Genomic DNA, 56,673 nt, shown 5'->3' with positions numbered 1-56,673 from the left:
GCCTGGCCGATGCTGTCGATTATTGTGGATAAAAGTTACAGCGCGAGCACTATTATGGCGTCATTGATCGTCATTCATAATATCGCGGTGTTAGGGCTGTTTGCGCTGGAAAATATTACCATGGCGGAAATGTTCGGTTCGCGTAACCGCTTTACCCGCATGGCAATTTCAAAAGAAGCGGGTGGCCTCGTGGCAGTAGGATTTGGTCCGGTGCTGGCCGGTATTTTCTGCAATATGACCGGTTCATGGATGCCGATTGTGATTATGCTGGTGTGCTATTCCATTATTGGCTTAATTTCCGCCCTCCTGATGCCTGAAGTCCGCGACCGCGATCTGAGCCTGCTGAATGATGCCGCAGACTGCGCGCCAAAGCCTAAAAGTGTCCGCAGCGGGCAATATATTTAAAACGCATCAAGTCCGCACCTTAAGATGATAGCCGTAAACAGGAAACTGCCGGGCTTTTAGCCCGGCAGTTTTACTTCTCTTGCCAGAGATTATTGCGAGAATCTAGCCCATCCAGCTTCTTGTATGGTAGTTGATGAATATCAAAGATGTCATACCAATTGCGTGAGATGGTTTATATCCATACCCACCGTGGGAATTGAAAAATCATAAATATGAGAGCCATCATGGAAAATATGCTTTTAACAGCTAACGCCACGTTGCCGGCATACGATCGCAACCGCCTTATTCCGCGCATCGTTCATTTGGGCTTTGGCGCATTTCATCGCGCTCACCAGGCGGTATATGCCGATATTCTGGCGACAGAACACGGCAGCGACTGGGGTTATACCGAAGTTAACCTGATCGGCGGCGAGCAGCAGATCGCCGATCTCCAGGAGCAGGATTTACTCTATACCGTCGCTGAAATGTCGGCGGATGCCTGGACCGCCCGCGTTGTTGGCGTGGTCAAGCAGGCGATGCACGCCCAGGTCGATGGTCTGGAGAGCGTGCTGGCAAAAATGTGCGAGCCGCAGGTCGCGATTGTGTCATTGACCATTACTGAAAAAGGCTACTGCCACTCTCCGGCCACCGGCGAGTTGCAGTTGGATCACCCGCTGATTGTGGCCGATTTACAAAATCCCCAGCAACCAAAATCTGCGCCGGGCGTAGTGGTAGAAGCCCTCGCTAGACGCAAAGCGGCAGGGCTACCTGGCTTCAGCGTGATGTCCTGCGACAATATGCCGGAAAATGGCCACGTCATGCGTAATGTCGTCTGCGCCTACGCTCGCGCCGTTGATGCCGATTTGGCCGAATGGATTACGCGCAACGTCACGTTTCCTTCGACGATGGTTGACCGCATCGTTCCGGCAGTCACTGCCGATACCCTGGAGAAAATTGAACAGCTTACCGGCGTTCGCGATCCGGCCGGCGTCGCCTGCGAACCGTTTCGTCAGTGGGTCATTGAAGACAACTTTGTTGCCGGTCGTCCGCAGTGGGAAAAAGCCGGCGCCGAGCTGGTGTCGGACGTGCTGCCGTTTGAAGAGATGAAGCTGCGCATGCTCAACGGCAGCCACTCTTTTCTGGCTTATTTGGGGTATCTGGCTGGCTATCAGCACATTAATGATTGCATGCAGGATGAAAACTATCGCCGCGCCGCGCATACGCTGATGCTGGCTGAACAGGCGCCGACGCTGAGCGTGAAGGGTGTGGATTTGGCACGCTATGCCGGGCTTCTGATCGAGCGCTATAGCAATTCGGCGCTGAAGCATCGTACCTGGCAGATCGCCATGGACGGCAGTCAGAAACTGCCGCAGCGCATGCTGGATTCGATTCGCTGGCACCTGGCGGATGGCGGCGACTTTCCTCTGTTGGCGATGGGCGTCGCAGGCTGGATGCGCTATGTGAGCGGGGTGGATGACCTGGGGCAGGCGATTGAAATCTCCGATCCTATGCTGCCGATGATTACGCAAACCGTTCAGAACAGCGAAGACGGCGAAGAACGCGTGCGGGCGCTATTGGGCATTGAGGCTATTTTTGGTTTGAGCCTGCCCAAGGAGAGCCGTTTCGTCAACGCGGTGGTTCGCGCTTATTTATCGCTGCAAGCGCACGGCGCAAAAGCTACCGTAGCGGCCTGGGCTAAGGCAAATTAATGTATTTCGCCCGCGTGCCGCCGATCCCGGCGGCACTGCCATCGCGCTTTATCAGTGAACGCTTTTCCCGCCTGAAAATATTTCCGTCTGGAATAAACCTTGATCCAGATCGTTGAATATACATAACTTTATCTAACAACAGTTAAGTATAAATAAGTGTAATTTATTTTAATCAATTAAATATTTATCTGAGTGATTATTCGTTCTCCTGCTGCAGTAAATATGGCATGATGAGTTAACTTACTAAGTTTCCTCAGAAAAAAGGAGAACGGACTATGTACAAAAAAATTTTGCTACCTGTAGACGTTTTTGAAATGGATTTAAGCGATAAGGCGGTCCGCCATGCCGAGTTTTTAGCATCAGCGGATGAAGGGGAAATTACGCTGCTCAACGTTCTGCCGAACAGCAGCAGCTCGATTTTACGCGGTTTTGCCGCCGATATCCGTAAGTTTGAAGCCTATATGCGCGAGGAGTCAGAGAAAAAGATGAAGACCTTATCCCGTCTGTTTTCGATACCCGCCGGGCGGATTCATTCCAGAGTGGTATTTGGCAACGTGCGCGATGAAATCCTGGCCATGAGCAGCAATGAGGAATTTGACGTTATTGTTATTGGTTCCCGCAAACCGGGTATATCAACTCATCTTCTTGGTTCAAACGCGGAGTCGATTTTACGTCACGCCAAAATACCGGTTCTGGTGGTCAGATAGTCCTCTTAATAAATCCAGAGCGGCAGACCGTATATTCTGCCGCGACGCATTTTATTCCTCGCTAAACCAGTCGCTATTTTCCTGACGTACCAGTAGCACTGATTCGCTAATTTCTTGCAGATGTAAGCTCATCGCTTTTTCCACCGCGTCCGGGTCACGGGCGACCAGCGGCTGGAAAATATCGTAATGCTGACGCAGCATCATATCGGGAGGCGTCACATGATCGAGGCTCATATAGCGCACCCGGTCGATGGTGGCTTTAATATTTTCGACGGTATCCCAGGCTAACTGGCAGTCGGCGATTTGCGAAAGCTTCTGGTGAAATTCGTCATCCAGCTGGAAAAAATCAGTTAACTGCTGGCGTTCAACCGCCATACGCTGCTGATTGAGATTTTGCTCAAGCTGGTAAAGCTGTTCATCGTTCACCATCCCGGCGGCGCGCCGCACCACGGCGCATTCGATGGCCTGGCGGACAAAACAGCCGTTGCGCACCTGCGAAAGAGAGATCTTATTCACGTAGCTCCCGCGCTGCGGGCGGATCTGGATCAAACCGTTTTCGGCCAGTTTAATAAAGGCTTCGCGAACCGGTTGACGAGAAACGTCAAAGCGCACGGAGACTTCCTTCTCCGAAAGTGGGGTGCCTGGTGGGATCAGACAGTGAACGATATCCCGACGAAGGATACGATAAATTTGCTGATTGACGGGCTGTGTCGGATTCAGTTGTGCTTCTGCGGCCATGGATAATTACTTTTATATGAGGTATTTGCGCTATTTTACGTTTTTTTTATCTTTCAGCCCAGACCCGGCCTGCTGGCCGGGTCACAGAGCTTAGCCCTGGCGGTGAACGTTCAGCCCGGCAAAGGTTTGGCTGACCGGCATGAGTTCCAGGGTGTTGATGTTGACGTGTTTTGGCAGGGTCGCGACCCACCAGACCGCTTCGGTTACGTCCTCCGGCGTCAGGGCCTGGGTATTTTCGTAAGCTTTCTCGGCTTTAGCGTCATCGCCTTTAAAACGCACGTTGGAGAACTCGGTGCCGCCAACCAGGCCGGGTTCAATATCGGTCACGCGAAGGGCTGTGCCGTGAAGGTCGGTACGAAGATTGAGGCTGAACTGGCGCACAAAAGCTTTGGTCGCACCGTAGACGTTACCGCCGGCGTAAGGCCAGGCGCCGGCGACCGAACCAATATTGATAATATGGCCGCGGTTACGTTCAACCATCCCCGGCAGGACGGCGCGGGTCATATAAACCAGTCCTTTATTATTGGTATCAATCATGTCTTCCCAGTCTTCAAGACTGGCTTTATGCGCGGGCTCAAGACCCAGCGCCAGTCCGGCGTTATTGACCAGAATATCAATCGCCTGCCATTCGGCGGGCAGCCCGGCGATCGTCTCTTCAATGGCTGCGCGATTGCGTACGTCCAGTTGGGCGGTATAAAGGTTGTCGCCCAGCTCATCTTTCAACGTTTTCAGGCGCTCTTCGCGGCGCCCGGTGGCAATCACTTTGTGACCGTTAGCGATAAAACGGCGAGTAATACTTTCCCCAAAACCCGCTGTTGCTCCGGTAACCAGAATAATCATCTTACTGTTCCTCAACGCTTTTTGTGTCTTCATACCATAGCACGCGATCCCGGTGGCGGGTAATGGAAATCATCGGACAAAGGAGGTCGATCGCGGCGGTTAACAGAGTAATCATTGCGGTCAATCAATGAGTTGCCTAATCTTACAGAATAATCGTATTCAGGAGATGAAGATGTCGGAGAACAATCCTTTTTTCAGCGTCAGCCTGCTGCCTTATCAGGCGCCGCGCTTCGATGTGATTGACGTGAGTCATTACCGTCCGGCCTTCGACGAGGGCGTTCGCCGCCAGCGCGCGGAGATTGCCGCTATCGTTAATCATCCCCAGCCGGCTGATTTTGCCAATACGCTGGAGGCCCTGGAGCAGAGTGGTCAGCTGTCGGCTCGGGTGACGAACGTTTTTTTCGCGATGGCGGGAGCGGAGACCAACCCGACCATTCAGGCGCTTGATGAGCAGTTTTCCGCCGAGCTGGCGGAACTGGCGAATGATATCTGGCTTAACGATGCGCTTTTTCAGCGGGTGAAGCGAGTGTGGGAGCAGCGCGATTCGCTCTCTCTGGAGGCCGAATCCCGGCGTTTGCTGGAGGTGACCTGGCAACGTTTTACCCTTGCGGGCGCGATGCTTGAGGATGAGCAAAAAGCGGCGCTTCGCGCGCTGAATACCGAAGCGGCAGCGCTGCAAAGCCAGTTTCAGCAGCGCCTGCTGGCGGCGGTAAAATCTGGCGGTCTGGTGGTGGAGGATGTCCATCAGCTCGCGGGGCTTAGCGACGAGGAGATTAGCGCAGCGGCAGAGGCCGCGCAGGAGAAGGGATTAAGCGGTCGCTGGCTGCTGCCTTTACTCAATACCACCCAGCAGCCCGCGCTGCTTTCGCTGCAGGACAGACAGACGCGAGAAAATTTGTTTGCGGCCGGCTGGACGCGCAATCAGAAGGGCGATACGAATGACACCCGCGAGCTGGTGCTGCGACTGGCGGAAATTCGCGCGCGTAAAGCGCAGCTGCTGGGCGCTGACGACTTTGCCAGCTGGTCTATGGCCGATCAGATGGCGGGAGCGCCGGGGGAGGCATTTACCTTTATGCGACGAATCGCCCCGGCGGCAAGGGCTCGGGCCGAGCAGGAGCTGGCGGATATTCAGCAGGTTATTGATAATGAAGGCGGAGATTTCCGTGCGGCAGCCTGGGACTGGCTCTATTACGCCGAGCAGGTGCGCAGGAAGAAATTTGCCATCGATGAAGCGCAGTTAAAACCCTATTTTGCCCTCGACCGCGTCCTGCGCGATGGCGTGTTCTGGACGGCGACACAGCTGTTCGGTATTCGCTTTATCGAACGATTCGATATTCCGGTTTATCACCCTGACGTACAGGTATGGGAAATTATCGACGCTAACGGTGAGGGGATCGCGCTGTTCTACGGCGACTACTTCTCGCGGGATAGCAAAAGCGGCGGGGCATGGATGGGCGTGTTTGTCGAACAATCGACCCTGCGAGCGCAACACCCGGTTATCTACAACGTCTGTAATTACCAGAAACCCAAAGCAGGACACAGCGCGCTGCTTTCCTGGGATGAGGTCATCACTTTATTCCACGAATTTGGTCATACCCTGCACGGCCTGTTCGCCAGCCAGAAGTATGCCAGCCTGTCAGGAACCAATACCCCGCGCGATTTTGTTGAGTTCCCTTCGCAGATTTATGAACACTGGGCCAGCGAGCCGCAGGTGTTTGCTCACTACGCGCGGCATCATCAAACTGGGGAAGCCATGCCGGAAGCGCTGCGCGACAGCATGTTCCGCGCGGCTAAGTTTAATAAAGGCTACGATATGAGCGAACTGCTCGCGGCAGCGCTGTTGGATATGCGCTGGCACAGCGTGACGGTAGATAAGCTACCCAAGGACGTGGATGCGTTTGAAGCCGCGTCCCTGCATGCGGAGGATATGGATCTTGCCGCGGTGCCGCCACGCTATCGCAGCAGCTACTTCTCGCATATTTTCGGCGGCGGCTACGCAGCAGGCTATTACGCTTATCTGTGGACGCAGATGCTGGCGGACGACGGCTACCAGTGGTTCGTTGAGCAGGGGGGGTTAACCCGCGAAAACGGCCAGCGCTTCCGGGAAGCGATTTTGTCTCGCGGCAATAGCACTGATTTAGCTGAACTTTATCGCCAGTGGCGTGGACACGATCCGCAGATTGAACCGATGCTGGAAAACCGCGGGCTGAGCTAGCCGAGCGTTTTGACGAGTAGAAGAAGACCGGGCGCAGCGCCCGGTTTTTTATCCAATGTTTTCTTCTCCAAAATCTCTCCAAAACTTTTCCCCAAAATAAATCTTTAAATTTTGTTAAATTTGCATGAGGTCACGGCCCAATTTTTCACGTAGCTACCGACAGTGACCGCCGGCACGTCCAGGCGCCCGGACGGGAATGGTCACGCTCTGGGTATTGTTGAGGCAGAGCTGGCGCCGTTCCTGGCTGGCAATGGCGGCAGCGAGTACCAGGCTAAACCGCGCCCGATCGATAAGCCCGCCCACACAATCCTGAAAGAGTCGCGCGCCTGTGTCGTCGCTCCGGTTATCGCCAGGCAGTTCGGCGCCAGCATCGGACACCGTGCCGACGAACCAAGCGCAACAATCACCGCGGGCGGTGGCGGTAAATCGCAGCGGGTTGTACCGACGCTCATTCAAATAGGATACGGAGAACGGCCAGGCCAGGCACCTCGCGTGCCAGGACTGGATAAGCCGCTGGGAACCGTTGTGGCTGGTGGCGGGAAACATGCCGTAGTTGGTGCGTTCCTGGCAAAACACTACGGAGGAAATTATCAGCGCGCCGGCGTGAGGCTGGATGAGCCAGCGCATTCAGTAACGACTGTCGATCACCACGCATTAGTCGCTTCTCATCTGGTTAAACTGCGCGGTACTTGCCGTGACGGCCAGCCTACTGACGAGCTGATGCCGACTATCACTGCCGGCGGCCAGCACGTAGGGGAGGTTAAAACGACTCTGGCGGTCGAGGACTACGACGAAGAGCGCGCGCAGCAGGTGCTGGCGTTCCTGCAGGAATACTGCGGGGAAGATAGCACCGGACTGGTGAAAATCGCCGGGGTGACATATCGCATTGTCGACATTGGAATGCGCATGCTACAGCCGCATGAGCTTTACCGGGCGCAGGGCTTCCCCGAGTGGTACATCATTGACCAGGATTGCCGCCGCGTGAAGTATGCGAAGGATAAGCAGGTCGCGCGCGGTGGTAACGCCGTCCCGCCTCCATTCACTGAGGCTTTGGAAAGGGCAAACTTGCCTGAGATGTGTCAGACGCAAGTAGCGGCTTAATTTTATGAGGTTAAACAAAGAACCAGACCTTTAACTGAATGGAAATAGTCTGGCTTGAGATTTCAAGCAAGAATCCAGTTTATGAAGTGATAATTAAACTTGTTAAAAAAGGCCCGTTTTATGGGCCTTTGGTAAAAACTAAACTTACGGGCGCTGATTTACGTACTTGATTATCGCTTTAATAATTACGATCATTGGCGGTACGATTTTGAAAAACAAGCTAACCATGTATAGGCCTCACTTAGTTTTCTCGTGCCTCACTGCAAACACCCCCAGGCTTGCCTTTACATTTGCTGTATCAGTAGTCGCCAGATATGACCTATTCCCCATTGATTTGTAAACCATCAACGATGGCATAAGAGGGTTGGTTCCATTAAGCCTGCGAGTGTTTTATTCGCTTCAGAACCAGATTATGGACTTGCATGACTGGATTATGCGATGATAGAAATTGTTAAAGGGTTATTCCAACTTATTATTGGTTGTGGCCTGTACAGTTTAGCATGTGAAGCAGGTGATAAATGATGGCGTATTTGGATTATTTTTTGAAATTTATTGAGAGCAACCCAGCACTAGCCATAGGTTTTAACATTGTGCTTCTTATTATGTCTGGATTTTTTGCGCATATTATGTGTAAGTTCCTGTTAATAAAAGCTGTCAGGAAAGCATTTTTTTCCAGTCATAAACAAGATGTTCCTCTTGAAAAAGATCGCCGTATTGCTGAAAAGTTATCCAACTTCGTTCCTGTCATTATTGTATATTATGTTCTGCAATTCATGCCAAATATGCCAGTATCTTTAGTTACTGGCATAAATACAATATGTGGAATCTTGTTTTTCGTTTTTCTGTCTGTCTTTTTTAATGAAATGCTAGATATCGTTAATAGTTCTTATTTAAGAAAAACAAAGCGCAAAAATCATTCGATAAAAGGTTACATACAAATAGGTAAGATTTTAGTTCACATCATTGCGGCAATAATGATACTTGCCGTTATGTCAAACAAATCTCCTGCAATTATTATCTCGAGTCTAGGTGCTGTTGCTGCTGTACTGATGCTGGTATTTCAGCATACGCTGCTTTCGCTTGTAGCTAACGTCCAGTTGTCATCAAATGACGTACTTCAACTCGGTGATTGGATTGAAATGCCTGATAAGAATTTGAGCGGGGAGGTTACTGATATTGCATTACATACAATTACTATACGCAATTGGGATAATACGATTTCACGTATACCGACAAAAAATTTCCTAACAGAAACATATACTAACTGGCAGGCTATGTTCTCTTCTGGTGCCAGAAGGATAATGCGTAGTACTACAATAGATCAGCACTCGGTTACTTTTCTAACTCAAGAAATACTTGCACCAATACTTACGATTAGAGGTGTAAGTGAGCCTCTCTCTAAGTTAATCGATGGGCGTGATGCAATGGGGATTGCGGATAGCTGGTTTATAGATAATGGACTGACAAATTTAACGCTATTTCGTCATTACATTATGGCCTATTTGGCTGAACGATCTGATATTATAAAAGATATGTATGTCGTAGTGAGAACGTTAAAACCATCAGCTTCGGGGATTCCGCTGGAAATTTATTGCTTTACCAGTTCAACGCTATGGGTGGATTACGAAAATACTCAATCAGAAATTTTTGAGTACATCACGGCTATCGTTGAAAAATTCTCCCTGCGTATATATCAATATCCGGCAGGGCATGATTTTTGGCATTCGTCACAATAATGCAGCGTTTGATTTATTTAAATAAATATTTATATTGAATGTAAGGCGGAGGTTATCTCCGCTTTTGAAAGTAAGGTAAACCTTTTAATATATATAGATAAATTAAAAGCAACCAAGTAAAAAAGTAATTTGTCAGAAATAAAAGAATATAGTAGATTAATAGAAATCACTCATTGCCAGCAATAACTCTTTTGGTACGATATATACTATCAGACATATTTCCCACTCCTGTGTATGTTAAATAGTATGCTCCTGCCGTTAAAAGAAGCAGGCCAGATAGAAGTTTAAATCATTGCTTCAAATGGAGTTTAATGGTTTTTATATCGAACTTATTTCAGCAAGATACATACATTAATATCACGAAAATTGGTGCAGCTTTAGTATATGTGGAAGCTATAGTGGTTACGACTAAATATTGTTCTGAGAAATCCTTTTGGTATCCATTTGTTAATTCATAAAGATATGCAATGATGTTTGAATCTTTACTCATTAAATAAATGATGAATAAAATTACCATGAGTATTATCCCTAGTAACAATGATATTAATATATATTTTATAAGCCCTTTTTCCGTCATCTTATCGTTCATTTTGCATCCTGTGCCTGTCTGAACATTTGCATGTCATCTTAATTTTTTTAGAGTTATTCGCAAATGAGTGATGCATGAAATATTAAGCCTGGGGTTTCTCCGGGTGGTACATGATCGACTGTGACTATGACGGTGTGAAGTGTGCGACGGATAAACAGGTCGCGCGCTGTGACAATGAGGTCCCGCCGCCGTTTGCTGAGGCGCTGGTGAGGGCTAGTTTACCTGAATTATGTCAAAAGAAAGACCCAGCCACCTGAAATATTATAAAGCTGAGAATGCAACTGTGTTTGAAATTTGTTGAATGAAATTATTGAAGTGAATTTATGTAGCGCGCTTATCATTATATGGCTTTAGGTTAAATTATTTGGAAAGCTCTCAATTTGAAAATAGTTAAATCTTTTCTCCATTAAAGCTGCTATTGTCTCTTATGAAAGGGACCCATCAGGTACCAGAGCCTTCTGGCACTTGATTTTTAAGTCTATCGCTTAGGGAAGATTGAGGGTTTACCATGGCTAATGATTCACGAGGGAATGAAGTGATCTTCAATCGTGCATATCTAAACTTATGCTTTAAAAACAAGAAATTAAGCCCGTTGGTTATAGTGAGGAAAATTAAAGAACACAATATTGTTGAATGTTTTTCTTTTGGTCTTAAGGGGGCGATAGATATTGAGTCAAGATGTCTTTTTTTGCGTTATAAATATCCGTGGCCAGATTTTGAAATTGAACTGGTTAGAAAAAAAGGAGGTGATTATGAGTTCATGCTCTTTCATAATGATTTTCTTAAGGGTATCGGCAATTAAGACATTTATAATATTTTTTTAATAAAAATGGATTTTCCTGGACTATATGACTTGGGTATCTTTTTTTCTTGAACTTGTCTATAAATAACATTCAAAGAGTATGGCGCACTTGTCCGACGCTTCTATCAAATAATTGTAGTATCACTACGCGCTTACATTTGGCCTCCATGTAATTAAAAGAGTGTACTTCTAAATGACTCTTTTGAACTCACATGAGTTGGTTGAATTTTGTTCATGGCGACCTATGCTCCTGTCCATATATAAAGCTCTTATCTAAAAAAAACCATACAATCAACCCGCTACGGCGGGTTTTCTTTTCCCACCCCTGACAACAAATTATCAGTTTGTGCTCTTAAGATATTGCTCATTCAGTGAGTCAGGTGTGCTGTATGTTTATACAGTTTTTCGGGGTGGTGCTGTGAAAATCGAAGTAACCATCGACAAAACCAAAAAATTGCCTAACGGTGCTGAGCCAGCGTTAGAGGCCGAATTCCTACGGCGATTAAATCAAAAATTTTATGACTGCAAATTATCTATTCGTCGCGCTGGCGCTGATGGGCTCAGTGTTTTCGGTGGCATATTAAGCAATGCCCTCACTGCACTGGCCGCGGTTATCCCAGATTAAAAGACGCGGAGGTATCCAAGGCTCCTGGAGTGACCGAACTACCTGGCGAAGACACTTTAAATTGTTCTTTGATCGTCTGGTGGAGTATTGCCACGTGAGGAATCCTTCGCAGAAAAGATGCTTGAGAAGGTAACGAGATGGACTGACCCCACAACAGTAGACATTTCCTGTCCTCACGACGAGGCCTGTTCAAAGGCCTCCGGACTGACGCCGCCGAGGTGGCTGTGACGCCGGGTCCGGTTGTAGAACACTTCAATGTAATCGAAGATATCCGCCCGGGCCAGATCCCTGGTTTTATATATGCGTTTTCTGATCCGTTCTTTTTTCAGCGAACTGAAGAACGATTCGGCCACCGCATTATCCCAGCAGTTGCCACGCCTGCTCATGCTCGGCGCCAGGTTATTGGCCCGGCAGAAGCGCTGCCAGTCGTCACTACCGTACTGGCTGCCCTGATCGCTATGTACGATAACCTCGCCGTCCGGTTTTCGACGCCACACGGCCATCATCAGCGCGTCGAGCGCCAGTTCGCGTGAGAGAGTGGGTTTCATCGACCAACCGACCACATTACGGGCGAAGAGATCGATAACCACCGCCAGATACAGCCAGCCCTGCCAGGTGCGGATATAAGTAATATCGGTGACCCAGACCTGATTGGCCCGGACAACGGTAAACTGCCGCTGCACACGATTAGGCGCAACCACTGAAGGTCGGCCAGCGATACGACGCGGAGCTTTATAGCCGCGCACGGCTTTAATCCGGTTCAGTTGCATAATGCGGCCCACCCGGTTTTTACCGCAGATTTCCCCGATTTCGTTCAGGTCGCCATGAACCCGGCGGTAACCGTATACGCCTCCGCTCAGTGAATAGGAGTCACGGATAAGCGTCAGCAGACGCTGGTTATCTTTATCCCGCGCGGAGACCGGGTTATGCAGCCACGCATAAAACCCGGCCCGGGCAACGCACAACACCCGACACATCGTCATGACACCCCATACAGAGCGGTGCTCATTGATAAAGCGGTACTTCAGTCGGGCTCCCTTGCAAAGTACCGCGCGGCCTTTTTCAGTATGTCCCGTTCTTCCTCAGTGCGCTTCAGTTGGGCCCTGAGCTTCAGGATCTCGCTTTTCGCTTCCAGTAAATCACGGGCATGCTGCTCGCTGTTATCGGGTTTAATAGCCCGTAACCACTTATAGAGACTGTGTGCTGAAACGCCCAGCCGGTCAGAAACTTCGGCGACGGAATAACCGCGTTCCGTTATCTGACGGACGGCTTCTTCCTTAAATTCAGGTGTAAATCGTGGTGTGCCCATACGCTCCTCCTATGCTCAAACTATAGGGCAGGATCGTCTACCGGGGCGGGGTCAGTCCAACTATAGGGCAGGATCGTCTACCGGGGCGGGGTCAGTCCAAGATGACTTTGCAGCAGGCTATCGCAAACGTGGCGGAAATTGGCTATCCTCGATCCAATGATGGGTTAATTCGCCCATGACGTTAAAAACATTAAGACCTCGCCTCGGCGGGGTCTTTTATCTTCGTAAGGGCTTTATGTCTCACTCATCATCAAGAAAAAAGGTGCTGGACTCGACTTTACCACTTACCTCCCGCGCTTCGCATGCACGAAGTTGTGTCAACCATGTAGCCAATCGAGTTGGCATGACGAGAGAAGCGCTGCTGAATAAAATCATGAGTGACACAGGTGTTAACTTAGACTGTCCCCTTTCGGAAGAAGAGTTACTAAAAGCGTATCATTACTTTGAGTCTCTCTAAGATAAACAGCTAACGGTATCATTTTTATTTACGATAGAGGCTTCCTTTACCTGTCCTTGCTCTCTCCCAAAGTTCCTCATCCGTCAGGGTTGTTTGAATCAGTTCGATTGGAACACCTGCGTCATTGATAACTGCTACGAAGTAATCATCTATGGGCTCATAGGGGCCGAGGATTATCTCTTCATCTCTGATGGCTGCTGATAAGTTATCAACTTTAAACGCAACATGAGGTACCGTTTTCAATAAAGGATGAAGTGGTGAGTCGTCAGTAAAGCGATGCCACTGGACTTTAAATTTCCCGGGATTGTCGGAAGTGAACATTCCAGCCTTCTCACTGAACGTTCCTTCACATCTTCCATCCTGTAATGGAATGCCAAAATGGTGAAACTCGTACTGTAAGTTTCTTTTCATGAGCAAACTCCTCAATTAAAAAGCGTTCATCATTCTATTGATCGTTTGCTCAATGCTGAGGCAACAGCAATGCACAATTATCGACGTGGTGAATCCCCCTATGCGGAGGGGCGTCCAACTAATAGAGCGAAAGCCCTGTGAATACCACGCGAGTGATGTCTGTTGGGGCATGCTCACCGGGAGGCACCCGGCACCACATCTAATCGCAAGTAAGTAAACCGAACATCTTGTTGGGTTTACTCATTCTCTTTGGCAGACTATGGTTAATTACAGTAACGACATAAAAGGAAATGCTTTTCTGGTAAATCGGTAGCTCGGACTATCAGGAACCGTTACTCCTCGAAAGCCAACTTTTTCAGCCCGCTCTCAAAGCGGGCTTTTTTTATTCCCCTCGTTCCAACGAGCCATATTACGGCAACAGCGCATCTGTAAAGCTGCTAACGCCAACCCAGGATAGCCGGGACATAATTACCGCGGCGACGACATGCCTCGATGCTATCTGGCGAGACGGGCTCCGTTACCAGAAGGCCGGCGTGATGCTGGGCGATTTCTACAGCCAGGGCGTGGCACAGCTGAATCTTTTTGATGACAACGCACCGCGGCAGAACAGCGAAAAGTTAATGGAAGTCCTCGACCATCTCAATGCAAAGGATGGCAGGGGGACGCTCTATTTTGCGGGGCAGGGGATCCAGACTGCCTGGCAGATGAAGAGAGAAATGCTATCCCCGCGCTATACTACGAGGTTCTGTGACCTGCTCAAAGTTAGATGATTCGGCCATTAACGGTAATGGGGACGCTACTACAGTCCGCTTAGAGCGAGGAGCGGAAGTTGGCTACTCTGTTCAACGTCCCCAAATTCAGCCTTTATTTCCCAGCTTTTCGCGTGTAGGACCATCAAAATAGATGCTACTAATGTGGCAACTACGCGGTTGAGCCAACACAAAGCGAATTGTTTCCCAGACCGAGCGCCCATTCATTAAACGCTCCCCCATTTTGAATTGGTTATCGACAAACGTATCTAATCCTGTCAGTTCGAAATCTGGGGGATATAACCCAGTCACACGTATATTTTCTTCGGACAACTGGTGTGAGAGTTTAGTTGTAAACCCGCTAAGGCCGTGTTTACTGGCAAAAAATGCGGGATGCGCAATTGAATCTGTAAAATTCGGAATCCCACATGAAGATATAATTGATACTATATCCGCACTTTCTGAACGTCTTAAGCTGGGCAGCAATGCCTGAGTCAGTAGAATCGAACCTGTTAGTCCTGAGCTGACAGTATTGATAATTTCTGTGTCTGGTTGATCGTCTAACGTTCCGGATAACCACTGAGCAGCATTGAGGATTAAAATGTCTATGGGCTTATCTGAACTTAACAACTGTGAAGAAAACTGAGAAAGGGATTCAGGCTGGGTTAAATCGCAGATATATCCTTTCGCAATTCCGCCTTCAGCCGAGATGATACTGCAAGTTTTTTGAATATCATTGGCACGCCTCGCGCAAAAATCGACCTCGACGCCTTCTCGTGCCAACCATACGCTCAACGCCTGACCAAATCCCCCGCCACCACCGGTAATCACAGCCCTCTTACCTTTTAGCATCTTCATTCATCCTTTCTTAATGACTATGTGTGGATGTAGATATACATGAGGAGATGGATTGGTGTCTTTCAATTAGTGCCATTTTTAGATGACGGGTTGGATAAGCTGTACAGCAATCTTTTTAATAGCGTGCCAATCCGTCAGCTCCTGGCACATTTCGGCCGTTATCAAATCTATAGTCTTTTGATAGCCTCAATCAATTCAGGCCCCTGATTCTTCACGTTACCCACTGCGCGGGAAACCGGGTGCCATTTGAAATGATCTGCTGAAAGAGCGCCATCAGCAATTATTTCCTCCGCCTCTTTCCCTCCTACATCCTGCCGCATCCATTCTCGCGCAGCTTCCGGTACCAGGACGAGTGGCCGGCGGTCATGAATATCGACCAGACCCTGGTCGGCAGCTGCAGTCACTATCAAAAATCCTTCAGCTTCCTCGCCGCGTTCAAAAGGTACGCTGCCGAGCGCCGCCATAAAAATGGGCTTGCCGTCTTTCCGGTAGATGAAGTAGGGCTGCTTCTTGTTGCCTTCCTTTTTCCATTCAAACCAACCATCAGCGAAACAGATAGCCCGGCCATGTTGCCATAGTGGCTTAAACATTCTGCTTGTCGCCGCGTTTTCTACGCGAGCGTTAATGAGCGCTGGCTTATCCCACCACCCTGGTGCGTAACCCCAATGAACCGGATCGAGGTGCAGTTCTTCATTGCGTTCGCTCAGCAACAGAACTTTGGTTCCGGGGGCCACGTTGTAGCGTCCTATTGGCTCGGGATCAAAGGCGATATCCCGCTCGGCCTCTTCTGCAAGATAAGCCAGGTATTCTTCACGGGTTTGAGATTGAGCAAAGCGTCCGCACATGGCTACCTCCAGTCAGATGCCAGACTTAAAATTATAGGTCAGAAGCATAGAGTCATTACCTCATCCTTACAGGACACTATTTGATAGCTATCAGTATAAAAAATGAACTAATAAAGGTGCTAATCAGGCATTATTGAGAGAATGTCTTCCCCAAAACGATATGCAACTGACTGAATTGTATGAGATTGTATTTATGCTTAAATCAACGGAATTTTCATAATAAAAGGAAGTTAACTTTATGATTTTTATTGGTAAATGCACTCATTGAAAAGGATGCTTCTCGCATATTTTCGGCGGCGGCTATGCGGCAGGCTATTACGCCTATCTGTGGACGCAGATGCCGGCGGATGACGGCTACCAGTGGTTCGTTGAGCAGGGTGGTTTAACCGGTGCAAACGGCCAGCGCTTCCGCGAAGCGATTTTGTCTCGCGGCAATAGCACTGATTTAGCTGAACTTTATCGCCAGTGGCGCGGACACGATCCGCAGATTGAGCCGATGCTGGAAAACCGCGGGCTGAGTTAGCCGAGCGTTGTTTAGAGCAGAATAAGACCGGGCGCTGCGCCCGGTTTTTTGTACATTTTTTCCCGATAAGGAACGCTCAGATTCGTCAGGATTTGCGAGGTTATTCTGTAGAAGTGCCCGGGCAGGCATTTGCATTTTTCGCTGCGGGTAAGGTTGCTCACCTGCGAACCGTATGCAAGAGCTGCAGATGAGCAATTTGCTATGGAGGCAGTACCATAGCAGCGAAATTTTATCCTCGCGCTGCGGGCATAACCATCAAACAGTTAAGCGCTGAGAATATTTAGGACTTACCTTACTCATGACATCAAAGGCGTTACGTGGGCGATCAACATTGACAGAAGGAGCCTGGCGTAGGGAAGCGCTCGCCCCCTCAACTCGGCAAAACCTGTTTTTTGCGGGACAGTCATTAAGAGCGGATGGTTCAACATGATTTCTGCGCTAACGTTCCGCGAAAAGTGCAAAAATAGCCAATTGAGGCGATGAGACAAAGCATATAACCGAATGATTCGCAGCCTTCCTCTACGACGTTTTTTACCACCCGGACGTAGCCGTCACCGAGAATGGCCAGCCATAAGGTTTGCATGCCAAAGAGTCGGGAGAAGACCAGAATAGCCAACAGGCCGCTGATTAATAAGCCGTACCAGGGAGTACGGGTATATTGTGCCAGCTGGTGCAGGGTCTGACGATAATGAATGGCAGGATAAATTATGGCTAAAAGAGCTGCAATCAGCGCAAACCATACCCAGCTACCGTGAGCAATGAGATCAAAAAGGGCATCCAGTTCGCGAATTAGCATGGCAAGGAAAAACCCGCCAACAAGAATATTACAGTAGCGCATGGCTTTATACCGCTTCGCAAGCAGGAAATGAATAAAAACGATGACTGTTAAAACGGACTCTTGCACAATTTCGGTCAGTGATAGTTCTGAAATATTATAATCCCAAAAGTATATATCGACCCACAGGCTAAATACTACAAATGCGCTGGCGCAAGCCGCACCAAGAAAGGAGAGTAAGCTTTTAAATATAGTCATCAATATCACCAAATTTGTTTTGGCTACGAGGATAAATGATGCAAATGTAAATGCTGTTCACTTTGTGCTGTATAATAACTTTGGTTTTAACACATGATGCGAATTAGCTTATTCTGGGATATTTCATTTACGGAGATAGAGCGATCGCGCACAGGGGGGTATATCAATATTGCGCTTAGCTCAGCGCTATAATTAATTTCGCCTCCTGGGTTTCTGCGTTACCTGTTAGCCACCGCCCGGCGGCGATACGGGGCAGGTGTTGAGAATAGGTTGGTCAAAAGCCCCAAACCGGGCGCAGAGCCCGGTTGGTTTCACTGAATGTTGTTACACTTTAAGCAGTTTTACCGTGGCTTCAATATCAATCTCATCTTCCGTGAAAATGAGGGTGCTCCCCTGGAAGGTGGTGATAGCCAGCTTTTTCACCGAGCGCATTTCGCCGGGTTTCGCGGCGGATTTTGGCCTGATATTTCCCATCAACAGGCCCACGGAGAGTACCGCATTCTCTTTATCAATGCGGGCATCGGCGGGCTCTTCCTCGCTGTATACCAGGAAAGATTTGATCGACGTAAGTTTAATTCGCTCGCCTGCAATATAAATATATTTGCTTTCCGGCAGGACTTTCACCGCGTAAGCTGATAGGCCCTTGTTGTTCGTGGTAGGTTCGAACGTGACAGCCGCATCTTTTTTAATCAGTTCAGGGTTGGCAACCTTAATCACATGAAAATAGCGATTATCGCCGTTTTCATCTTTGATAAATCCAAAACCTTTATCTTTAAACCATGTTGTGATCGTTCCGTTCATCGCCGTTACCGCCTGGTTAATCGTTTATCTACTCAATTTTTGCCGCGGGCAGTGTAAAGCACAATGCCCGCATAGACTACGCCTGAATCTCCGGTCTGCGGAGGCCCGGGTTGCTTACCACATTAAATCATCGGGAACTTTAAAATCAGCATACGGATCGTCTTCGTCCTGCTCTTCCGCACTCAGCGCGCTGTTTAAAACAATGCTGCTGGCGTCGCGCTGAGCGATTTTATCCGCTACGCTCGCCGGAATAATCGCGTATTGGCTCTCACCGCCATTATCACCAGCCAGACGGGCAATGGCGAGACGGCCGCTAATCAGCTGCGCCTGAGTCAGTTTATCCACGGCAATTTTTTTTATAAAATTGTTATCCGTGAAGTTAAAATCGATATTGCCTTTGGATATATCGATTTTATTCATTTCAATAAGCTGCTTAACCTGCGCTTTATATTCTCTCGATAGCGCCGCCTGCTTTTGCTGCTCGCTTAGCTGCTTATCACGCTCAAGCTGCGCTTTTTTATTCTCTTCCACCGCCTCTCTGGCTTCACGGGCCTGAACGCGGGATTTTTTCGCCGTTCTCTGGACTTTGGCCATTTTTTTGCTGGTCACGAGTCCGGCTTTTAGCATCTGCTCTTGTAAGGTGAGTTTTGTCATCTTGGTGTCTGAATCAGCTGAATAATGAGTGAGATTATACCTGCAAATGTCGGGTATGCACCATGCGGTATGATTTGCTTGTTATGAGGTGCATAAAAATTCACTTCTATTGGTGTTTATTTGCTATAAATGCACTTTGTTTAATTGATTATGGAGATTGGTGATGATTGTCAGAACCTGGCATGGCTGTGTTCCCGTGGCATTTGGCGATGCGTTTGCGCTTCATCTGCAGGCGACAGGCGTGCAGCATTCCCGTGGCGTTCCTGGCAATGCGGGGGCGTTTGTCAGGCGGGAAACGCAGGGGGAGTGGGAACACTTTTTTCTGGCCACGTACTGGAACAATCTGGATGCCGTCATCGCCTTTGCCGGTGAAGACTATCATGTGGCGGTGACCTACGCGGATGATGAGCGGTTTCAGCTGCTTTCCGACCCGTACGTTTTTCAGTTTGAGGTTGCTGACGTTGTGGCGATTTGAGTTGGCTTACGCATTGGCGTGCTTGAGAGACAAAAATTAAGGCCCAAAGGGCCTTATAGGGTTATTTCCTTCCCGCCAGTAAACCAATCACCAACCCGATGGCGCCGGCCGCCAGTAGCCCGGTCAGGGGATTTTCCCTGACGCGTTCCGAGACTTCTGAAACGGCATCCGAAGCCTGAGCGGCATATTTCCGGGCCGCGCCTTTCAGCTGATGCTTAGGCGAATCAACCGCATCACCAAATTGCTGCTGGGCTTCACCGGCAAATTCATTCACTTTATTACCGACTTTGTCGGCCAGATTCTGCGCGTCGTTTTCATAATCTTGTGATGACATGGGAGTCTCCTTTCGTTTGACTTATTAAAGTCTAGTGGCTGACCGGCGAAGTACCAATGCTCAGCCTGCGGTGAAGCCCACTCCAGGAATTTTCTACAACGTACGGGATATAAATCAGGCTGCTGTTTCGACCTCAAAAGCGCTAAGCAAATGGCGAAAAAGCCTGGCCAGAATGAGGAGGAGCCCCATTATTTCAATTGATTAAGTTAATTCCTGGATATAAGATCCGCCAGGCGCCGTTGTGGGAAAGGTAGCGATTCATAAATAAGAACTATTGATATTCACAATTCCTCTTTTTTCCTTCATCATTTGTCAGCTTTTGCTACTAATAATCAGCGCTTAGCGCAGCATAAGAAAGAAATTTTTTAACTCAAGGCCAGTATGAACTATAAGAATGTACTGAAGAACGCGTTATGGCTTGCCCCCCTGGCGATCCTGAGTCTGCAAACCCCTGCGTGGGCCGCAGATGTCAGCAAAACGGCGACCTGCCGGACGGCGCCGCCTGCGGTGGACAAAGACGGTGTGCCGTTACCACCCGTTGTGGGCAAAGAGGGCGCTCAGCCGGTCTCTGCTAAAGACAAGTCCGGCCACGGCGGCTCAACGGCCAACTGCCAGCCCAAGGCCATCGACAATTAATCATTGACCTCAACCCGGGAGGGACATGGTGCACCCGTTAATTAAGGTGATGCTGGTTGGAGGGAAGGGCGACGGCCTGATGGTTAGCGTTGCCGATAACGCGACGGAGATTTCCGTGACGCCTGCGCAGTACGGTGCGAAATCCGGCCAGCCGCTGAGCTACAGGATCGTGTCGCAAACCATTGATGATGAACGCTATTTTTTCGGCGTTTTCAACGAGAGCCATGAGGATACGGACAAACTTAAACGAGTGGCGCTAACCCGCGGTATGAAAAAATTCTTCAGTTGATCCAGTGCCGGGCGGCGATTCGTCGTCCGGTCGGGTCATATTTCGTTTTTCTTGTGCCTCCGATACCCTAGCGCAAAACGCTTTTCACAGTTTCGGGAACCTATGATTAACCATATCCGGATAAAAAATTTCAGATCGGTCAGGGATATTGAGCTGGAACTCGGGGCGCTGAATATCGTCTTTGGCCCCAACGGCTGCGGTAAGTCCAATATCTATAAAGCCATCCACCTGTTAACCGCCTGCGCCGACGGGAAGTTTTCCGGCTATATCAGCGATGAAGGCGGTCTGGAAAATATCATGTGGTCTGGGCCGAGCGCGCCGACCGACCGCTTTCCGCGACGGTTGCAGATTGGCTGTCTGACCGATGAGTTTGACTACCAGCTGCAGGTGGGTTTTCCGGAAAAACTGCCTTATCCCACCCAGTTTCAGCTGGATCCGATCGTTAAAGAGGAGTCGATCTGGCTGGCGGGATTTTCCCGACGCCCGTCATCGCGTGTGCTGGAGCGTAAAAATCAGGCTGCGTTCCTGGTCGACGTCAACGGAGAGCGCAGCACCTTCACCGACGCAATTTACGAGAACGAATCGATTTTTGGCCAGCTGGGCGAGCCGCATCGCTTTCCGGAAGTCTCGCGGGTCAGGGAAACCATGCGCCGCTGGCGCTTTTATCACGAATTCAATATTGGCAGGCTCTCGCCGCTACGCCATCCGACGGTCGGCTATCGCTCGCCGGTGCTCGACAGCGATGGACACAACCTCGCCGCCGCCTTTCAAACCATCGTGGAAATCGGCGCGGAAGAGCTGCTGCACGAAATCCTCGGCGAAGCCTTTCCGGAGTGTACCTTCTACTGTGAAAACGAAAACTCGCGTTTCTCGGTAAAGATGCGCCGCAACGGCGTCTGGCGGCCTTTACTGGCGGCGGAGATGTCCGACGGCACCCTGCGCTTCCTGTGCCTGGCGGTGGCGTTGTTGAGCCCGCGTCCTCCGGCGTTTCTGGCCATTAACGAGCCGGAAAACAGTCTACATCGCCAGATGTTTCCCGCGCTGGCCCGGCTCATTGTTGAAGCTTCGCGCTATAGCCAAATCTGGTTAACCAGCCACTCCGCCGAGCTGGCGGAGCTAATTTCGTCCATGGCGCAAGCACGACTTTACGGCCTGGAAAATCGCGACGGGGAAACGCGGATCGCTGACTAGCGGCACGGGCCTAATCCGGCCCGGAAACGAATCGCCGCCGGAGGCTCTCCGGCGGCCTGGTTTTATGCCGTGGCCGGCAGCAGCGTTTTGCTGCCTTTCAGGGTAAACAGCGAAATAACGGTAAAGCTCAGGGTAATACAGCCCAGGATCAGATAAGCCTGATGGAAGCCGACGGTATCATACATCCGTCCCACCCACGCTGAGAGCACCACGCCTGAAAGCTGTTTCGATAAATTAAAGCCGATCAGGAACAGCGTCGCCGAGAGTTTGGGGTTAAATGCCGAGGAGATATATTTAAAGGTGCCGACCAGCAGGAACGGGATCTCAAACATATGCAGCATTTTCAATATAATCACTTCCACTGCTGAGGTAGCGAAAGACGAGCCTAAAATGCGGACTGACATAATCAACCCGGCAATTAACAGGGCATTCTTGGCGCCAATTCGGTTAATAATCGCCGGCGCGCAGAACATGATCAGCGCATTGAGTAATTCCCCACCGGTGGTCACGAAGCCAAAGACTTCGGTTCCGCGCTGCGGGCTGGAGAAGAAACCTTTAAAAAAGTTGGCGAACTGCTGGTCGAAAACGTCATAGACGCTGGCGACGCCAACCACATAAATAATAAAGCCCCAGAAGCGCGGCATCCGCAAAAGCTCTGCGGCGGTACGCATTGAGAAGGCCTGACGGTTGGCGCCCAGGGCGTCAATAACCTCAGCGCTATTGCTGCTCTCCGGTTTTGAAACCCACAGCAGCACGCCGAGGATCAGCGCGAAACCTGAGGCGATCCAGAAGGTAATATTGGGGTCGATACTAAACAAAATACCGGTGATGGAGGCGCACAGCGCCCAGCCGACGCAGCCGGAGACGCGCACTTTACCATATTCAAAACGGTTGGCGCGGCTGACGCGTTCTATATAGGCTTCTACCGCTCCGGAGCCGCTGGAGAAAACGATCCCCAGATATACACCGCCCACCAGCGCGCCCGCGATGATATTCATTTGCAGCAACGGCGAGAAAACAAAAATAAAGAAGGGGGCAAACAGGATTAATAAAATCGTAATCGTCCACAGCAGATGCTTGCGCAGACCGAGCTTATCGGAAATCAGGCCAAATACCGGCTGAAAAATTATGGCGAATAGCGAAATGGAGGAGAAGACAATCCCCGTCTCGGTTTTGGTTAAATGGTTAACTTCCGCCAGCCACACCGGGAAAAAGGGAAAGTAGGCTGACATAATGAAATAGTAGAAGAAAAAGAACAGCATGAAATAAATAAAGTTATGCCGTTCTCGTGGCGCGAGTTCAGAGAGTTTCATTGTAAATATTCCATATTATTATGCCTGTAAGGTTGGGGGGCTTTCGCCCCCGATTATTATTGGAAGTGAATCGTTAACTGATAGTGCCATTGTCTTTCAAGCAGCAGCCACTGTTGCAGCACGCTGGGTGTCCAGGAGTCGTCGCCGCCGATGCCCATGTGTTGAGCATCGAGCGCAATCCAGACGCCGTTTTCCGGCTTCATCCTGTGCCAATGATCGGTCTCCATTAACTGCGCGGTGCTATAGGGCTGTACGGAGAAGTGGAAATCGCCCGCGACGTGCCAGCGCCCCCAGTCCAGCGCTTTGTTATCGCAGCGCAGGCCGTTTTCCGTCGGGAAAATGTAAGGAGTCGTCATCTCTTCCAGCGGCAGCTGCCAGCGGGAGAAACAGGCGCTGGTGCGGCGATCCGGGTAGTTCTCGTGCGGGCCGTAGCCCAGCCAGCAGACCGGCTGCTGCTGGTCGGGAACCTGGAACGTCAGCCCGATGCGCGGTAGCGGCGGCAGGGTGCCCGCGCGTTCGCCATCGACCGCCAGGTGCAGCTTGCCTTCGCTATCAAACGTCATCCGCCAGTGGCTGACAATCACCACTTCATCGCCGCGCAGATAGTGCCAGCGGCAATCGATAACCACTTCATGGGCCAGACGCTGCGCGTCGCACGCCACGCAGCGAGCGCAGAGGCCGTACAGCCCGGCGCTTTTCCAGCGTTCGACCCAGGCGTTGGGGTCGATGCGCTCCACTTCGCTGACGCCAATATCGTTATCCAGCGGCGCGCGCACAAACTGATCGCGCAGCGGCGTCAGCAGCTGTTCCACGCCGTCCACCTGCCAGCGGGTTAACAGACCGCTTTCCCGGTCGACCGTCCACTGCTGCGAACCGCTGCGCACCGTCCAGGCGGCGTCGCTGCCCTCCAGCGCTGGCGCCGTGCCGGTAGGGGCAGGGCTACGCAGCGCCAGCGGGGCGGCGAGCGGGAACTGCTGCCAGGCGACGCGATGCCCGGCGTCGGACCAGGCGGTGGCCTGCGGCTGGACGACCTCCAGGGTTAGCCACACTTCTTCGGCGCCGGCGGGCAGCGCCAGCGAATCCCACAGGGTCAGTTCGCACTGGCCTTCAGGGCTAAGCTCAAGCTTCACTTGACCCTCGGCAAAGGTTTCTCCGGCGGCCTGAACCTGCCAGCGCAGTTCTTCGTTATCGGTGGCGCGGAACAGATATTCGCTGCTGACGCCGATCCGCAGCGGGGATTGCGCGAGCAGGGTAAACTGGAAATACTGCTGCGCGTGTTTGGCCTCAATTAATGAAGGATGCGGGCGGCGGTCAGGGAAGACCAGGCCGTTCATACAGAACTGACGATCGTTCGGTTTATCGCCAAAATCACCGCCGTAGGCATAGCCAACGCTTCCGTCGTCGAAGGTTTTGCTGATGGCCTGATCCGCCCAGTCCCAGATAAAACCGCCCTGCAGGCGCGGATAGTCGCGAAAGGCCTGCCAGTAATCGGCAAAATTGCCGAGGCTGTTGCCCATCGCGTGGGCGTATTCGCAGAGGATCAGCGGTCGCTGCTCGCCCGGCATACTGATCCACTTTTTGATCCCCCATTTTGGCACCGTTGGAATCAGCTGGTCGCGCTCAACGCGAGCGTACATCGGGCAGATAATATCGGTGGTGGTGCTGTCGGCGCCGCCGCCTTCATACTGCACCGGGCGGGAAGGGTCGTTGCGCTTCAGCCAGTGATACATCGCTTCATGGTTGCCGCCGCCGCCGGATTCATTTCCCAGCGACCAGATAATAATCGACGGGTGGTTGCGGTTGCTTTGCAGCATTCGGCTGACGCGGGCGCTGAAGGCCGGGAGCCAGGCCGGATCGTCGGAAAGACGATTCATCGGCACCATGCCGTGGGTTTCAATATTAGCTTCGTCAACGACGTACAGGCCATAGCGGTTGCACAGCTCATACCAGCGCGAAGCGTTTGGATAGTGCGAGCAGCGCACGGCGTTGAAGTTGTTCTGCTTCATCAGCAGAATGTCCTGCACCATGTCCTCTTCGGTCACCACCTGGCCGCGCTGGTGGTGATGCTCGTGGCGGTTGACGCCGCGGATCAGCAGCGGTTTGCCGTTCAACAGCAGCAGGCCGTTTTTGATTTCAACGCGGCGAAAGCCGATATCCCAGGCTTCCGCCTCGATCGTTTCATCGCCGCGCCACAGGGAGACGACCGCCCGATAGCAGTTTGGCGTTTCCGCGCTCCACAGCGCCGGTTTTTCTACCGGCAGACGAATCGCCGCGCGTTCGGCATAGTTTCCGCGCTCATCGATAATCGGCGAACCCGGCGACTGGCGGTGGCTGGCGACCAGACGATCCTCATCCCACAGCTCAACCTTCACCGTCAGCTCTTCCAGCTGCGTGACCGGCGCGGCAACGCTTAAGTTCACCAGCAGCTCGGCGTCGCGGTAAAGCGCATCGAGCTGCGGCGTGAGCTGAACGTCGCTGAGGTGCAGGGTCGGTTTGTTCAGCAGCCAGACCGAGCGAAAGATCCCGCTCATGCGCCACATATCCTGATCTTCAAGCCAGGTTCCCGCGCTCCAGCGCATTACCATCACGCAGATGCGGTTATCGCCGGGCTGAAGGAATGGCGAGAGATCGAAGGCAGCGGGCAGGCGGCTGTCCTGCGAGTAGCCGACCCATTCGCCGTTGCACCACAGATGAAAAGCTGAATTAACGCCGTCGAAGATAATCTGCGTCTGGCCGTTGGCCTGCCAGCCCTCATCAACGCTGAACGTCAGCGAGTAGCAGCCGGTCGGGTTCTCCTCAGGCACGCGCGGCGGCGTAGTATCGATAGGGTAGCGAACGTTGGTGTAGATCGGGGCGTCGTAGCCTTCCATCTGCCAGTTTGATGGCACTGGCGTACTGCGGCTGTCCGGCAGCTCGTCTTCCAGCCAGCGGGCATCCACCGCAAACGGGCTGCGGGCAAGGGAAAACTGCCACTGGCCGTCAAGCCGGCGACGAGACGCCGAAGGCCGGTTGTCCCGCGCCGCGTCGGTATCGCGCCAGCTGGCGAACGTCGGGTGGGCCGGTAAACGGTTGAGATGGGTAATGGTCTGGTTTTGCCAGTCTTCGCGGGCGAGAACCTGATGAAACGTCGCTCCTGCGGCGGAGATTGAGTCGTGTTGTTGCATACGCATACCTGACGGATAAGTGAGAAAAATGTCATTCGCTAGACAATATAAATTTGTTATCAGTTATTTTCGTCAAGGCCGCAATATTGGCGAAAATGAAACCTACTGGCGATCACGAAAAGCTGGAAAAAGGGCTGATTTTTGTCGTCCTTTAAACATAAAATGTTAGCGGACGACATTGAGGGTTCAAAATAGGGAAGGAGCGCGCTATGCAGCGTCGATCGGCAACGCTAGAAGATGTGGCCCGCGAGGCCGGGGTATCCCAGCAGACGGTCTCCCGAGTGCTGAATAATCCGGACGTGGTGTCTGAAAGAACCCGCGATAAAGTGATCCGCGCAATGCAGGCGCTACGCTATGTACCGAACCGTTCTGCGCAGCTGCTGGCGGGGAAATCCGCGCCGTCAATTGGCCTGATTACCGCCTCGCTAACGCTGCACGCGCCTTCGCAAATCGCCGCGGCGGTGAAAAGCTATGCGGGTTTGCATCAGCTTGAAGTTTCAATTGCGATGCCGGTGCAGATCGATTATCCGTCGCTTCAGGCCAGGCTCAATGAGTTTCGCGCCCAGCATATCCGCGGCGCGATTATCAGCCTGCCGCTGGAAAGCAGTCTCGCGGAGCGGCTGGTGGCGGAGAATCCCGACATTGCCTGCCTGTTTCTTGACGTCTCGCCGGAGGCCGACGTTTGCAGCGTGCGTTTCGATCACCGCGACGGCTGCGGCGCCTGCGTGCGTCATCTCTGGGACGCCGGGCACCGCGAGTTCGGCCTGCTTGCCGGGCCGGAAAGTTCGATTTCCGCGCGTATGCGCCTGAGCAGTTGGCGCGAGGCGCTGCACCGGCTGGGGGTCAGTAATGCGGTGACGGTGTTTGGCGACTGGAGCGCCGCCAGCGGCTGGCACAAAACTTTTGAGCTGCTGCATCACCATCCGCGCCTCAGCGCCATCGTGGTGGCTAACGATCAGATGGCGCTTGGGGTGCTGAGCGCGCTGGCGCAGCTTAACCGCACCGGCAGCCAGGCTATCTCGGTCACCGGCTATGACGATACGGCGGACAGTCTCTATTTCCAGCCGCCGCTGACCACCGTCGCTCAGGATTTTAATGTTCTCGGGAAACGGGCGGTCGAGCTGCTTATCAAGCTCATGGCCGCTCCGCAGATAAAAATTCGCGAGCTGCTGCCGACGCGTCTGATTATCCGCCATTCCACCTGGCTCTATGCGGGAGATGAGGAGAGGGAGAAAGGCGAGCTCATTGCGCAGCTTAAAGCGCTGGTGGAAAAGCTCTAAGCAACGGGCCGTTTAGCTTTCATTGATGTTGCGTGTGATAGTTTATGGAACAAACGTACTCAGGGGATTTATCCACTGAACGTAAAAATGCAAAACACAATCTATCCATGCAAGCATTTATTCACCGCCAGTCACATGGCGGTTTTTTTTGGCCTTTTTTTGCCAATGGGAAATGACATTATTTTATTTTATTCTGCTTATTGCGCGTTAAATCGGCTGAATAAAGCATAAACGCATTGTTTTTGCGGCCGTGTGTTAAAAGGTTTTCCGGGGCTATAGTTTCTGAACCAGCACAAAATACTGTAGAGCATGAGGCGACAGGACGCTCTTCTTTTAGCGCCATTCGGCTATGCTGAAAGCCAATAGCAGCGAGTAAAGGCAAGGTCATGATGATATTAAAAGGAAAAGAGCACGTTGACTCGGTTGACTGGCAGACGGTGGCGGAGACCATCGCCGCCGCAGGGCTTAATCAGCGGGACGTTGCGCTGGTTGAACGCGCGTTTCGTCATAGTACCTTTTGCTGGTTCGGCTATGAAAACGGTCAGCTCATTGCCGTTGCCCGGGCCATTAGCGACCTGACCTGGTGTAGCTATCTGGCGGATGTCGCGGTGCACCCGCGCTGCCAGGGTAAAGGATACGGCCAGCAGCTGATGCGGGCGGTCAGCGATGAGCTGCGGCCGTATGGCAAAACCTTTATCTACTCGGTAGTGGATAAAATAGATTTCTATCGCCGCTTCGGTTTTGAATTGCTGGCGACGGGCATGGTATGCGCCAGCGAAGAGACGATAGCGCGTATGCGCGAGCAGGGATTTGTTGGCTAGCAAACACCACCTAAAAAAATGCATTTACCAAACCTTAGTCGGCTATAGCGGGTCCAGTAAATTATGACAGATAGCCTGGGTTAAAAGGGTAAACTGTGTTACACAGTCTCATTCTCCTGGCAAAAATCTGGATGGGATTATGCTGACAACTCTGATTTACAGAAGTCAGATGCATTTAACACAAGAAACCGATCTCACACTGCTGGTTGAAAAAGCGAATGCTGAGAATGCAGCTCGCGGGATTACGGGCATACTTCTTTTAAAAGATAATGTTTACCTTCAGATACTTGAGGGGGATGAGTGCGTGCTTGAGCAGCTATTCAGCAAGATCAAGCAAGACGATCGCCACTATCAGGTTGTCGAGCTGATGCGTGATTACGCGCCGCGCCGGCGCTTTGAAAACGTAGGGATGATGTTTTTTGACCTGAATAAACGGCAAACCGCTGACGTCCTGACAAAGGTGCGCCAGCTTAGCCAACTGAAAGGTTATCTTTCCACCGAAGAGCGCGTTTATAAATTTATCCATACTTTTATCAGCCAAAGAAGGACTGCCGCGCCGTCACCCTTTTTACGGCCTGACAAATGGTCGCTTCATTCGCGTAAACATGCATTTCATGCGCCGCAAGAATCGTTTTTTGCCGGTCAATGCTGTCAGTTTGCTTTCCAGCCCATTATCGAACCGTTGGCAGGGAATATCACTTCGCTTGAAGCGCTTATTCGTAATAAAGAGGGCGGTAGTCCCGCCAATTTCTTTGCCTCGATTCCGCCAGAGAAACGTTATGAAGTTGATCTCAAAGCGAAATCAGTTGCCTTTGCCCTGGCGAAAGAAATCAATATTGGCGACCATAAAATATCCATTAATATCCTTCCGATGTCGCTGGTTGTTATTCCTGATGCCATTGAATACCTGTTGCAGGAAATAAAAAAACAGGGACTGGTACCCGAACAGGTGATCGTTGAGGTGACGGAAGATGAAATGATCTCCGGTTTTAGCCAGTTCAGCAGCGCGATAAAAAAACTGCGCGTCTCTGGTATGGGGCTGGCAATTGATGACTTTGGCGCCGGTTATGCTGGGCTCTCGTTGTTGACAAAAATTCAGCCTGATAAAGTTAAAATCGACCGCGAGATTATTTCCGACATCCATCAGAGCGGCCCTAAACAGGCGGTGGTCAGATCGATCATCAACTGCTGCCGTGAACTTGAGATTGCCGTGGTTGCTGAAGGCATAGAGCGGATAGAGGAGTGGTGCTGGCTCGAATCTGCGGGTATCAAACGTTTCCAGGGCTTTTTATTTGCCATGCCGAAAGTCAACGGCGTCGGTGATATACGCTGGCCTAAGGAAAAAGTGAAGCCTGATATGCCTTAATATACTGAGCGGTTTGCTTCCAGCAGCAACGCAGGCGAGTAGAAATTGAGTATTCAGCCTGGATCGTCCCTATTTTCTGCAGCTGAACCGGCCAAGAGTTGATGATGGCCGGTAAGCTCATGAATAACTGCAAGCTCTGCCTATTCCCAATCTAAAACAAACTGACCTTTGTTAATCATCGATCCTGTCATGACTGATTTCATCTTCGTGGGTGTTTATCAACTGCGTAAGCGCTATTTGTTCCTGAAACTTGGTCAGAAGCAGTTCTGCGTCCGTCTTCAGAACGTCTTCAGATGATTCCAGTACCGAATTTATCGCTTTCGTTACGTTGCTAACTAATTCCGCGACGCCGCCTTCCTTGCCGATAGCAAGCATCAGAGCGCTAATGAGCAAAGACTGCGCCTCGACCTGGGCAGCAAGCTGCTTACTTTCGGCATCCATGGCGGAAATTTTAGCAATTATGCTGAGAATGACATTATTCATTGTATCCCTCAAATCGATCAGTTAGAGCGGGTTGTTGATGGCTATCTTCGATGTCGATAGTCCGAAATAACCATAGGACATCAATATGCCAGAAAAAATATCGGTAGCGATAGTCAGGTTTTAGACATCAGCAAAGTTAAGCATGAAAACGCGCCGGTCCCTCTTCCATTTTTCCTCCAGCGGTCGCGCCCGACAGCGCGTAAGGGAGCATGAAGAGAGCGGTGTTGAAAAGAAAGACGGCAGACTTGACGTCGTGTTAAGCCTGGCCGACCTCTGATGTTTCTTACTTCAGCATCAACTCATACCGGACGAACCGGAAAATTTTAGGATGTTTGGCCGTGAGGACAGACGCGTTTGCAAGAGCGGCTATCGCTTTGCATCGAGGTACAGCATGGTCTGACGCCCGACCATGAATATGGCTCATGTTGTAATGAAATTAACTCGCTTTTACTCATCTAATGACTCTGGCATAACATGCTGTATTCGATATAGATAATATGAAGATAAAGACTGCTTATGGAAGCATGCGGTAGCCTGCAACCATCAGAAAGGACAGCGGTTTTTTATCTCAGGACTTAGGATGCACATCTGCGATGAATCAACAATTTACATATACTATTAAGCGCACTCTCTTTGATGAAAACTATAACCCCTCTGAAAATACGCGTATTACAACCAACTTTGCTAATTTAGCCAGAGGGGAAAATCGCCGGGAGAATCTGCGCAATACGTTAGCAATGATAAACAACCGTTTCAACAACCTGGCGCATTGGGATAACCCCAAAGGCGATCGCTACGCGGTTGAGCTGGAAATTATTTCAGCCGAAATGAAGTTCAACGCCACTGGCGATACTTTTCCGGTAATTGAAATATTGCAAACCAGCATTATTGACAAAAAAACGGATAAACGCATTGACGGTATTGTCGGCAACAATTTCTCCTCGTACGTTCGTGATTACGACTTTAGCGTAGTGCTGTTGGAACATAATAAAGGGCGCGCAGGTTTTAGCCTTCCCGAGGGGTTTGGCGATTTACACGGCAATATATTTAAACATTTCGTCAATTCAGCGCAGTACAAGGCCAATTTCAAAAAAACACCGGTCATCTGCCTTAGCGTCTCCAGCAAAGACATCTATCACCAGACCGGAAATCAACACCCGGTGCTGGGCCTCGAATACCGGCCTGCCGCCTCATCGTTGACTGAGCAATATTTTGGCAAAATGGGCCTACAGGTTCGTTATTTTATGCCGAAAAACAGCGTCGCGCCTCTGGCATTTTATTTTTCGGGGGATTTGCTGAGCGATTATACGAGTCTTGAGCTGATTAGCACCATTAGCACGATGGAGACGTTCCAGAAAATATACCGCCCTGAGATCTACAATGCGAACTCTGCCGCAGGGCTCTGCTACCAGCCCGATCTGCATCATCAGGACCATTCGCTAACAAAAATTGTTTACGATCGTGAAGAGCGCAGCCAGTTGGCTGTAGAGCAGGGGAAGTTTACCGAAGAGCACTTTATTAAACCGAACAAAAATATTCTGCAGCAATGGTCTGCTCATTACGCTCTTTAAGACATCGCATATATAAGGCTATCGATAATGACAAAATTATTACCCACTTCAACAGCCGGCAGCTTACCGAAACCCTCCTGGCTTGCTGAGCCGGAGAAACTGTGGTCTGCCTGGAAATTACACGATCAGGAATTAATTGACGGCAAAAAAGATGCGCTGAGTTTGTCCTTATTCGACCAACTGCGCGCCGGTATCGATATCGTCAGCGATGGCGAGCAAACGCGTCAGCATTTTGTCACCACGTTTATTGAGCATCTCAGCGGCGTTGATTTTGAAAAACGCGAAGTTGTTAAAATCCGCAATCGCTACGACGCGAGCGTACCAACCGTGGTAGGGGCCGTTGAGCGACAAAAACCGGTATTCGTTGAAGATGCGCGTTTTTTGCGTCAGTTGACCAAACAACCGATTAAATGGGCGCTGCCTGGGCCCATGACCATGATTGATACGCTTTATGACGCTCATTACAAAAGCCGCGAAAAACTGGCCTGGGAATTTGCGAAGATACTTAACCAGGAAGCCAAAGAGCTGGAGGCCGCCGGCGTCGACATTATTCAGTTTGATGAGCCAGCCTTTAATGTCTTTTTTGATGAGGTCAATGATTGGGGCATCGCGGCGCTAGAAAGGGCGATTGAAGGGCTTAAATGCGAAACCGCGGTCCATATCTGCTATGGATACGGCATCAAGGCCAATACCGACTGGAAAAAGACGTTGGGAACGGAGTGGCGCCAATACGAAGAAGCGTTCCCTAAGCTGCAAACATCCAACATCGATATTATCTCACTGGAGTGCCATAACTCGCGGGTGCCTATGGATCTGCTTGAGCTGATTCGCGGTAAAAAAGTCATGGTTGGAGCCATAGATGTGGCAACCAATACAATTGAAACGCCGGAGGAGGTCGCCGCGACTTTGCGTAAAGCGCTGCAGTTTGTGGATGCAGACAAGCTCTATCCTTCAACCAACTGCGGCATGGCGCCATTATCGCGTCGGGTTGCGACAGGCAAGCTGCAGGCGTTAAGCGCCGGGGCGGAGATTATCCGCAGGGAGCTCCAGGGAAAATAGCCTCTGGCACAGGGCCGAAAAGCATCGCCGTTGCTGGCAGATGTCCAGCGAATGCTACAGCGGCAGCGGCGCTGCTTCTGGCTCTGGTTTAATGTCTCACGGAGTAGTTCTCTGCAGGGAAATACCCATACACAGCGTCGGTAGTTACTTAAAATATTTATCCAGTGGATCGTAATGGCGGTATTTTCTAAAGAAAAACAGCCAGTAGATAAAGCCCAGAATAGCGCCCAGCCCGGCAAACTGCAGATAAAGCATTTTACGCCGGACAAGCAGGTCGACAAATGAATACGCGCCTTTCCACATATCAATAATGCCACCGTTTATCACCAGATCTGTAAACAGCGCAAGCGCCGGCAGGGCAACGGCGTACGCGGCCATAAGGTATAAAAGGGCCGCAATCCTCATTTTGGTATTGATGTGCATGTGCCGTTCCTTGTCCGTGTTTTTAAAGCATAACATAGCTCATCAAGAACCAGCCTGCGATCGGCATTAGCCGATGCGGACACGATCGTTGGCTCCGAAAGGACCATTTGGGTATGGAATCCAGATGGTCCTTACTGCCTGCTGCTAGTGACTATGAGCTCTGAGAAAGACGGTTAATACATCCTGTCGCCTCGTGTTTTCATTCAAACCCGCTATCAGCAAATAAAGATAACCCAACCATATGCCCTGGCAGCGTGAAAAATCCGCTGCTTGTCGCATGCATAAGATCTATCGAACAATACTTTGTATTTAAGGTGAAGATTAATTTCACATCATGAAGGCTGAGTTTTCGGCGCAAATATCGAATAAATGTGAAAATCAAATGGACATCAGATTACAAATCATTACATTTGATTTCATAACATTTCAGAAAACGGAGTTTTTGATGTTGTGTATGTCATTTCCCAGGTATGGGATTCTGCTGGCCAGCCTCACTGCAACAGCCATCCCGGCAGCGCCCCTGAGTCCTGCGGACCAGAGTGCCATTGAGCAACAACAAAAGGCATTGCTGGAACAGACGCAGCAGCAGCGCGACATGCTCCGCCAACTGGTGAACGTTTTCGATGAGTTTAACCAAACTAAAAGGTTCAATACTCAGCCTGTTGCCAGCTTTATCAAAGGTGAAACAGCCTCCGGGGCTAATCTTTCTACGAAAACGGCAGATTATGTCAAAAGCCTGCAAAGAGATAACACTGCCAAATTAGTAGGTGTTTTTAATAAACAAAATCCAAACGCTGAATTAAATATTTTTGGGAAATATTTACAGCAAGTTTTGGGCCCCGGAGGGAGTGACACAAGGGGTAGGACTAAAGTTTTTGCTTCAGAAAAATTGACTGAGGATGAAATTATTAGTTTTGCTACATCTTTAACTACTAGAATATCATTTAAAGAGAGCGTTCTTTCTGAAGGGAGGCTGATGTATGCAAAAATAAACGATAATCAAACAATCAACATTCGGAATTTTTCAACTTCCTCAGAGATAACTGGAGCAAGATGGACAATTGAAATCATTGGGAATGCTGATATTAAATCTGCCTCTAAGACATCATTGAATAGATTTGAAGTGAATTTTAGATAGGGGAGAGGTACAGTGACATATTTAACCGAAGAACAATATCAGGATCGGAAAGAGTTACTGCGAGGGGCTTCTACGACTATGTTATGGAAAAATATCGACCCAGATAGTGTTGATGGCGCCTATAAGCTAACTTATCAAGAAGAAAAAGCGCTTTATATCTGGTTCATTTGGCGTTTATTGGAAGATGGTGAGATCAAACTTGCTCGCCACGGGAAGTTTCTCCCTGGAAGCATCGACAAGCAGAGCGAGGTTTTTGAAAGGGCATTTCCTAAAACTGAGGATGATATGAATTGTGATGCATTTGAGGGATTTTGGTTTCTAAGTGAAAATTGTCCGGCTGGAATTGTCTGGATTCATGAAGACGACTATCAGGATTGGACTTAGTAAAGATATTTTAACATTCTACCTGCCCTTTAATACGGGAAGGATATCATGATCTTCCCATCGAAAACAGGGTAAGTAAAACCTGGAAAATAGGATTGATATATACCGTAATGATAACAATTAAGTTAGTACCCAACGCTGATGGAAAGATCGTCTTGAGTCAGGGTCTACAGGAAAACGACGGATATGAGTTTCGTAGAGAACTAGCCAAAAAAGGAACGCCCCCTGGAGCATCGGCAGCAGGGGGCGTTTACGGGTGAGGATTATCGTCGTTCATCAGTCATCCCATTTGTGGCTTAAATACGCGGCAAGAAATCCAAAGAACACGATGGTTCCCAGAACCGCCATAAATACATGCATATTTCCCAGCATGATTAACCTCCATTAGTTTTGCTATGCGCTATGTTGTCCTCATTGAGCGGGTTTACGGTTGTTGGATACATCTTAGCCCGACTAGTCTAAACAAATGCTTAACAAATTGCCCGGCGTGACTATTCTGGCGATAAATCACATTACGTTTTTGTCCACCATTATCTTCTTTCTGTACTGCAACGGGCTAAGATCAAACTGCTGGCGAAAGTGATGGCGTAGGGTGCTGGCGTTTGAGAAACCGCAAAGCTCGGCAATCTGTTCAACGCTCAGCCGGCTGTGGGTTAAATGCTGCGTGGCGCGCTGAAGGCGCTCGTCAAGCAGCCAGCGGGCAGGGGTTTTGCCGGTGGCGTCTTCGAAACGGCGCAAAAAAGTCCTGGGGCCCATGCCGGCTCTTGCCGCCAGCGATGCCACGGTGTGGCTTGCGGCGAGATTCTGATGCAGAAAATCAAATAATTGCCCCAGCCGCTGGCTCTCTCGCGCTTTAGCCACCGGGCGAACAATCTGCTGCGCCTGCCCGCCGTCGCGATGGGGGGAAACCACCAGACGTCGGGCGACAAGATTCGCCGCGTCGACGCCAAAGTCCTCGCGTACCAGATGCAAACATAAATCGATACCCGCAGCACTGCCGGCGGAGGTCATGACGCCTTCGGCGCCGACGTACAGCACGTCATCGACCACCTCAATCTGCGGAAACCTCGCCCGCAGCTGGTCGGTATAGCGCCAGTGGGTGGTCGCCTGGCGGCCGTTCAGCAGCCCGGCGGCGGCCAGAACGAAAACCCCGGAGCAGATAGAAATGATCCGGCAGCCTCGCGCATGGGCGGCGACCAGCGCTTCGCATAGCCGCGGCGGCACAGGGGAGTCGATACCGCGCCAGCCCGGCACCACGATGGTGTCCGCTTCGCCTAACAGCGCCATGCCGCCGTCGGTCATCAGCCGAATCCCGCCGGTCGCCCGCAGCTCGCCTTCGTCGACGGCGGCCACGGCAAAACGATACCAGCGTTCGCCCATCTCAGGGCGCGGCAGGCCAAAGATCTCGACGGCGACGCCAAATTCAAAAGTACACAGGCCATCGTAGGCCAAGGCAACGACCCGATGTTGTGACAACGTCACGGGTGGAATTGTCATGATTTCAGCGTTTTCAGTCATAGTTCTCGGCAGATGTCGCGCAGGCGGTTAATTAAAGTAGTGGTATCACAGACAAGGAGAAGATGCCATGAGTGTTGTAACCGCTATTGCCCCCGCCAGTTCTACCGACGCTGCCGCCTGGTTTCGTCATAAGCTAAGCCTCGAGACCGACTGCGCCGATGTCTACAGCGCGATGCGCGGAGGAGAAGCGGATTTTGTTCTGCTACACGTCGTCGGCAGTGAGGAAACCTTTGCCCGTCGCCACCTCCCGGGCGCCCTGCATTTACCGCACCGGCAGATTGATGAAGCCAGAATGGCGCAATGGCCTCAGGAGACGCTGTTTGTGGTCTACTGCGCCGGGCCGCACTGCAACGGGGCGGACGTCGCCGCCATGAAGCTGGCGCTACTGGGGCGTCCGGTCAAAATGATGCTCGGCGGTTTGACCGGCTGGGAAGATGAAGGCTTGCCCTTCGCAAAATGAATTTATTTCATGTGCCATGAAATATTGTCGTTTGCCGATGAATCCTCCGCATGCCAGTATCTGGACATATAGACATCCAGAAGTCTAAAAATTCAAATAATGAACTATCACGGTGGGCAACTACCTTGCCCACCGCTAAGGAGACACCATGCAACGTCAGCAGGCCCCGTTCCGCGCAGATATCGTCGGCAGTTTTTTACGTCCGGACGCCATCAAACAGGCCCGCCAGCAGCTGGCCGCAGGCGCTATTGACGCACAGCAGCTGCGGCAGATAGAAAATGAGGCGATTCGCGATCTGGTGCAGCAGCAGTGCGAGTGCGGGCTGCACGTGGTGACCGACGGCGAGTTTCGCCGCGCGTGGTGGCACTTTGATTTCTTTGACGGTTTACAGGGCGTTGAGCGCTACGATTCTGAAAAAGGTATCCAGTTCAACGGGGTACAGACCAAAGCGCACGGGGTTCGCGTCACCGGTAAACTGGCCTTCGGCGATCACCCGATGCTGGAAGATTTTCGCTATCTGAAGAGCGTCAGCGGCAGCGCGCAACCGAAAATGACCATTCCCAGCCCGAGCGTGCTGCACTTCCGCGGCGGGCGCAAAGATATTGACGCGACGGTATATCCGGACCTCGCCGACTATTTCGATGACCTGGCGACCACCTGGCGCGACGCCATTCGCGCCTTCTACGATGAGGGCTGCCGCTATTTACAGCTCGATGACACCGTCTGGGCCTACCTGTGCTCCGATGAGCAGCGTCAGCAGGTTCGCGATCGCGGCGAAGACCCGGATGAACTGGCGCGCATCTATGCCCGCGTTCTGAATAAGGCCCTGGAAGGGAAGCCGGAGGATCTGACCGTTGGCCTGCACGTGTGTCGCGGTAACTTCCGCTCGACCTGGATCTCCGAGGGCGGCTACGAGCCGGTTGCGGAAGTGCTGTTCGGCGGCGTTAACATCGACGCGTTTTTCCTCGAATATGATAACGACCGCTCCGGCGACTTCGCGCCGCTGCGCTATATTCGTCCCGGCCATCAGCAGGTGGTGCTGGGGCTGATCACCACTAAAAACGGCGAGCTGGAAAACCCGGAAGGGGTGAAGGCTCGACTGCAGGAGGCGGCGCAGTACGTCCCGCTGGCGCAGATCTGCCTCAGCCCGCAGTGTGGCTTTGCCTCCACCGAAGAGGGGAATTCCCTGACGGAAGCCCAGCAGTGGGACAAAGTCCGTCTGGTTACCGGCATCGCCGCACAGGTCTGGTAATCTCTTCATAGCGCAGCGTTGCACTATTTTAAGGCAACGCGGCGCCCCCTCTTTTATTTCCCCCATATTCCGCCGCGCTTTCAGGGTATTTCGCAACCTGGCATTGTTTTTGCCTTATCACTTCCGGTTAGTCGTTAATTCATTTTTTGTCTTTGCGCTATTCAGGAGTGACACACATGCAGCGTCGTACATTATTAAAAGCTTTTGCTCTCTCCGCCTCTGTTATCAGCATGGGCTTCTCCCTGCAGGTTTATGCCGCCGACACCATTAAAGTCGGCATTATGCACTCGCTTTCCGGGACGATGGCGATTTCTGAAACCCCGCTGAAAGATGTCGCCCTGATGGCTATCGACGACATCAACGCCAAAGGCGGCGTACTGGGTAAAAAACTGGAACCGGTTGTGGTGGACCCGGCGTCAAACTGGCCGCTGTTCGCCGAAAAAGCGCGGCAGCTGCTGACCCAGGATAAGGTGGCGGCGGTGTTCGGCTGCTGGACCTCCGTATCGCGTAAATCGGTTCTGCCGGTATTCGAAGAGCTGAATGGTTTGCTCTTCTACCCGGTACAGTACGAAGGTGAAGAGATGTCGCCAAACGTGTTCTACACCGGCGCGGCGCCAAACCAGCAGGCGATTCCGGCGGTAGAATACCTGCTGAGCGAAGACGGCGGCGGGGCGAAACGCTTTTTCCTGCTGGGTACCGACTACGTCTATCCGCGCACCACCAACAAAATTCTCCGCGCTTTCCTGCACGCCAAAGGGATTCAGGATAAAGATATCGAAGAGGTCTATACCCCGTTCGGCTATAGCGACTATCAGACTATCGTCGCCAACATCAAGAAATTCTCCGCTGGCGGCAAAACGGCAGTGGTTTCTACCATCAACGGCGATTCCAACGTCCCGTTCTATAAAGAGCTGGCCAACCAGGGCCTGAAAGCGACAGACGTGCCGGTTGTGGCCTTCTCCGTGGGCGAGGAGGAGCTACGCGGCATTGATACCAAACCGCTGGTGGGCAACCTCGCGGCGTGGAACTACTTCGAATCCGTTGATAACCCTACCAACAAACAATTTGTCGCGGATTATCGTGCCTATGCCAAAGCCCATAAGCTGCCGAACGCCGATACCGTCGTAACCAATGATCCGATGGAAGCGACCTGGGTTGGCCTGCACATGTGGGCGCAGGCGGTGACCAAAGCGGGCACCACCGACGTAGACAAAGTGCGCGAAGCGATGGCCGGGCAAACCTTCAAGGCGCCGTCAGGCTTTACCCTGACCATGGATGCCACCAACCACCATCTGCATAAACCGGTGATGATCGGCGAAATCGAAAGCAACGGCCAGTTTAACGTGGTCTGGCAGACCGAAGAACCGGTACGCGCCCAGCCGTGGAGCCCGTGGATTGCCGGTAATGACAAAAAGCCTGATCACCCGGTGAAAACCGCCAGCAACTAAGCGCCAGACCCCGGCGCTGCGCTGGGGTGATTGACTCAGTCCTCCGGGCCCAAAGCCCGGATTTCCCCGAAAAGGAGAACGACCATGAACGCATTGCGCCTCATGTGTTACTTCGCGCTGCTCATGGTCTTGCTACCGTGGCGGGCGCAGGCAGCGGACGCCGACGATTTTGTGGCGGCCAATCGTAGCCAGCAGGCTCAGCTGCTTGAACGGTGGGCCGCCGCGCCCGAAGCCTCGCGTTTACCGCTGTTGCGGGCGCTGAAGAGCGAAACATTACAATCGGACAGCGACGGTCATGCCTTCAGCAAGCAGGGGGAAAAGCTGCTGGCGCTGGGCGAGGTTGCGGCTCCCGAGGGGGCGACAAAACCGGTACGCCTGACCAACCGCCTGCGTAACCTGGCGGCTGGCGCGCTGGCGACGCATCTACTGGTAAGTGACAACGTCACTGAAAGGGCTGCGGCGGTGAAAACCCTTCAGCGCGAGGCCACGCCAGAGATGGCGGGTCTGCTTCAGCAGCGTCTGACGGCGGAAAGCGACGGCGCGGTGAAATCGCAGCTGGAAATTGCGCTGGCCCGTTTACAGCTTGCCAGCTCGCAGCCCGCGCAGAGGCTGGCGGCCATCGCGCTGCTCGGCCACTCCGGCGACCCTGAAACCCAGGCGCTGCTGACGCCGTATACCGATGCGCAACATGAGCCAGACCCGGCGATTCGCGCGGCGGCCCAGGAGAGCCTGAGCAAAATCCAGCATCGCCTGCTGCTGGGCGATCTTCTCGGCCAGGCATTTATGGGCCTCTCTCTCGGCTCCGTTTTGCTGCTCGCCGCGCTCGGCCTGGCCATCACCTACGGTCTGCTGGGGGTGATCAATATGGCCCACGGTGAGATGCTGATGATTGGCGCCTACAGCTGCTGGCTGGTGCAGCAGGCGCTGGCGCAGCTGGCTCCGCAGTGGCTGGCCTTCTATCCGTTAATTGCACTGCCGGTGGCGTTCCTGGTGACCGGCGGTATCGGCATGGCGCTGGAACGCACCGTGATCCGCCATCTCTACGGCCGCCCGCTAGAGACGCTGCTTGCTACATGGGGCATCAGCCTGATGCTCATCCAGCTGGTGCGGATGCTGTTCGGCGCGCAGAACGTTGAAGTGGCTAACCCGGCGTGGCTCTCCGGCGGCGTGCAGGTTCTGCCGAATCTCATTCTGCCGTGGAACCGTCTGGCGGTGCTGGCTTTTGTGCTGCTGGTGCTGCTCTTTACCTGGCTGACGCTGAACAAGACCCGGTTGGGGATGAACGTGCGGGCGGTGACGCAAAACCGCGCGATGGCGGCCTGCTGCGGCGTGCCGACCGGACGCGTCGATATGCTGGCGTTTGGCCTCGGCTCGGGTATTGCCGGGCTGGGCGGCGTCGCGCTGTCGCAGCTCGGCAACGTCGGGCCGGAGCTGGGCCAGGGCTATATTATCGACTCCTTCCTCGTGGTGGTGCTCGGCGGCGTTGGTCAGTTGGCCGGCAGCGTGGCGGCGGCGTTTGGTCTTGGGATCTTTAACAAAATCCTTGAACCGCAGATGGGGGCCGTGCTGGGCAAGATCCTGATCCTGGTACTGATTATCCTGTTTATCCAGAAACGTCCCCAGGGACTGTTCGCCCTCAAAGGGAGGGTTATTGACTAATGAGCCAACCTATTACCTTAACGCTGGCGCGTAAAGCGCCGCGCCCGCTACGCTGGCTCGGCGTTGTGCTGCTGCTGGGCCTGCTGAGTATGCCGTTTCTGGCGCTGCTGCCGGCCTCGCATCCGCTGGCGGTCTCCACCTGGCTGCTGACGCTGACCGGCAAGATCCTCTGCTACGCCATTGTCGCCGTGGCGCTGGATTTGGTCTGGGGCTATGCCGGGATGCTCTCGCTCGGCCACGGGATCTTTTTTGCCCTCGGCGGCTACGCCATGGGCATGTACCTGATGCGCCAGGCGGCGGGCGACGGATTACCGGCCTTTATGTCGTTTTTATCATGGAGCGAACTGCCGTGGTTCTGGTGGGGCACCCAGCATTTCGCCTGGGCTATGCTGCTGGTGGTGCTGGTGCCCGGTCTGCTGGCCCTGGTGTTCGGCTGGTTTGCCTTTCGCTCAAAAATCAAAGGCGTCTATTTTTCGATCATGACCCAGGCGCTGACCTACGCCGGGATGCTGCTGTTTTTCCGTAACGAAACCGGGTTTGGCGGGAACAATGGTTTTACCGGCTTTACCACGCTGCTCGGTTTCTCCGTCACCGCCATCAGCACCCGGGCGGCGCTGTTTATGGCGACGGTGCTGCTGCTGCTGCTCACCCTGTGGATCGGCTATCTGCTGGCGCAGAGTAAATTTGGCCGCGTGCTGACGGCGGTACGCGATGCGGAAAACCGCCTGATGTTCTGCGGCTACGATCCGCGCGGCTTTAAGCTGCTGGTATGGACCCTTTCAGCCGTACTGTGCGGCCTGGCGGGGGCGCTGTACGTGCCGCAGGTCGGGATCATCAACCCCAGCGAAATGTCGCCAACTAACTCTATTGAAGCGGCAATCTGGGTGGCGCTCGGGGGACGCGGAACCTTAATCGGTCCAGTGCTCGGCGCAGGCCTGGTCAATGGCGCGAAAAGCTATTTCACCATGGCGATGCCGGAGTACTGGCAGCTCTTTCTTGGGCTGATTTTTATTATCGTGACGCTATTTTTACCGCGTGGGGTCATTGGCCTGCTGCGTAGAGGAGATCGCTGATGCAACTGGATGAAGAGCTCTTCACCCGCCAGCTGCCGACGGACCGTTTTCGCGAGCAAACCGATCCGGTGCTACAGTTGGAAGAGATTAACGTCAACTTTGACGGTTTTCAGGCGCTGACCAACCTGTCGCTGCAGATTGGCGTCGGCGAGCTACGCTGCGTGATCGGGCCGAACGGCGCCGGGAAAACCACTCTGATGGACGTGATCACCGGTAAAACCCGGCCGCAGAGCGGCAGGGCGCTTTACGATCAGTCGGTGGACTTAACGACCCTCGATCCCATCGCGATCGCTCGCCAGGGCATCGGGCGCAAGTTTCAGAAACCGACGGTCTTTGAGGCGCTGACGGTAGCGGAAAACCTGGAGCTGGCAATGAAAGGCGACAAGTCGGTGTGGGCCAGTCTGCGGGCCCGTCTGAACAGCGAGCAGGCTGACCGAATCAGCGATACCCTGCGCCTGCTGCGGCTTGATGGCGAACGCTATCGACCGGCAGGATTGCTGTCGCACGGGCAAAAGCAGTTCCTTGAAATCGGCATGCTGCTGGTGCAGGAGCCGCATTTGCTGCTGCTGGACGAACCCGCCGCCGGGATGACCGATGCGGAGACGGAATATACTGCCGAGCTGTTCCGCACCCTGGCCGGGCAGCATTCGCTGATGGTGGTCGAGCATGATATGGGCTTTGTCGAGACCATCGCCGACAGGGTGACGGTGCTGCATCAGGGGCAGGTGCTGGCGGAAGGATCATTGAGGGAAGTGCAGGCCAACGAACAGGTGATTGAAGTTTATCTCGGACGTTAAGGAGCGCGGATGCTACAGGTTAATCAACTACACCAATACTATGGCGGCAGCCACATTCTGCGCGGGGTGGATTTTTCCGCCCGCCAGGGCGAAATCACCTGTCTGCTCGGGCGCAACGGGGTGGGGAAAACCACCTTGCTGAAGTGTCTGATGGGGCTGATCCCGGCGCGCAGCGGCGAGGTGCGGTGGCAGGAGAAGAATATCACCCACCGCAAACCGCATCAGCGGGTACAGTCAGGGATCGCCTACGTGCCGCAGGGGCGGGAGATTTTTCCACGCCTGACGGTCGAGGAGAATCTGCTGATGGGGCTGTCCCGCTTTCCCGCCCGCGACGCGCGGGCGGTGCCGGAAGAGATTTATCAGCTGTTTCCGGTGCTCAAAACCATGAAGCAACGGCGCGGGGGCGACCTCTCCGGCGGCCAACAGCAGCAGCTGGCGATTGGTCGGGCGCTGGCCAGCCGTCCTCAGCTGTTGATTCTTGATGAACCGACGGAGGGCATTCAGCCGTCGGTGATTAAGGAGATTGGCGAGGTTATTCGCCAGCTGGCGAACCGCGGGGATATGGCGATTCTGCTGGTGGAGCAGTTCTATGATTTCGCCGCAGGTTTAGCGGATCGCTATCTGGTGATGTCGCGCGGCGCGATTATTCAACAGGGCAACGGCCGCGATATGGAAGCCGAAGGCGTCCGCGGGATGGTCACCATTTAACCCTTCCCGGATGGCGGCCTCCCTCCGGCTCGCGCTGCGCTTAGCCGGGCTACAGGTATACAGCAGTCTGCTGGCCCGTAGCCCGGGCAAGGCGCGTCGAGCGCCGCCCCCCGGGAAAAAGCGCGCAGAGGGTTATTTGCGCAGCAGCCGCTGCAGACGCGCCTGACGCCAGCTATTGATCCATTCGCCAAAGACAAACAGGCGTAACCCTTTAACCACCAGCAGCGTCCCCCAGATGATGGCCACCCATGCGGACCAGTAGCTGTCTGCGCCGGTCAGCCAGTTTAGCAGCGCCAGCATAACGCAGACGACGACAGCTACCGTCAGAGAACGGAAAAAACGGCTCTCGCATTCGACGCGCGCTTTGGCTTCCTCAATGCGTAAATCCAGCGACTCCTCATGCCCCTCCGGCGACTCGCCGCTAATCTCGGCGACGTTGACTTCAAACACCGCCGCAAGCGCGCTGAGCGTCTCCAGGCCGGGGCGGTCGCCGTTCTCGATGCGTTGAATGGTGCGCACGCTCACGCCGGCCAGTTCGGCAAGCTGCTCCTGTGACCAGGCGCGCTGCAAACGTAATTGTTTAACCTGATTGCTATTGTTCATTGTTTCTATCTCCGGGTGAAAACCTGAGATGGAGTATTATCGAGCGGGCTGTCGGTCACCACGATCGGAACCCGACAGGGACGCGACAGCAACCTGACAACCGCACGGCGCCTGACCTCAGGCGCTGGCGACCGCGCTGCCGTTCCACGGACGAACGTTCATCCCACGGAAAATCATCAGCCATGCGGCGATAATAGCCAACATCAATATCGCAAACAGCGACCAGTGCGGTAAGTGAGTCAAAATCGTCCCGGTCAGCATCGGGTTAAACGCCGCTCCCAGCCAGCCCAGCGACTGGGCGGAAAAGTAGCTGGCTTTCATGCCCGGCGGCGCAATGTTATCGATCAGCATATATTCACCCGGCGCGTAAATTACCTCCCCGAGGGTAAAAATGGCGGCGGAGACGCCCCACAGCAGCAGGCTATTATCGGAAATGACAAATCCGCCCAGTCCGATCACAAAACAGGCCGTCCCAAAGGTCATTAGCGGGCGAATATTACGAGCGGTCAGGCGCCGGCCGACGGCATACTGCAACGCCACCACCACGGCGGCGTTGACCGGCAGCACCACGGCAACCACTTTTTCGGCAAAGTCGCTATCGGCAACCACCAGCACATACTGGGAAATACAGGAGGCGAACGAACCGCCGACAAAAGAGGCCAGCAGGCCGGAGAGGGTAAACCACAGCAGAGCGCGATCGCGCAGCAGCACTGACGGCGACCACTGGACCGCGTTATCCTGAGCAACCGCGGCGCTGGCGCGCTGAACAAACAGCTGAATAAATACCAGCGGCAGGGCGGCGCAGCCGGCCGCCAGCCAGAACGGCAGGTTAATGCTGTGCATAACCAGCAGGGTGCCGATCGGCGGCCCGACGGTCCAGCCAATGTTGAGGAAGGTGTAGTTGAGGGAAAATATCTGCGCTTTCTTCGCCGGCGAGAGTACGTCGGCGAACCACGCTTTCAGCACGGTTGAGAATACGGAGTAGGCGCAATTAATCAGCGCGAAGAAAAAGACCACCAGCGCGACGCTGTTAACCAACGGAATCGCGATAAAACCGCCAATAAACGCCAGCACGGCGAGCGTCATATAGCGCTTTTTATCGAACTTATCGGCGAGAATGCCAAAACCCATGCTGAACAGCACCCCAACGATCAGCGCGCTCGACAGCGCATAGCCGATTTTATCCACCTCCAGTTGATACTGACGGGTGAGGTAGATCGTCATAAAAGGTAACGTTGCGCCACGGCCAATGGTTAACAGCAACGACGAAGCCAGCAGCGCTGCGGTTGAGCGCCTGAGAGTCGGTATCATTTTTTCCTTGCCTGATATGATGTTATTTTTGTTGTCACGATCACAAATAGCACGCTAACCGAGGCTTGTATAGTTCCCATCGGTAATGAAAAGCACGTCAGCGCCCTACCGAAAATAATGATCTATGCGGCGGGCGAATTATTCGTTACTTTGATTTTGTTCACAAAAATTCCAATAACAACCGAGGCGGGTATGACGCGTAAAGACGGACTGCTGGCATTGCTAGTGGTGGTGGTATGGGGGCTGAATTTCGTGGTGATCAAGATGGGACTGCATAATATGCCGCCGCTGATGCTTGCCGGGCTGCGCTTTTTGCTGGTGGCTTTCCCGGCGCTGTTCTTCGTCGCGCGACCAAAAATTCCGTTAACCCTGCTGCTGGGCTACGGCCTGACGGTTAGCTTCGGTCAGTTTGCGTTTCTGTTCTGCGCGATCAGTCTTGGCATGCCAGCCGGGCTGGCATCGCTGGTGCTGCAGGCCCAGGCCTTTTTCACCATCATTCTCGGGGCGTTTATTTTCGGCGAACGTTTGCAGGGGAAACAGCTGGCGGGGATCGCGCTGGCGATTTTCGGCGTGCTGGTGCTGGTCGAAGCCAGCCTCGGCGGTCAGCACGTGCCGCTGGTGGGCTTTATGCTAACGCTGGCCGCGGCGTTGAGCTGGGCCTGCGGCAATATCTTCAACAAGAAAATTATGTCGCATGCGAGCCGGCCGCCGATTATGTCTTTGGTGGTGTGGAGCGCGTTGATTCCGGTGCTGCCGTTTATGCTGGCGTCGTGGATCCTCGACGGTCCGCAGGTCATGGCGGCAAGCCTGCTGCATATCGACCTGCTGACGATCCTGTCGCTGCTATACCTGGCGTTTATTGCCACTATCATCGGCTACGGGATCTGGGGGGCGCTGCTCGGCCGCTATGAGACCTGGCGCGTGGCGCCGCTGTCGCTGCTGGTGCCGGTTGTCGGGATGGCCAGCGCCGCCTTATTGCTCGGCGAGACGCTGAACAGTCTGCAGCTGCTGGGGGCGGTACTGATTCTGGCCGGGTTGTATATCAACGTGTTTGGCCTGCGGATCGCGCGTCCGGGCGTGGCGCGGGGGTAAAAAAAAGCCCCGGTAACGGGGCTAAAGGGATTTACAGGCCTTGCTGGTTGTAATAGGGCACGCCCAGTTCATCTGATTTATCACTGCCCGAAGCCATGTGATTGAAATCAAAAGGCGAATCGTTATGTTCGGAAGGAATAATCATCGCATCCCGGTTGTTGTGACGAACAGGAGTGCTGGTTTGCTCCGCGTAACTTTGGCCTGAGGCCAGCGCCAGTAGCACGATGGCGGCGGAAGCGAATAGTTTCATTATTTCCTCAATACGTCTTTTTGCAGGCGGTTAACAACAGTTGTTCAGTGGGAGCAGATAGCGCGACTCGCCCGGTACATTGGTAATACGGTACTGGTGCGGCGGAACATCGAAATAGTTTTTAAAAGTTCGCGTCAGCGTTTGCTGCGATTCAAAACCGTAGCGCTCGGCCAGGTATAAGATAGGCTCGTTGCTCTGCTTCAGCTTCTGCGCGATCTCGGTCAGCTTACGGCTGCGGATATACTGTCCCAGCGAGTGACCGGTCTCTTTCTTAAACATTCTTTGCAGGTGCCACTTGGAGTAACCTGAGCGCTCTGAAACCTTCTCCAGCGACAGGGGCGATTCCAGGTTATCCTCGATCCACGACAAAATACTATGGATAGTGATGGCGTCGTTATTGCGTCTGGACATCATCTTACCTCTTCTTATTACGACAGAACTTTTTTGAGTAAACACTCAAGAGTGGCCACTTCATCCGTCGACAGATTTTTTGTTAGTTCCTGGTGCAATTTCTGACCCACAACCTGATGACATTGCTCACAAAGGGCTGCGCCGTCTGGCGTTAACTGTACCAGCACGCCGCGCTTGTCAGTCGGGTTGGGTAACCGTTCAATCCAGCCTTTACAGACCAGGCGGTCGAGCATGCGCGTCATTGCGCCTGGGTCGACCGAAAGTACGGTTTTCAGCTCAACGGGGGTAATACACACTTCGCAACGAATGGAACAGAGCACCCGGAACTGGGTGGAAGTAATATCCATCGGCGAGAGATAGTCGTTGAGCAGGCGATCTTTTTTCTGGTTAACCATCTGGATCAAGCGACCAAGGGGGATCATTTCGTTAAACAGGTCGCTTGTACTTTTCACAATGGTTGCCCAGGCAATGACTTAGTTGCGGGAGATATTATTGCCTAGGCAAATATAAGTCAACCTGATGAATTGCCCGATGCCACGATTTGCTAAAACGAATTGATGTGATGCAGGTCACTCTATTTCGCGTTGTTGTCTTATGATTTGATGGAGTGGTGAATGCGTTCTGCGGAGAACGGGTACAATCTGACCCCAGACGATATACTCAGTACGCCTCATTTTTTGCTAATCCAATATTTACAGGACCTTAATTCTCTATGATGGATCTTTTTAAAGCGATAGGCCTGGGGCTGGTGGTGATTCTACCGCTGGCGAACCCGCTGACTACCGTAGCGCTGTTCCTGGGCCTGGCCGGGAATATGAACAACGCCGAGCGTAACCGTCAGTCGCTGATGGCCTCGGTTTATGTGTTCGCCATCCTGATGGTCGCCTGGTATGCCGGACAGGTGGTGATGAACACCTTCGGAATATCGATTCCCGGTCTGCGTATTGCCGGCGGCCTGATTGTCGCCTTTATCGGCTTCCGCATGCTGTTTCCACAGCAAAAAGCCCACGATTCGATGGAAGCCAAGCTGAAATCGGAAGAGCTCGAGGATGAACCGACCGCCAATATCGCCTTCGTTCCGCTGGCGATGCCAAGCACCGCCGGGCCGGGGACAATCGCGATGATTATCAGCTCAGCGTCGACGGTAAAGCACGGGGCGAGCTTCCCGGACTGGGTTGTGTTGGTGGCGCCGCCGATTATTTTTGCCCTGGTCGGGATTATCCTCTGGGGCTGCCTGCGCAGTTCTGGCGCGATTATGCGTCTGGTCGGGAAGGGCGGCATTGAGGCGATTTCGCGCCTGATGGGCTTCCTGCTGGTCTGCATGGGCGTGCAGTTTATTATTAACGGCGTGCTGGAGATTATTTCGACTTATCACGCCTGACGACTTTGCGTCGACAGAAAAATAAAAAAGCCTGCCGATTTTGCAACCGGCAGGCTTTTTTTACGCCGAACTATCAGGAGTGATGCGGCTGGTGATCTTCCAGCGATACCGGCCAGCGACGGAAAATCATCACCGCCCAGATTAACGCGATAACGGCTGGGATCGCGCCGACGTAGCCAATAGACGCCATCGACAGATGGCTGCTGACCTGGCTGCCGACCAGCGCGCCCGCGCCGATGCCGATATTAAATATCCCCGAGAACAACGACATCGCCACGTCGGTGGCGTCCGGCGCCAGCGCCAGCACTTTCACCTGCATACCGAGACCGATAATCATGATCGCCACGCCCCAGAAGACGCTCAGCAGCATCAGGTGATTGGCGTTGTGCGAGGCGGGCAGCAGCAGCAGCAAACACGCCAGCAGCAGGCCAATCGCGGCGTTAATCAACCCGGAAGCATGCAGGTTGCCGAGTTTACCAAACAGGATGCTGCCGACGATCCCCGCACCGCCCAGGGTCAGCAGCAGCAGAGTGGCGAAGTTGCCGCTCAGCCCGGCCACCGTCTGGACAAACGGTTCAATATAGCTGTAGGCGGTATAGTGCGCGGTCACCACGATGACCGTCAGCAAATAGATGCTCAGCAGCGCAGGGCGGCGGAACAGCACCGGCAGGCTTTTCAGCGACCCTGAGTGCTCGCTCGGCAGCTTAGGTAGCAGTTTGATCAGGCAAACCATGGTGACCAGCGCCCCCAGGCCGATGACCAGGAAAGTGGTGCGCCAGCCAAAATACTGCCCGACAATACGGCCGATTGGGATGCCGAAGACCATCGCCAGTGCGGTACCGGTGGCAATCAGGCTCAGCGCCTGCGCCCGTTTACCCGGCGGGGCCATACGAATAGCCAGCGCGGAGGTGATCGACCAGAACACCGCGTGGGCGAAGGCGATGCCGATACGGCTGATCACCAGCACGTTGAAGTTCCAGGCCAGGAACGACAGCACGTGGCTGGCGATAAACAGGATAAACAGGCCAACCAGCAGGCGACGGCGTTCCATCTTGCTGGTCAGCAGCATAAAAGGCAGCGACATCAGGGCGACAACCCAGGCGTAGATCGTCAGCATGATCCCCACCTGCGCCGTTTCCATGCCAAAGCTGTCGGCGATGTCCGACAGCAGGCCCACGGGCGCAAATTCGGTGGTATTAAAGATAAATGCCGCAATCGCAAGCGTGACTACGCGAAGCCACGCGACCTTGCGTGAAACCGTATTTGTCATCATAAGTTCAGGGCTGGTTACAAAGAGGAAAGAAGTGGGACGATCTTAAAACGATTGCTGCTGAAAATACAATCATTTTGTGATCTGCATCTCATTTTTGTTGAGGCGAGGTTTCTGCGACTAACGGATTAATTTTTCTATTAAACGTGTGGATTTCTCCCGTTTATGTCATGTTATCGATAAGTAAAAAAAAAGAGGGACAGAACAATGCAGGAAATTAGCTTTTATCTGGTTGATGCCTTCAGCGATCGTAACTTTGGCGGTAACGCGGCGGCGGTTTGCCCGCTCACCGAATGGCTGCCGGACGAAACGCTGCTGAAAATGGCCCAGCAGCATAATCAGTCGGAGACCGCGTTTTTTGTGCGTACGGATGAGGGGTATGAGCTGCGTTGGTTTACGACGCTGTACGAAATCAACCTCTGCGGCCACGCGACCCTGGCGGCCTCGCACGTCATTTTTGAATATTTCGACCACCCCTCGTCGACAATCGTGTTTAGCACCCGCTTCGTCGGCGAGCTTCGCGTCACCCGCAGCGGTGACTGGCTGACGCTGGATTTCCCGGCCTGGGCGACGACGGTCGTTGAACAGCCGCCAGCTGAACTTTTGACGGGGCTCGGGGTGAGCGACGCGGTGGAAGTTCGCGTGGCGCGCGATTATCTGGTGATTTTAGCCGACCGCCAGCAGGTCGAGGCCGTGCGTCCGGACATGCATATGCTCCAGCGCCTTGGCAAAATGATCTGTATCAGCGCCGCGGATGAAGAGTATGACTTTGTCAGCCGTTTCTTCTGCCCGGGCGAGTCGGTGGCGGAAGACCCGGTCACCGGGTCCGCGCACAGCATGCTGATTCCCTACTGGGGCGAGAAGCTCGGCAAAACGGAGATGCAGGCGCGGCAGGTGTCGGCCCGCGGCGGCGACCTGCGCTGCCAGTGGCGGGGCGATCGGGTTCTGATCGGCGGTCAGGCGACGACCTACCTCATCGGCACCATAACTTTACGCTAAGGAGGCCCGGTGATTGACGTTCCTGTCTATCTGGTGGCGGCGTTCAGCGAGCAGCCTTTTGCCGGTAATCCGGCGGCGGTATGTCTGCTCAAGGAGTGGCTGCCGGATGAGCTGCTGCTCAAAATGGCCCAACAGCACAACCAGTCGGAAACCGCGTTTGTGGTGCCTGAGAGCGATGGTTTTGCGCTGCGCTGGTTTACCACCCGCAACGAGGTTAATCTTTGCGGCCACGCCACGCTTGCCAGCGCGCACGTGATATTTCATCACCTGGATTATCCTGATGCGGTGATTCACTTCGCGACCGCTTCCGGTCGGCTGACCGTGAACCGCGAAGGCGATTGGCTGACCCTGGATTTCCCGGCGGGGCAAACCGAAGAGCGCGAGCCGCCCGCGGCGATGCTCTCCGCGCTGGGGATTGACAGCTATCTCCACGCCCGCAAGGGGCGCGCATGGCTCATCGAACTTGCCTCTCGTGACCGGGTCGAAGCCCTGCGGCCCAACATTGCGGCGATGACGCCCGGTGAACATAAAGTGACCGTGACGGCGGCAGGCAGCGGCGAATATGACTTCGTTAGCCGCTTTTTCTCACCCGGCGAAGCGGTGTGGGAAGATCCGGTAACCGGTTCGGCGCATACCATGCTGATCCCATACTGGAGTGCGAAGCTGGGCAAAACCCATCTGCTGGCGCGTCAGGTTTCCGCGCGCGGCGGAGATATTCGCTGTCAGCTGAAGGGCGAAAGAGTCTTGATGAGCGGCCAGGCGGTGACCTATTTAAACGGCGTCATCACGCTGCGCTAGCCAGGCCGTAATAATAAGACAGGATCGGCGAGAGGTCAGCCGATCCTGAGCCTGAGTGGATGACCAGGCGGAAGTATCCTGCGTACGCGACGAAAATCCAACGCCACAAGCGGGTAAAACGACGATGGGGCTTATCCGTTAATTACATCGGAAATATAACGATCGCGCCGACGCATAATGCCAGAATTCGAATTAAGTACATGGGTACCGAAAATAGCCAGAATTCCGGCAATTTATATTTACCCATTCCCAGAATCATTGCCGGCATGCCGTCAATCGGCATATAGCCGCCGTTCCAGCCTGAAATGACCACGGCAATAGCGGCCGCGGTTGGGTTAAGGCCGAGGCTGGTGCAGGCGGCTATAGCAATCGGCGCGAAGATATAGACCGACCCCATGTTCGAACCGGTAAAGGTGGCGCAGGTACTGGTCAGCAGCGCAAAGATAAAAATAAAGACGAACGGAGAGACGCTGGAGCCGAGCACGCCCGCAACCGCATCGCCCACCATTGCCGTAAACCCGGTGCCCGCCAGCGCGTCGGCGACGCCGATAACCCCGGCCATCATCAGGATAACCGGCGCGCCCATATGATCGCGCACCTCCTTGAAGTCGACGACGTTAATCATCATGACGAACGCGGCGGCAAGGCCCGGCACCACGTAGGCGATATTGCCTAACTGATTCATCAGCATCATGCCGACCACGCTGACGGCGAATGCCCCGACGGTGCAGTACTCTTTCCACGCGGGCAGGGTGACGGCTTCCTCTTCGCGCACCGCCATGGCCTCTTCAGAAGCATCGGCTATTGGGTGATCGGGTAAAAAGCGCCAGGCAAGCAGGCACCATGCCAGGAACGCCAGCGACATCACCAGATTCACCAGCGCGAATTTCACCATCGAAATTTCTTCGTTAAATCCGGCGGTTTGCAGCACCGTCGCGGTGACGCCGAACAGCAGCGCGACGTTAACCGGAAACAGCGGATGGTTGGTGGCGAATCCCAGCGGCATCATCAGCTTCGAGGTCGGCAGCTTCTTGCTGTAGGGGATCGTCGAGACCAGCGACAGGATCAGCACGTAGTAGCCGGTTGAGCCAGTACCCGCCAGGCTGGCGCCGAGCATCACAATCAATAGCAGTAGAGCATAGCTTTTGTAGCTGCCTCTGTTCACCAGATTCACCATCGCGGACTTGACGTTGCCTATCAGCCGCGTTTTCTGCAGCGCCGCCATGACCACCATAAACCCGGCGATCATGATGACGCTGGAGTTTACAAACCCGGCAAAAGCCTGCTGGACGTTGGCGAGCCCGGTCACAACCAATAGCAGACAGGCCAGCAGCGGCGGTGCGCCAAAGGCCATTTTGTCCGACATGATAAGCACGATCATCAGCACCAGAATGCCCAGCGCCAGAATCATTTCCATTGTCATCGTTATTGCTCCTTATTATTTACCCTTCCAGCATGTCGCCCGGCACTTTAAATACGGCTTTGCGTACCGTTACCGGCGCGTCTACCGCGCACAGCGCCTGGTGGGGTTCGCCGGGCAGAAATAGCGCAAAATCACCGGCATGCAGGGTGATGGATACCGGTAGAGGGCAATCGCGGGCGATAAACAGATCCGGTTTGCGCTCTTCATCGCTATCCTGCGCGACGCGGAGCGTTCCGGCGTTAATCACCTCGCAGCCTGCCAGCATCACCTGAATATCGGCCCATTGATGGTGATATTCGGTGTGACGCCGCGCGGCGGGCTGGGTGGACGCTTCGCCGATATCGCAATACCAGCGACAGTTTTCCGGCTGCCAGCGCCCGTCTTTCCTGGCGCTCAGCGCCGCTAGCGTGGCCTGCGGATGGGCGAGAATTTGCCGCAGCGCTGGGGGAAGCCCTGCCAGCGGCAGAGCGTTAAGGTTGCCGACGATCATAGCGCGGACTCCTTCACCCATTCGGGCGTGATATGCACGTATTTAATCGCCTGGCGGAACCAGGTGTAGGCAATGTGCAGCGTGCCGTCCGCCCCTTGTTTAATGCTCGGGTAGGAGAACTCGCGATTGCGCTTATCCAGCGAATTGTTAGTCATGCAGTAGCCGTCGCCTTCATCGAGATTGCGCCGCCATGGCCAGGTTTTACCGCCATCGGCAGAGAGGGCGACAGTCATCGGCGCGCGCGGCGCGCCCCAGAACGCCGAGCGACCGCCGTTAGCTTCTGGCTCTTTACGGCTGCTGTCGCCGTCGTCGATTTCATCGTAAAGCGACGCGCGACGTTCCAGCGCGCCGGCGGCGCTCATGGGGTTAAACACCAGCGCCAGTTCGCCGCTGGAAAGGGTAGTGACCTGAATAGACGAGTTATTATTGGGCAGCACCGTCGGCTCAGGCGCTGACCAGCTTTCCCCGTTGTCCACCGACTGGCTGTAGTAGATATTGTCTGCCCAGCGGCTGCGAAAGAGGGCCACCAGCACGCCGCCCGGCAGCGGGGTGATATTCATATGCACGCAGCCGAGACTGTGCGGGACTTCGACGTCACGCCAGGTTTTGCCCTTATCGGCGGAGATTTTGACGGCGCTGATATCGTCGTTGCCGACCCACTTTTCGCCCGGCCGCGTGCGGCAGTAGAAGACCGGTAGCAGCCAGTTGCCGTTGTCCAGAACGGTCATCGGTTGGCGAATAAAGGTGCCGGGCTTGTCGAGCAGGGTGGCAATGTCGCCCCAGGTCTGACCCAGATCCGTTGACTGGCGGTAGCGCACGATGGCGGTATCCTGATTGCCGGAGATCTGCGCGGTCCACAGCAGCCACAGCACGTTATCCGGGTCGAGAAAAAGCAGCGGATTTTGCTCTGAGCGGCTGGGGTCGTCGGACAATTTGACCGCATCGCACCATTGGCGACGGCCGGGGAGCAGGCGCGACCCCCAGACGGAGATATCGGCGACGCCTTCCTGAGTGCCGCCAAACCACACGCACATCAGCGAGCCGTCCGGCAGCGGCAGCAGGTTAGCCGCGTGATTTTGCGGGCAGGATGAGGGGAGCATGGCGGTTTCCACGCGCTCATCCTGCGGGTGCTGAGAAATAATACCGTCACGAACTGCGGTTACAGACATATTCACTCTCCGTTATTTTAGTAGGGTTTTATTTATTGATCGGTAATGAGACGTAAGCGTCTTGCTGCTGTGAAGCTTTAATGATTTTTCTGCTGCGAATAATATTTAGCGTTTCTACCGCCAGCGAAAAGAAAATAGCAAAATAGAGGTAGCCTTTCGCAATGTGTATTTCCAGACTGTCGGCCACCAGTAATATCCCTACCAGCAGCAGGAAGGTTAATGCGAGCATTTTCATGGTTGGTGTATTATTCACAAAATCGCCGATGGTTTTCGCCGCCAACATCATTACGCCGACGGCGATAATGACCGCTGTAATCATAATAAAAATATGCTGCGATAGACCGACTGCGGTAATAACAGAATCAAGGCTGAAGACGATATCCAGCAGCATAATCTGGATGATGGCCCCGGCCAGCGAGAGCTGGCGCAGGCCGTCGCTGTGCGACTCTACTTCCGGCTGAAGCTCGCCGCGTATTTCCTGCAGTGATTTGTAAATAAGAAAACAACCGCCAACAAATAAAATAATCGTGCGCACAGAAACGACAAACTGGGCAATGGTAAATAGCGGCAGCGTAATGTGCGCCAGCCAGGCAATCGACACCAGCAATAACACGCGCATGATCATTGCGCCACTGAGCCCTAACTTGCGGGCAAGATTTTGCTGATGGGGCGGGAGTTTCGCCACCACCAGTGAAAGAAATATAATATTATCGACCCCGAGAATAATCTCCAGGAAGGTCAGCGTGATTAGCGTCAACCCTATTTCAGGGTCCAGCATCCAGATAAACATGGCAACATCCCTTACACAGCGTAAGACGTGTTATAAATAATCGTCAAGATTGTCGGTGCTGTTTATTCCTGTAACCGGCACCGACGATCGAACCCGGTATTCCTGGTGTGTTCAGGAAATATACCTGGCGATAATGTCTTTGATTTTTTCGCACTGGGCTGGCGTAAAGCTGACCGCATAGCGGCTGTCGCCGACGGCAAAACCCATCAGCTGCAGCGCTTTTTTTACTGCCGCCGGCGAGAACGCCACTTTATACAGATCGGTACGCAGCCCGGTCACGCTCTCCTGAGCATGGCGGGAGCCATCAATATCGCCGGCGTTAAAGCGCGCCCAGATGGCGTTGATCTCTTTCGGCGCGACGTTGGCCAGCCCGGAAATACAGGCGGAACAACCGTCAATAAATCCCTGATGAATCAGCGAATCGGGGCCATTCAGCACGTCGAAATTGGCAATGCCTCGCGCCGCATCGAGAAATCCCGTCAGGCTTTCGTAACTTCCGGCGCTGTCTTTGACGCCGATGATGTTGGCGTGCCGCGCCAGAACGCGCGCGGTCTGAGGTTCGATGGTATTGCCGGTACGCGCCGGGATGTTGTACAGGAATATCGGTACGCTCAGAGCGTCAGCGATGGCCGTATAGTGGCTGATAAGCTCATCCTGCGTCAGCGGGACAAACCACGGGGTGATGACCGAGACCGCATCGACGCCCAGTTTTTCGATCTGCTGACCCAAACGGATGGTTTCCCGAGTCGACACTTCGC

56 protein-coding genes and 5 pseudogenes (2 of these 61 running past the window's edge) are annotated in these 56,673 nt (G+C 53.1%); 33 read left to right on the top strand and 28 right to left on the bottom strand.

Annotation, left to right across the window (positions count from 1 at the left end; genetic code table 11):
- The 3 genes from KCG39_RS06205 to KCG39_RS06195 form a co-directional block, all read left to right on the top strand.
- Positions 1–405: the 3' portion of an MFS transporter gene (locus KCG39_RS06205; protein WP_004119720.1), read on the top strand. It extends 972 nt beyond the left edge of the window; only the last 405 of its 1,377 coding nucleotides appear in the window; its start codon lies off the left edge, out of view; its stop codon occupies positions 403–405.
- A 224-nt stretch (positions 406–629) separates the two neighbouring features.
- A complete protein-coding gene (locus KCG39_RS06200) occupies positions 630–2,093 on the top strand; it encodes a mannitol dehydrogenase family protein (protein ID WP_142445658.1) in 1,464 nt (487 codons plus the stop codon).
- A 275-nt stretch (positions 2,094–2,368) separates the two neighbouring features.
- On the top strand, positions 2,369–2,800 hold the full coding sequence (locus KCG39_RS06195; RefSeq protein ID WP_004119728.1) for a universal stress protein: 432 nt from the start codon (positions 2,369–2,371) through the stop codon (positions 2,798–2,800).
- Between the two features lie 51 nt (positions 2,801–2,851).
- Here KCG39_RS06195 and KCG39_RS06190 read toward each other — a convergent pair whose 3' ends face one another.
- The gene (locus KCG39_RS06190) at positions 2,852–3,538 is read right to left on the bottom strand and encodes a GntR family transcriptional regulator (RefSeq protein WP_004119730.1); all 687 of its coding nucleotides are present in this window, start codon (positions 3,536–3,538) and stop codon (positions 2,852–2,854) included.
- Between the two features lie 90 nt (positions 3,539–3,628).
- On the bottom strand, positions 3,629–4,378 hold the full coding sequence (ydfG, locus tag KCG39_RS06185; protein ID WP_004119732.1) for a bifunctional NADP-dependent 3-hydroxy acid dehydrogenase/3-hydroxypropionate dehydrogenase YdfG: 750 nt from the start codon (positions 4,376–4,378) through the stop codon (positions 3,629–3,631).
- Between the two features lie 172 nt (positions 4,379–4,550).
- Here ydfG and dcp point away from each other — a divergent pair, with 172 nt between their 5' ends.
- The 6 genes and pseudogenes from dcp to KCG39_RS28055 form a co-directional block, all read left to right on the top strand.
- A complete protein-coding gene (gene dcp, locus KCG39_RS06180) occupies positions 4,551–6,593 on the top strand; it encodes a peptidyl-dipeptidase Dcp (protein ID WP_211811570.1) in 2,043 nt (680 codons plus the stop codon).
- Between the two features lie 153 nt (positions 6,594–6,746).
- Positions 6,747–7,694 (top strand): annotated as a pseudogene (locus tag KCG39_RS06175) (DNA cytosine methyltransferase); the annotation flags it as partial.
- 521 nt (positions 7,695–8,215) lie between these two features.
- Positions 8,216–9,430, top strand: coding sequence for a mechanosensitive ion channel family protein (locus KCG39_RS06170; RefSeq protein WP_032742112.1), 1,215 nt, complete (start codon positions 8,216–8,218; stop codon positions 9,428–9,430).
- A gap of 1,097 nt (positions 9,431–10,527) precedes the next feature.
- Positions 10,528–10,821, top strand: coding sequence for a hypothetical protein (locus KCG39_RS06165; protein ID WP_004119746.1), 294 nt, complete (start codon positions 10,528–10,530; stop codon positions 10,819–10,821).
- Positions 10,822–11,239: 418 nt separating this feature from the next.
- The gene (locus KCG39_RS06160; protein ID WP_032741822.1) at positions 11,240–11,446 is read left to right on the top strand and encodes a DinI-like family protein; all 207 of its coding nucleotides are present in this window, start codon (positions 11,240–11,242) and stop codon (positions 11,444–11,446) included.
- Positions 11,404–11,674: pseudogene (locus KCG39_RS28055) on the top strand (antitermination protein Q); the annotation flags it as partial. The gene KCG39_RS06160 and the pseudogene KCG39_RS28055, both read left to right, overlap by 43 nt.
- On the opposite strand, the gene KCG39_RS06155 reads toward KCG39_RS28055, so the two are convergent.
- Together KCG39_RS06155 and KCG39_RS06150 are read right to left on the bottom strand one after the other, a co-directional pair.
- A protein-coding gene (locus tag KCG39_RS06155; protein ID WP_208431119.1) for an IS3 family transposase occupies positions 11,620–12,755 on the bottom strand; the annotation gives its coding sequence in 2 pieces (ribosomal slippage) (positions 11,620–12,509 and positions 12,509–12,755; 1,137 coding nt in all). The pseudogene KCG39_RS28055 and the gene KCG39_RS06155 overlap by 55 nt on opposite strands.
- 481 nt (positions 12,756–13,236) lie before the next feature.
- Positions 13,237–13,623, bottom strand: a complete 387-nt coding sequence (locus KCG39_RS06150; RefSeq protein WP_049113090.1) for a hypothetical protein — start codon at positions 13,621–13,623, stop codon at positions 13,237–13,239.
- A gap of 398 nt (positions 13,624–14,021) precedes the next feature.
- Here KCG39_RS06150 and KCG39_RS06145 point away from each other — a divergent pair.
- Positions 14,022–14,393, top strand: a pseudogene (locus tag KCG39_RS06145) (DUF4113 domain-containing protein); the annotation flags it as partial.
- Positions 14,394–14,480: 87 nt separating this feature from the next.
- Here the strand turns inward: KCG39_RS06145 and KCG39_RS27910 are convergent.
- The 3 genes and pseudogenes from KCG39_RS27910 to KCG39_RS06135 all read right to left on the bottom strand — a co-directional run bounded on the left by KCG39_RS27910 (position 14,481) and on the right by KCG39_RS06135 (position 16,075).
- Complete coding sequence (locus tag KCG39_RS27910) at positions 14,481–14,684, bottom strand: hypothetical protein (RefSeq protein WP_235891344.1); 204 nt, start codon at positions 14,682–14,684, stop codon at positions 14,481–14,483.
- 15 nt (positions 14,685–14,699) lie between these two features.
- A pseudogene (locus KCG39_RS06140) lies at positions 14,700–15,224 on the bottom strand (SDR family NAD(P)-dependent oxidoreductase); the annotation flags it as partial.
- Between the two features lie 173 nt (positions 15,225–15,397).
- Positions 15,398–16,075, bottom strand: a complete 678-nt coding sequence (locus KCG39_RS06135) for an SOS response-associated peptidase (RefSeq protein WP_142468323.1) — start codon at positions 16,073–16,075, stop codon at positions 15,398–15,400.
- Between the two features lie 277 nt (positions 16,076–16,352).
- Here KCG39_RS06135 and KCG39_RS06130 point away from each other — a divergent pair.
- A pseudogene (locus KCG39_RS06130) lies at positions 16,353–16,598 on the top strand (M3 family metallopeptidase); the annotation flags it as partial.
- A gap of 421 nt (positions 16,599–17,019) precedes the next feature.
- Here KCG39_RS06130 and KCG39_RS06125 read toward each other — a convergent pair.
- The 3 genes from KCG39_RS06125 to KCG39_RS06115 form a co-directional block, all read right to left on the bottom strand.
- Positions 17,020–17,631, bottom strand: coding sequence for a hypothetical protein (locus KCG39_RS06125; RefSeq protein WP_004119758.1), 612 nt, complete (start codon positions 17,629–17,631; stop codon positions 17,020–17,022).
- 324 nt (positions 17,632–17,955) lie between these two features.
- A complete protein-coding gene (locus tag KCG39_RS06120; protein WP_112164893.1) occupies positions 17,956–18,432 on the bottom strand; it encodes a cold-shock protein in 477 nt (158 codons plus the stop codon).
- A gap of 114 nt (positions 18,433–18,546) precedes the next feature.
- A complete protein-coding gene (locus KCG39_RS06115) occupies positions 18,547–19,086 on the bottom strand; it encodes a DUF2058 domain-containing protein (RefSeq protein ID WP_004119762.1) in 540 nt (179 codons plus the stop codon).
- A 163-nt stretch (positions 19,087–19,249) separates the two neighbouring features.
- Here KCG39_RS06115 and KCG39_RS06110 point away from each other — a divergent pair, with 163 nt between their 5' ends.
- Positions 19,250–19,561 carry a hypothetical protein gene (locus KCG39_RS06110; RefSeq protein WP_004119764.1) on the top strand — a complete coding sequence of 104 codons (312 nt, stop codon included), beginning with the start codon at positions 19,250–19,252 and terminating at the stop codon, positions 19,559–19,561.
- Between the two features lie 61 nt (positions 19,562–19,622).
- Here the strand turns inward: KCG39_RS06110 and KCG39_RS06105 are convergent, their stop codons facing one another.
- The gene (locus KCG39_RS06105) at positions 19,623–19,895 is read right to left on the bottom strand and encodes an ElaB/YgaM/YqjD family protein (RefSeq protein ID WP_004136268.1); all 273 of its coding nucleotides are present in this window, start codon (positions 19,893–19,895) and stop codon (positions 19,623–19,625) included.
- A 381-nt stretch (positions 19,896–20,276) separates the two neighbouring features.
- On the opposite strand from KCG39_RS06105, the gene KCG39_RS06100 reads away from it, so the two are divergent.
- The 3 genes from KCG39_RS06100 to KCG39_RS06090 all read left to right on the top strand — a co-directional run bounded on the left by KCG39_RS06100 (position 20,277) and on the right by KCG39_RS06090 (position 22,011).
- The gene (locus KCG39_RS06100) at positions 20,277–20,531 is read left to right on the top strand and encodes a hypothetical protein (protein WP_004119770.1); all 255 of its coding nucleotides are present in this window, start codon (positions 20,277–20,279) and stop codon (positions 20,529–20,531) included.
- 28 nt (positions 20,532–20,559) lie between these two features.
- Positions 20,560–20,820 (top strand): hypothetical protein, encoded by a 261-nt coding sequence (locus tag KCG39_RS06095; RefSeq protein WP_032742114.1) that lies wholly within the window; start codon positions 20,560–20,562, stop codon positions 20,818–20,820.
- Between the two features lie 102 nt (positions 20,821–20,922).
- Positions 20,923–22,011: an AAA family ATPase gene (locus tag KCG39_RS06090; RefSeq protein ID WP_004119778.1), complete on the top strand. Its 1,089-nt coding sequence runs from the start codon at positions 20,923–20,925 to the stop codon at positions 22,009–22,011.
- 62 nt (positions 22,012–22,073) lie between these two features.
- Here the strand turns inward: KCG39_RS06090 and KCG39_RS06085 are convergent, their stop codons facing one another.
- A complete protein-coding gene (locus tag KCG39_RS06085; protein ID WP_004119781.1) occupies positions 22,074–23,324 on the bottom strand; it encodes an MFS transporter in 1,251 nt (416 codons plus the stop codon).
- 56 nt (positions 23,325–23,380) lie between these two features.
- On the bottom strand, positions 23,381–26,488 hold the full coding sequence (locus tag KCG39_RS06080) for a beta-galactosidase (protein ID WP_142468322.1): 3,108 nt from the start codon (positions 26,486–26,488) through the stop codon (positions 23,381–23,383).
- A 209-nt stretch (positions 26,489–26,697) separates the two neighbouring features.
- Between KCG39_RS06080 and KCG39_RS06075 the strand changes: the two genes are divergently transcribed.
- The 3 genes from KCG39_RS06075 to KCG39_RS06065 all read left to right on the top strand — a co-directional run bounded on the left by KCG39_RS06075 (position 26,698) and on the right by KCG39_RS06065 (position 29,955).
- A complete protein-coding gene (locus tag KCG39_RS06075) occupies positions 26,698–27,768 on the top strand; it encodes a LacI family DNA-binding transcriptional regulator (RefSeq protein ID WP_142468321.1) in 1,071 nt (356 codons plus the stop codon).
- Between the two features lie 386 nt (positions 27,769–28,154).
- Positions 28,155–28,589, top strand: a complete 435-nt coding sequence (locus tag KCG39_RS06070) for a GNAT family N-acetyltransferase (protein ID WP_004119786.1) — start codon at positions 28,155–28,157, stop codon at positions 28,587–28,589.
- 139 nt (positions 28,590–28,728) lie between these two features.
- A complete protein-coding gene (locus tag KCG39_RS06065; RefSeq protein ID WP_172880002.1) occupies positions 28,729–29,955 on the top strand; it encodes a diguanylate phosphodiesterase in 1,227 nt (408 codons plus the stop codon).
- A 171-nt stretch (positions 29,956–30,126) separates the two neighbouring features.
- Here KCG39_RS06065 and iraP read toward each other — a convergent pair whose 3' ends face one another.
- The gene (gene iraP / locus KCG39_RS06060) at positions 30,127–30,438 is read right to left on the bottom strand and encodes an anti-adapter protein IraP (protein ID WP_004119795.1); all 312 of its coding nucleotides are present in this window, start codon (positions 30,436–30,438) and stop codon (positions 30,127–30,129) included.
- Positions 30,439–31,031: 593 nt separating this feature from the next.
- Between iraP and KCG39_RS06055 the strand changes: the two genes are divergently transcribed.
- Together KCG39_RS06055 and KCG39_RS06050 are read left to right on the top strand one after the other, a co-directional pair.
- Positions 31,032–32,009: a DUF1852 domain-containing protein gene (locus tag KCG39_RS06055; protein WP_142468318.1), complete on the top strand. Its 978-nt coding sequence runs from the start codon at positions 31,032–31,034 to the stop codon at positions 32,007–32,009.
- A 27-nt stretch (positions 32,010–32,036) separates the two neighbouring features.
- The gene (locus KCG39_RS06050; RefSeq protein WP_004119800.1) at positions 32,037–33,068 is read left to right on the top strand and encodes a methionine synthase; all 1,032 of its coding nucleotides are present in this window, start codon (positions 32,037–32,039) and stop codon (positions 33,066–33,068) included.
- Between the two features lie 144 nt (positions 33,069–33,212).
- Here KCG39_RS06050 and KCG39_RS06045 read toward each other — a convergent pair whose 3' ends face one another.
- Positions 33,213–33,491 (bottom strand): hypothetical protein, encoded by a 279-nt coding sequence (locus KCG39_RS06045; protein ID WP_139530206.1) that lies wholly within the window; start codon positions 33,489–33,491, stop codon positions 33,213–33,215.
- Positions 33,492–33,825: 334 nt separating this feature from the next.
- Here KCG39_RS06045 and KCG39_RS06040 point away from each other — a divergent pair, with 334 nt between their 5' ends.
- Positions 33,826–34,629, top strand: coding sequence for a hypothetical protein (locus tag KCG39_RS06040; protein WP_208431120.1), 804 nt, complete (start codon positions 33,826–33,828; stop codon positions 34,627–34,629).
- 78 nt (positions 34,630–34,707) lie between these two features.
- Positions 34,708–35,013, top strand: a complete 306-nt coding sequence (locus KCG39_RS06035) for a DUF596 domain-containing protein (RefSeq protein WP_142468333.1) — start codon at positions 34,708–34,710, stop codon at positions 35,011–35,013.
- 276 nt (positions 35,014–35,289) lie between these two features.
- Here KCG39_RS06035 and mgtS read toward each other — a convergent pair whose 3' ends face one another.
- Together mgtS and ftrA are read right to left on the bottom strand one after the other, a co-directional pair.
- Positions 35,290–35,385 carry a protein MgtS gene (gene mgtS, locus KCG39_RS06030; protein WP_049089018.1) on the bottom strand — a complete coding sequence of 32 codons (96 nt, stop codon included), beginning with the start codon at positions 35,383–35,385 and terminating at the stop codon, positions 35,290–35,292.
- A 135-nt stretch (positions 35,386–35,520) separates the two neighbouring features.
- Positions 35,521–36,531, bottom strand: a complete 1,011-nt coding sequence (gene ftrA, locus KCG39_RS06025; RefSeq protein ID WP_049115152.1) for a transcriptional regulator FtrA — start codon at positions 36,529–36,531, stop codon at positions 35,521–35,523.
- A 67-nt stretch (positions 36,532–36,598) separates the two neighbouring features.
- Here ftrA and KCG39_RS06020 point away from each other — a divergent pair, with 67 nt between their 5' ends.
- The 7 genes from KCG39_RS06020 (at position 36,599) to urtE (ending at position 43,928) form a co-directional block, all read left to right on the top strand.
- Positions 36,599–36,991: a rhodanese-like domain-containing protein gene (locus KCG39_RS06020; protein WP_004119806.1), complete on the top strand. Its 393-nt coding sequence runs from the start codon at positions 36,599–36,601 to the stop codon at positions 36,989–36,991.
- A 148-nt stretch (positions 36,992–37,139) separates the two neighbouring features.
- Positions 37,140–38,243: a cobalamin-independent methionine synthase II family protein gene (locus tag KCG39_RS06015; protein WP_004119816.1), complete on the top strand. Its 1,104-nt coding sequence runs from the start codon at positions 37,140–37,142 to the stop codon at positions 38,241–38,243.
- Positions 38,244–38,419: 176 nt separating this feature from the next.
- A complete protein-coding gene (gene urtA, locus KCG39_RS06010) occupies positions 38,420–39,691 on the top strand; it encodes an urea ABC transporter substrate-binding protein (protein WP_004136305.1) in 1,272 nt (423 codons plus the stop codon).
- 84 nt (positions 39,692–39,775) lie between these two features.
- Positions 39,776–41,350, top strand: coding sequence for an urea ABC transporter permease subunit UrtB (urtB, locus tag KCG39_RS06005; protein WP_049115154.1), 1,575 nt, complete (start codon positions 39,776–39,778; stop codon positions 41,348–41,350).
- Positions 41,350–42,423, top strand: a complete 1,074-nt coding sequence (gene urtC / locus KCG39_RS06000) for an urea ABC transporter permease subunit UrtC (protein ID WP_004119822.1) — start codon at positions 41,350–41,352, stop codon at positions 42,421–42,423. Before urtB ends, urtC begins: the two co-directional genes overlap by 1 nt.
- Positions 42,423–43,220, top strand: a complete 798-nt coding sequence (gene urtD / locus KCG39_RS05995; protein ID WP_142468316.1) for an urea ABC transporter ATP-binding protein UrtD — start codon at positions 42,423–42,425, stop codon at positions 43,218–43,220. Before urtC ends, urtD begins: the two co-directional genes overlap by 1 nt.
- 9 nt (positions 43,221–43,229) lie before the next feature.
- Entirely contained in the window at positions 43,230–43,928 is a 699-nt protein-coding gene (gene urtE, locus KCG39_RS05990) for an urea ABC transporter ATP-binding subunit UrtE (protein WP_142468315.1), read from the top strand.
- Between the two features lie 132 nt (positions 43,929–44,060).
- Here the strand turns inward: urtE and KCG39_RS05985 are convergent, their stop codons facing one another.
- Both KCG39_RS05985 and ydeE read right to left on the bottom strand, forming a co-directional pair.
- On the bottom strand, positions 44,061–44,531 hold the full coding sequence (locus KCG39_RS05985) for a helix-turn-helix domain-containing protein (protein WP_142468314.1): 471 nt from the start codon (positions 44,529–44,531) through the stop codon (positions 44,061–44,063).
- A gap of 117 nt (positions 44,532–44,648) precedes the next feature.
- Entirely contained in the window at positions 44,649–45,842 is a 1,194-nt protein-coding gene (gene ydeE, locus KCG39_RS05980) for an efflux MFS transporter YdeE (RefSeq protein WP_004119832.1), read from the bottom strand.
- A gap of 192 nt (positions 45,843–46,034) precedes the next feature.
- Here ydeE and eamA point away from each other — a divergent pair, with 192 nt between their 5' ends.
- Positions 46,035–46,934: an O-acetylserine/cysteine exporter gene (gene eamA, locus KCG39_RS05975; protein ID WP_004119834.1), complete on the top strand. Its 900-nt coding sequence runs from the start codon at positions 46,035–46,037 to the stop codon at positions 46,932–46,934.
- 31 nt (positions 46,935–46,965) lie between these two features.
- On the opposite strand, the gene marB is transcribed toward eamA, so the two are convergent.
- From marB to marR, 3 genes are read right to left on the bottom strand one after another with little or no spacing between them, the layout of a single operon-like run.
- Positions 46,966–47,184 (bottom strand): multiple antibiotic resistance protein MarB, encoded by a 219-nt coding sequence (marB, locus tag KCG39_RS05970; RefSeq protein WP_004119836.1) that lies wholly within the window; start codon positions 47,182–47,184, stop codon positions 46,966–46,968.
- A 30-nt stretch (positions 47,185–47,214) separates the two neighbouring features.
- Positions 47,215–47,595, bottom strand: coding sequence for an MDR efflux pump AcrAB transcriptional activator MarA (gene marA / locus KCG39_RS05965; RefSeq protein WP_004102351.1), 381 nt, complete (start codon positions 47,593–47,595; stop codon positions 47,215–47,217).
- Between the two features lie 17 nt (positions 47,596–47,612).
- A complete protein-coding gene (gene marR / locus KCG39_RS05960) occupies positions 47,613–48,047 on the bottom strand; it encodes a multiple antibiotic resistance transcriptional regulator MarR (protein WP_004102349.1) in 435 nt (144 codons plus the stop codon).
- Between the two features lie 260 nt (positions 48,048–48,307).
- On the opposite strand from marR, the gene KCG39_RS05955 reads away from it, so the two are divergent.
- The gene (locus tag KCG39_RS05955) at positions 48,308–48,976 is read left to right on the top strand and encodes a MarC family NAAT transporter (protein ID WP_004119839.1); all 669 of its coding nucleotides are present in this window, start codon (positions 48,308–48,310) and stop codon (positions 48,974–48,976) included.
- A gap of 73 nt (positions 48,977–49,049) precedes the next feature.
- Here the strand turns inward: KCG39_RS05955 and KCG39_RS05950 are convergent, their stop codons facing one another.
- Positions 49,050–50,249, bottom strand: a complete 1,200-nt coding sequence (locus tag KCG39_RS05950) for a sugar transporter (RefSeq protein WP_004119840.1) — start codon at positions 50,247–50,249, stop codon at positions 49,050–49,052.
- A gap of 204 nt (positions 50,250–50,453) precedes the next feature.
- Between KCG39_RS05950 and KCG39_RS05945 the strand changes: the two genes are divergently transcribed.
- On the top strand, positions 50,454–51,245 hold the full coding sequence (locus KCG39_RS05945) for a PhzF family phenazine biosynthesis protein (protein ID WP_087828167.1): 792 nt from the start codon (positions 50,454–50,456) through the stop codon (positions 51,243–51,245).
- Between the two features lie 9 nt (positions 51,246–51,254).
- A complete protein-coding gene (locus KCG39_RS05940; protein WP_139530188.1) occupies positions 51,255–52,043 on the top strand; it encodes a PhzF family phenazine biosynthesis protein in 789 nt (262 codons plus the stop codon).
- A gap of 142 nt (positions 52,044–52,185) precedes the next feature.
- Here KCG39_RS05940 and KCG39_RS05935 read toward each other — a convergent pair whose 3' ends face one another.
- From KCG39_RS05935 to KCG39_RS05915, 5 genes are all read right to left on the bottom strand, one after another.
- Complete coding sequence (locus tag KCG39_RS05935) at positions 52,186–53,466, bottom strand: SLC13 family permease (RefSeq protein WP_004119848.1); 1,281 nt, start codon at positions 53,464–53,466, stop codon at positions 52,186–52,188.
- A gap of 19 nt (positions 53,467–53,485) precedes the next feature.
- On the bottom strand, positions 53,486–53,956 hold the full coding sequence (locus KCG39_RS05930) for a NanQ anomerase/TabA/YiaL family protein (RefSeq protein ID WP_004119856.1): 471 nt from the start codon (positions 53,954–53,956) through the stop codon (positions 53,486–53,488).
- Positions 53,953–55,125, bottom strand: a complete 1,173-nt coding sequence (locus KCG39_RS05925) for a sialidase family protein (RefSeq protein WP_112164911.1) — start codon at positions 55,123–55,125, stop codon at positions 53,953–53,955. Before KCG39_RS05925 ends, KCG39_RS05930 begins: the two co-directional genes overlap by 4 nt.
- 28 nt (positions 55,126–55,153) lie before the next feature.
- The gene (locus KCG39_RS05920) at positions 55,154–55,915 is read right to left on the bottom strand and encodes a TerC family protein (RefSeq protein ID WP_142468313.1); all 762 of its coding nucleotides are present in this window, start codon (positions 55,913–55,915) and stop codon (positions 55,154–55,156) included.
- 111 nt (positions 55,916–56,026) lie between these two features.
- A protein-coding gene (locus KCG39_RS05915) for a dihydrodipicolinate synthase family protein (protein ID WP_123829321.1) crosses the window boundary here: on the bottom strand, positions 56,027–56,673 show its 3' portion. The gene runs 238 nt beyond the window's last position; 647 of the gene's 885 nt are visible here — the last part of the coding sequence; the start codon falls outside the window, past its right edge — the gene reads right to left on this strand; its stop codon occupies positions 56,027–56,029.

The organism is Klebsiella pasteurii (assembly GCF_018139045.1).
Classification (GTDB): domain Bacteria; phylum Pseudomonadota; class Gammaproteobacteria; order Enterobacterales; family Enterobacteriaceae; genus Klebsiella; species Klebsiella grimontii.
Note: the sequence above shows the minus strand (reverse complement) of the source record. Positions and strands in the feature narration are given on the sequence as shown.

Coding starts and splice junctions, on each gene's coding strand:
- KCG39_RS06200 (WP_142445658.1), top strand. CDS start 630: ATGGAAAATATGCTTTTAACAGCTAACGCCACGTTGCCGGCATACGAT.
- KCG39_RS06195 (WP_004119728.1), top strand. CDS start 2,369: ATGTACAAAAAAATTTTGCTACCTGTAGACGTTTTTGAAATGGATTTA.
- KCG39_RS06190 (WP_004119730.1), bottom strand. CDS start 3,538: ATGGCCGCAGAAGCACAACTGAATCCGACACAGCCCGTCAATCAGCAA.
- ydfG (WP_004119732.1), bottom strand. CDS start 4,378: ATGATTATTCTGGTTACCGGAGCAACAGCGGGTTTTGGGGAAAGTATT.
- dcp (WP_211811570.1), top strand. CDS start 4,551: ATGTCGGAGAACAATCCTTTTTTCAGCGTCAGCCTGCTGCCTTATCAG.
- KCG39_RS06170 (WP_032742112.1), top strand. CDS start 8,216: ATGGCGTATTTGGATTATTTTTTGAAATTTATTGAGAGCAACCCAGCA.
- KCG39_RS06165 (WP_004119746.1), top strand. CDS start 10,528: ATGGCTAATGATTCACGAGGGAATGAAGTGATCTTCAATCGTGCATAT.
- KCG39_RS06150 (WP_049113090.1), bottom strand. CDS start 13,623: ATGAAAAGAAACTTACAGTACGAGTTTCACCATTTTGGCATTCCATTA.
- KCG39_RS06135 (WP_142468323.1), bottom strand. CDS start 16,075: ATGTGCGGACGCTTTGCTCAATCTCAAACCCGTGAAGAATACCTGGCT.
- KCG39_RS06125 (WP_004119758.1), bottom strand. CDS start 17,631: ATGACTATATTTAAAAGCTTACTCTCCTTTCTTGGTGCGGCTTGCGCC.
- KCG39_RS06120 (WP_112164893.1), bottom strand. CDS start 18,432: ATGAACGGAACGATCACAACATGGTTTAAAGATAAAGGTTTTGGATTT.
- KCG39_RS06115 (WP_004119762.1), bottom strand. CDS start 19,086: ATGACAAAACTCACCTTACAAGAGCAGATGCTAAAAGCCGGACTCGTG.
- KCG39_RS06110 (WP_004119764.1), top strand. CDS start 19,250: ATGATTGTCAGAACCTGGCATGGCTGTGTTCCCGTGGCATTTGGCGAT.
- KCG39_RS06105 (WP_004136268.1), bottom strand. CDS start 19,895: ATGTCATCACAAGATTATGAAAACGACGCGCAGAATCTGGCCGACAAA.
- KCG39_RS06100 (WP_004119770.1), top strand. CDS start 20,277: ATGAACTATAAGAATGTACTGAAGAACGCGTTATGGCTTGCCCCCCTG.
- KCG39_RS06090 (WP_004119778.1), top strand. CDS start 20,923: ATGATTAACCATATCCGGATAAAAAATTTCAGATCGGTCAGGGATATT.
- KCG39_RS06085 (WP_004119781.1), bottom strand. CDS start 23,324: ATGAAACTCTCTGAACTCGCGCCACGAGAACGGCATAACTTTATTTAT.
- KCG39_RS06080 (WP_142468322.1), bottom strand. CDS start 26,488: ATGCAACAACACGACTCAATCTCCGCCGCAGGAGCGACGTTTCATCAG.
- KCG39_RS06075 (WP_142468321.1), top strand. CDS start 26,698: ATGCAGCGTCGATCGGCAACGCTAGAAGATGTGGCCCGCGAGGCCGGG.
- KCG39_RS06070 (WP_004119786.1), top strand. CDS start 28,155: ATGATGATATTAAAAGGAAAAGAGCACGTTGACTCGGTTGACTGGCAG.
- KCG39_RS06065 (WP_172880002.1), top strand. CDS start 28,729: ATGCTGACAACTCTGATTTACAGAAGTCAGATGCATTTAACACAAGAA.
- iraP (WP_004119795.1), bottom strand. CDS start 30,438: ATGAATAATGTCATTCTCAGCATAATTGCTAAAATTTCCGCCATGGAT.
- KCG39_RS06055 (WP_142468318.1), top strand. CDS start 31,032: ATGAATCAACAATTTACATATACTATTAAGCGCACTCTCTTTGATGAA.
- KCG39_RS06050 (WP_004119800.1), top strand. CDS start 32,037: ATGACAAAATTATTACCCACTTCAACAGCCGGCAGCTTACCGAAACCC.
- KCG39_RS06045 (WP_139530206.1), bottom strand. CDS start 33,491: ATGCACATCAATACCAAAATGAGGATTGCGGCCCTTTTATACCTTATG.
- KCG39_RS06040 (WP_208431120.1), top strand. CDS start 33,826: ATGAAGGCTGAGTTTTCGGCGCAAATATCGAATAAATGTGAAAATCAA.
- KCG39_RS06035 (WP_142468333.1), top strand. CDS start 34,708: ATGTTATGGAAAAATATCGACCCAGATAGTGTTGATGGCGCCTATAAG.
- mgtS (WP_049089018.1), bottom strand. CDS start 35,385: ATGCTGGGAAATATGCATGTATTTATGGCGGTTCTGGGAACCATCGTG.
- ftrA (WP_049115152.1), bottom strand. CDS start 36,531: ATGACTGAAAACGCTGAAATCATGACAATTCCACCCGTGACGTTGTCA.
- KCG39_RS06020 (WP_004119806.1), top strand. CDS start 36,599: ATGAGTGTTGTAACCGCTATTGCCCCCGCCAGTTCTACCGACGCTGCC.
- KCG39_RS06015 (WP_004119816.1), top strand. CDS start 37,140: ATGCAACGTCAGCAGGCCCCGTTCCGCGCAGATATCGTCGGCAGTTTT.
- urtA (WP_004136305.1), top strand. CDS start 38,420: ATGCAGCGTCGTACATTATTAAAAGCTTTTGCTCTCTCCGCCTCTGTT.
- urtB (WP_049115154.1), top strand. CDS start 39,776: ATGAACGCATTGCGCCTCATGTGTTACTTCGCGCTGCTCATGGTCTTG.
- urtC (WP_004119822.1), top strand. CDS start 41,350: ATGAGCCAACCTATTACCTTAACGCTGGCGCGTAAAGCGCCGCGCCCG.
- urtD (WP_142468316.1), top strand. CDS start 42,423: ATGCAACTGGATGAAGAGCTCTTCACCCGCCAGCTGCCGACGGACCGT.
- urtE (WP_142468315.1), top strand. CDS start 43,230: ATGCTACAGGTTAATCAACTACACCAATACTATGGCGGCAGCCACATT.
- KCG39_RS05985 (WP_142468314.1), bottom strand. CDS start 44,531: ATGAACAATAGCAATCAGGTTAAACAATTACGTTTGCAGCGCGCCTGG.
- ydeE (WP_004119832.1), bottom strand. CDS start 45,842: ATGATACCGACTCTCAGGCGCTCAACCGCAGCGCTGCTGGCTTCGTCG.
- eamA (WP_004119834.1), top strand. CDS start 46,035: ATGACGCGTAAAGACGGACTGCTGGCATTGCTAGTGGTGGTGGTATGG.
- marB (WP_004119836.1), bottom strand. CDS start 47,184: ATGAAACTATTCGCTTCCGCCGCCATCGTGCTACTGGCGCTGGCCTCA.
- marA (WP_004102351.1), bottom strand. CDS start 47,595: ATGTCCAGACGCAATAACGACGCCATCACTATCCATAGTATTTTGTCG.
- KCG39_RS05955 (WP_004119839.1), top strand. CDS start 48,308: ATGATGGATCTTTTTAAAGCGATAGGCCTGGGGCTGGTGGTGATTCTA.
- KCG39_RS05950 (WP_004119840.1), bottom strand. CDS start 50,249: ATGATGACAAATACGGTTTCACGCAAGGTCGCGTGGCTTCGCGTAGTC.
- KCG39_RS05945 (WP_087828167.1), top strand. CDS start 50,454: ATGCAGGAAATTAGCTTTTATCTGGTTGATGCCTTCAGCGATCGTAAC.
- KCG39_RS05935 (WP_004119848.1), bottom strand. CDS start 53,466: ATGACAATGGAAATGATTCTGGCGCTGGGCATTCTGGTGCTGATGATC.
- KCG39_RS05930 (WP_004119856.1), bottom strand. CDS start 53,956: ATGATCGTCGGCAACCTTAACGCTCTGCCGCTGGCAGGGCTTCCCCCA.
- KCG39_RS05925 (WP_112164911.1), bottom strand. CDS start 55,125: ATGTCTGTAACCGCAGTTCGTGACGGTATTATTTCTCAGCACCCGCAG.
- KCG39_RS05920 (WP_142468313.1), bottom strand. CDS start 55,915: ATGTTTATCTGGATGCTGGACCCTGAAATAGGGTTGACGCTAATCACG.